The organism is Micromonospora sp. NPDC048871 (assembly GCF_043198155.1).
Classification (GTDB): Bacteria; Actinomycetota; Actinomycetes; order Mycobacteriales; family Micromonosporaceae; genus Micromonospora.
In genome coordinates this window covers 1-55910 of sequence record NZ_JBICUM010000022.1, presented here as the reverse complement: position 1 = coordinate 55910, position 55910 = coordinate 1, and the positions used below count along the sequence as shown (strand labels likewise).

The 55910-nt window shown below is 70.6% G+C and carries 50 protein-coding genes and 1 tRNA gene; 33 read left to right on the top strand and 18 right to left on the bottom strand.

The genetic code is table 11. The features are described from left to right. The first annotated feature begins 241 nt into the window (after positions 1-241). Complete coding sequence (locus ACGFIK_RS27405) at positions 242-715, top strand: DUF4383 domain-containing protein (RefSeq protein ID WP_327022825.1); 474 nt, start codon at positions 242-244, stop codon at positions 713-715. Between the two features lie 13 nt (positions 716-728). Here ACGFIK_RS27405 and ACGFIK_RS27400 read toward each other — a convergent pair whose 3' ends face one another. Together ACGFIK_RS27400 and ACGFIK_RS27395 are read right to left on the bottom strand one after the other, a co-directional pair. After that, positions 729-1412, bottom strand: coding sequence for a TetR/AcrR family transcriptional regulator (locus tag ACGFIK_RS27400; protein ID WP_327022824.1), 684 nt, complete (start codon positions 1410-1412; stop codon positions 729-731). Positions 1413-1525: 113 nt separating this feature from the next. After that, positions 1526-2479: an acyl-CoA desaturase gene (locus ACGFIK_RS27395; protein ID WP_393342099.1), complete on the bottom strand. Its 954-nt coding sequence runs from the start codon at positions 2477-2479 to the stop codon at positions 1526-1528. Positions 2480-2615: 136 nt separating this feature from the next. Between ACGFIK_RS27395 and ACGFIK_RS27390 the strand changes: the two genes are divergently transcribed. The 9 genes from ACGFIK_RS27390 to cysN all read left to right on the top strand — a co-directional run bounded on the left by ACGFIK_RS27390 (position 2616) and on the right by cysN (position 11171). Then, the gene (locus ACGFIK_RS27390) at positions 2616-3458 is read left to right on the top strand and encodes a helix-turn-helix domain-containing protein (protein ID WP_393342096.1); all 843 of its coding nucleotides are present in this window, start codon (positions 2616-2618) and stop codon (positions 3456-3458) included. Between the two features lie 37 nt (positions 3459-3495). Beyond that, positions 3496-3567: transfer RNA gene (locus ACGFIK_RS27385), tRNA-Gln, on the top strand. A gap of 101 nt (positions 3568-3668) precedes the next feature. Further along, positions 3669-5195, top strand: a complete 1527-nt coding sequence (gene glmU, locus ACGFIK_RS27380; RefSeq protein ID WP_393342093.1) for a bifunctional UDP-N-acetylglucosamine diphosphorylase/glucosamine-1-phosphate N-acetyltransferase GlmU — start codon at positions 3669-3671, stop codon at positions 5193-5195. Between the two features lie 63 nt (positions 5196-5258). Next, entirely contained in the window at positions 5259-6239 is a 981-nt protein-coding gene (locus tag ACGFIK_RS27375) for a ribose-phosphate diphosphokinase (protein WP_013731491.1), read from the top strand. 302 nt (positions 6240-6541) lie between these two features. After that, positions 6542-7249, top strand: a complete 708-nt coding sequence (locus tag ACGFIK_RS27370; protein ID WP_327022820.1) for a 50S ribosomal protein L25/general stress protein Ctc — start codon at positions 6542-6544, stop codon at positions 7247-7249. Between the two features lie 101 nt (positions 7250-7350). Next, the gene (gene pth / locus ACGFIK_RS27365) at positions 7351-7941 is read left to right on the top strand and encodes an aminoacyl-tRNA hydrolase (RefSeq protein WP_327022819.1); all 591 of its coding nucleotides are present in this window, start codon (positions 7351-7353) and stop codon (positions 7939-7941) included. A 91-nt stretch (positions 7942-8032) separates the two neighbouring features. Then, entirely contained in the window at positions 8033-8851 is an 819-nt protein-coding gene (locus tag ACGFIK_RS27360) for an inositol monophosphatase family protein (protein WP_327022818.1), read from the top strand. Positions 8852-8925: 74 nt separating this feature from the next. Next, positions 8926-9837 (top strand): sulfate adenylyltransferase subunit CysD, encoded by a 912-nt coding sequence (gene cysD, locus ACGFIK_RS27355; RefSeq protein ID WP_327022817.1) that lies wholly within the window; start codon positions 8926-8928, stop codon positions 9835-9837. An 80-nt stretch (positions 9838-9917) separates the two neighbouring features. Further along, positions 9918-11171, top strand: a complete 1254-nt coding sequence (gene cysN, locus ACGFIK_RS27350; RefSeq protein ID WP_327027275.1) for a sulfate adenylyltransferase subunit CysN — start codon at positions 9918-9920, stop codon at positions 11169-11171. Between the two features lie 154 nt (positions 11172-11325). Here cysN and galK read toward each other — a convergent pair whose 3' ends face one another. Both galK and galE read right to left on the bottom strand, forming a co-directional pair. After that, complete coding sequence (gene galK / locus ACGFIK_RS27345; protein WP_327022816.1) at positions 11326-12495, bottom strand: galactokinase; 1170 nt, start codon at positions 12493-12495, stop codon at positions 11326-11328. Next, complete coding sequence (galE, locus tag ACGFIK_RS27340; protein ID WP_393342105.1) at positions 12492-13421, bottom strand: UDP-glucose 4-epimerase GalE; 930 nt, start codon at positions 13419-13421, stop codon at positions 12492-12494. Before galE ends, galK begins: the two co-directional genes overlap by 4 nt. 133 nt (positions 13422-13554) lie before the next feature. Between galE and ACGFIK_RS27335 the strand changes: the two genes are divergently transcribed. Genes ACGFIK_RS27335 through ACGFIK_RS27315 form a run of 5 tightly spaced genes read left to right on the top strand, consistent with a single transcriptional unit; the run spans position 13555 to position 17684 of the window. Beyond that, positions 13555-14544 (top strand): CBS domain-containing protein, encoded by a 990-nt coding sequence (locus ACGFIK_RS27335; RefSeq protein WP_327022814.1) that lies wholly within the window; start codon positions 13555-13557, stop codon positions 14542-14544. A gap of 33 nt (positions 14545-14577) precedes the next feature. Beyond that, the gene (gene trpS / locus ACGFIK_RS27330; protein ID WP_327022813.1) at positions 14578-15603 is read left to right on the top strand and encodes a tryptophan--tRNA ligase; all 1026 of its coding nucleotides are present in this window, start codon (positions 14578-14580) and stop codon (positions 15601-15603) included. Positions 15604-15638: 35 nt separating this feature from the next. After that, entirely contained in the window at positions 15639-16208 is a 570-nt protein-coding gene (locus ACGFIK_RS27325; RefSeq protein ID WP_327022812.1) for a 2'-5' RNA ligase family protein, read from the top strand. Positions 16209-16265: 57 nt separating this feature from the next. Next, a complete protein-coding gene (locus ACGFIK_RS27320) occupies positions 16266-17189 on the top strand; it encodes a YhjD/YihY/BrkB family envelope integrity protein (RefSeq protein ID WP_327022811.1) in 924 nt (307 codons plus the stop codon). Positions 17190-17249: 60 nt separating this feature from the next. Then, the gene (locus ACGFIK_RS27315) at positions 17250-17684 is read left to right on the top strand and encodes a hypothetical protein (RefSeq protein ID WP_393342086.1); all 435 of its coding nucleotides are present in this window, start codon (positions 17250-17252) and stop codon (positions 17682-17684) included. Positions 17685-17762: 78 nt separating this feature from the next. Here ACGFIK_RS27315 and ACGFIK_RS27310 read toward each other — a convergent pair whose 3' ends face one another. After that, positions 17763-19394 (bottom strand): glycoside hydrolase family 13 protein, encoded by a 1632-nt coding sequence (locus tag ACGFIK_RS27310; RefSeq protein ID WP_357531238.1) that lies wholly within the window; start codon positions 19392-19394, stop codon positions 17763-17765. Positions 19395-19547: 153 nt separating this feature from the next. Continuing rightward, positions 19548-20627, bottom strand: a complete 1080-nt coding sequence (locus tag ACGFIK_RS27305) for a LacI family DNA-binding transcriptional regulator (protein WP_327022808.1) — start codon at positions 20625-20627, stop codon at positions 19548-19550. 331 nt (positions 20628-20958) lie between these two features. Between ACGFIK_RS27305 and ACGFIK_RS27300 the strand changes: the two genes are divergently transcribed. From ACGFIK_RS27300 to ACGFIK_RS27250, 11 genes are all read left to right on the top strand, one after another. Next, positions 20959-22260, top strand: coding sequence for an extracellular solute-binding protein (locus ACGFIK_RS27300; RefSeq protein WP_327022807.1), 1302 nt, complete (start codon positions 20959-20961; stop codon positions 22258-22260). A 141-nt stretch (positions 22261-22401) separates the two neighbouring features. Then, entirely contained in the window at positions 22402-23418 is a 1017-nt protein-coding gene (locus tag ACGFIK_RS27295; protein WP_327022806.1) for a sugar ABC transporter permease, read from the top strand. After that, on the top strand, positions 23418-24272 hold the full coding sequence (locus ACGFIK_RS27290; RefSeq protein ID WP_327022805.1) for a sugar ABC transporter permease: 855 nt from the start codon (positions 23418-23420) through the stop codon (positions 24270-24272). The genes ACGFIK_RS27295 and ACGFIK_RS27290 overlap by 1 nt, the downstream gene beginning before the upstream one ends. Before the next feature lie 47 nt (positions 24273-24319). Next, a complete protein-coding gene (locus tag ACGFIK_RS27285; protein WP_327022804.1) occupies positions 24320-24661 on the top strand; it encodes a hypothetical protein in 342 nt (113 codons plus the stop codon). Between the two features lie 826 nt (positions 24662-25487). After that, positions 25488-26552 carry a BMP family ABC transporter substrate-binding protein gene (locus ACGFIK_RS27280; protein WP_327022803.1) on the top strand — a complete coding sequence of 355 codons (1065 nt, stop codon included), beginning with the start codon at positions 25488-25490 and terminating at the stop codon, positions 26550-26552. Positions 26553-26714: 162 nt separating this feature from the next. Next, positions 26715-28430, top strand: coding sequence for an ABC transporter ATP-binding protein (locus ACGFIK_RS27275; RefSeq protein WP_327027274.1), 1716 nt, complete (start codon positions 26715-26717; stop codon positions 28428-28430). Then, positions 28427-29749 carry an ABC transporter permease gene (locus ACGFIK_RS27270; RefSeq protein WP_327022802.1) on the top strand — a complete coding sequence of 441 codons (1323 nt, stop codon included), beginning with the start codon at positions 28427-28429 and terminating at the stop codon, positions 29747-29749. Before ACGFIK_RS27275 ends, ACGFIK_RS27270 begins: the two co-directional genes overlap by 4 nt. A 3-nt stretch (positions 29750-29752) precedes the next feature. Beyond that, on the top strand, positions 29753-31033 hold the full coding sequence (locus ACGFIK_RS27265; protein WP_327022801.1) for an ABC transporter permease: 1281 nt from the start codon (positions 29753-29755) through the stop codon (positions 31031-31033). A 15-nt stretch (positions 31034-31048) separates the two neighbouring features. Further along, a complete protein-coding gene (locus ACGFIK_RS27260; RefSeq protein WP_327022800.1) occupies positions 31049-31753 on the top strand; it encodes a cytidine deaminase in 705 nt (234 codons plus the stop codon). A 136-nt stretch (positions 31754-31889) separates the two neighbouring features. Beyond that, on the top strand, positions 31890-33170 hold the full coding sequence (locus ACGFIK_RS27255) for a thymidine phosphorylase (RefSeq protein ID WP_327022799.1): 1281 nt from the start codon (positions 31890-31892) through the stop codon (positions 33168-33170). Between the two features lie 108 nt (positions 33171-33278). Then, positions 33279-33959 (top strand): DUF4272 domain-containing protein, encoded by a 681-nt coding sequence (locus ACGFIK_RS27250; protein WP_327022798.1) that lies wholly within the window; start codon positions 33279-33281, stop codon positions 33957-33959. Here the strand turns inward: ACGFIK_RS27250 and ACGFIK_RS27245 are convergent. Then, a complete protein-coding gene (locus ACGFIK_RS27245) occupies positions 33956-34837 on the bottom strand; it encodes a putative RNA methyltransferase (protein ID WP_327022797.1) in 882 nt (293 codons plus the stop codon). The two genes, ACGFIK_RS27250 and ACGFIK_RS27245, sit on opposite strands and share 4 nt — an antisense overlap. 59 nt (positions 34838-34896) lie before the next feature. Between ACGFIK_RS27245 and ACGFIK_RS27240 the strand changes: the two genes are divergently transcribed. Next, positions 34897-35976 carry an adenosine deaminase gene (locus tag ACGFIK_RS27240; RefSeq protein ID WP_327022796.1) on the top strand — a complete coding sequence of 360 codons (1080 nt, stop codon included), beginning with the start codon at positions 34897-34899 and terminating at the stop codon, positions 35974-35976. A 16-nt stretch (positions 35977-35992) separates the two neighbouring features. Here ACGFIK_RS27240 and ACGFIK_RS27235 read toward each other — a convergent pair whose 3' ends face one another. Further along, positions 35993-36334: a hypothetical protein gene (locus ACGFIK_RS27235; protein ID WP_327022795.1), complete on the bottom strand. Its 342-nt coding sequence runs from the start codon at positions 36332-36334 to the stop codon at positions 35993-35995. 460 nt (positions 36335-36794) lie between these two features. On the opposite strand from ACGFIK_RS27235, the gene ACGFIK_RS27230 reads away from it, so the two are divergent. The 4 genes from ACGFIK_RS27230 (at position 36795) to ACGFIK_RS27215 (ending at position 41721) form a co-directional block, all read left to right on the top strand. Beyond that, on the top strand, positions 36795-40250 hold the full coding sequence (locus tag ACGFIK_RS27230; protein WP_327022794.1) for a nitrate- and nitrite sensing domain-containing protein: 3456 nt from the start codon (positions 36795-36797) through the stop codon (positions 40248-40250). Further along, positions 40247-40651 (top strand): roadblock/LC7 domain-containing protein, encoded by a 405-nt coding sequence (locus tag ACGFIK_RS27225; protein WP_013731521.1) that lies wholly within the window; start codon positions 40247-40249, stop codon positions 40649-40651. Before ACGFIK_RS27230 ends, ACGFIK_RS27225 begins: the two co-directional genes overlap by 4 nt. A 100-nt stretch (positions 40652-40751) precedes the next feature. Next, the gene (locus ACGFIK_RS27220; RefSeq protein ID WP_327027273.1) at positions 40752-41126 is read left to right on the top strand and encodes a DUF742 domain-containing protein; all 375 of its coding nucleotides are present in this window, start codon (positions 40752-40754) and stop codon (positions 41124-41126) included. A gap of 1 nt (position 41127) precedes the next feature. Then, positions 41128-41721 (top strand): ATP/GTP-binding protein, encoded by a 594-nt coding sequence (locus tag ACGFIK_RS27215; protein WP_327022793.1) that lies wholly within the window; start codon positions 41128-41130, stop codon positions 41719-41721. A gap of 315 nt (positions 41722-42036) precedes the next feature. Here the strand turns inward: ACGFIK_RS27215 and ACGFIK_RS27210 are convergent, their stop codons facing one another. Together ACGFIK_RS27210 and ACGFIK_RS27205 are read right to left on the bottom strand one after the other, a co-directional pair. Continuing rightward, positions 42037-44403, bottom strand: a complete 2367-nt coding sequence (locus tag ACGFIK_RS27210) for a transposase (protein ID WP_393342080.1) — start codon at positions 44401-44403, stop codon at positions 42037-42039. Positions 44404-44444: 41 nt separating this feature from the next. Next, complete coding sequence (locus tag ACGFIK_RS27205; RefSeq protein ID WP_327022791.1) at positions 44445-45425, bottom strand: DNA primase; 981 nt, start codon at positions 45423-45425, stop codon at positions 44445-44447. A 115-nt stretch (positions 45426-45540) separates the two neighbouring features. Between ACGFIK_RS27205 and ACGFIK_RS27200 the strand changes: the two genes are divergently transcribed. Further along, positions 45541-45882 carry a PadR family transcriptional regulator gene (locus tag ACGFIK_RS27200; RefSeq protein WP_393342077.1) on the top strand — a complete coding sequence of 114 codons (342 nt, stop codon included), beginning with the start codon at positions 45541-45543 and terminating at the stop codon, positions 45880-45882. Between the two features lie 38 nt (positions 45883-45920). Here the strand turns inward: ACGFIK_RS27200 and ACGFIK_RS27195 are convergent, their stop codons facing one another. The 8 genes from ACGFIK_RS27195 to deoC all read right to left on the bottom strand — a co-directional run bounded on the left by ACGFIK_RS27195 (position 45921) and on the right by deoC (position 54895). Continuing rightward, on the bottom strand, positions 45921-46118 hold the full coding sequence (locus ACGFIK_RS27195) for a hypothetical protein (RefSeq protein ID WP_393342074.1): 198 nt from the start codon (positions 46116-46118) through the stop codon (positions 45921-45923). A 64-nt stretch (positions 46119-46182) separates the two neighbouring features. Beyond that, on the bottom strand, positions 46183-47955 hold the full coding sequence (gene cydC, locus ACGFIK_RS27190; protein ID WP_393342072.1) for a thiol reductant ABC exporter subunit CydC: 1773 nt from the start codon (positions 47953-47955) through the stop codon (positions 46183-46185). Further along, the gene (cydD, locus tag ACGFIK_RS27185; RefSeq protein WP_393342070.1) at positions 47952-49622 is read right to left on the bottom strand and encodes a thiol reductant ABC exporter subunit CydD; all 1671 of its coding nucleotides are present in this window, start codon (positions 49620-49622) and stop codon (positions 47952-47954) included. The genes cydC and cydD overlap by 4 nt, the downstream gene beginning before the upstream one ends. Before the next feature lie 211 nt (positions 49623-49833). Beyond that, on the bottom strand, positions 49834-50739 hold the full coding sequence (locus tag ACGFIK_RS27180) for a M56 family metallopeptidase (RefSeq protein WP_327022786.1): 906 nt from the start codon (positions 50737-50739) through the stop codon (positions 49834-49836). A gap of 10 nt (positions 50740-50749) precedes the next feature. Further along, positions 50750-51220 (bottom strand): BlaI/MecI/CopY family transcriptional regulator, encoded by a 471-nt coding sequence (locus ACGFIK_RS27175; RefSeq protein WP_327022785.1) that lies wholly within the window; start codon positions 51218-51220, stop codon positions 50750-50752. Between the two features lie 407 nt (positions 51221-51627). Further along, positions 51628-52452: an aldehyde dehydrogenase family protein gene (locus ACGFIK_RS27170; protein WP_327022784.1), complete on the bottom strand. Its 825-nt coding sequence runs from the start codon at positions 52450-52452 to the stop codon at positions 51628-51630. Then, entirely contained in the window at positions 52445-53869 is a 1425-nt protein-coding gene (locus ACGFIK_RS27165) for an aldehyde dehydrogenase family protein (protein WP_393342101.1), read from the bottom strand. Before ACGFIK_RS27165 ends, ACGFIK_RS27170 begins: the two co-directional genes overlap by 8 nt. 9 nt (positions 53870-53878) lie before the next feature. Then, positions 53879-54895 (bottom strand): deoxyribose-phosphate aldolase, encoded by a 1017-nt coding sequence (gene deoC / locus ACGFIK_RS27160; protein ID WP_393342067.1) that lies wholly within the window; start codon positions 54893-54895, stop codon positions 53879-53881. A 123-nt stretch (positions 54896-55018) separates the two neighbouring features. Between deoC and upp the strand changes: the two genes are divergently transcribed. Next, complete coding sequence (upp, locus tag ACGFIK_RS27155; protein WP_327022782.1) at positions 55019-55651, top strand: uracil phosphoribosyltransferase; 633 nt, start codon at positions 55019-55021, stop codon at positions 55649-55651. The last annotated feature ends 259 nt before the right edge of the window (positions 55652-55910 follow it).

The window sequence follows — 55910 nt, the reverse complement described above, 5'->3', positions numbered from 1 at the left end:
GGGCCCCCCCGTCTGGGGGGGGGGTGTGGGGGGGGTTTGCCCGTGTGGGGGGGGGGTTCCCGCGGGCCCCCCCCCCGGCCGGGCGGTCCAGGCTTGATCCCTGCGCGGGTCGGGCTCCGGCGAAACCCGTCGTGGTTGCGGGTCGTCGTTGCCGCGCGGGCCGTGGGTGGGGAAATGGCTGACGGGGGTGGGGTGGGAGGGGGACAATTGTCGGGATTGTTCCTGGTGGCCTGGAGGGCCGATGCACATTCCCATCAACCACCCGGCGCGGCTGTTCTACCGGGTGCTGTCCGGCCTGATCGGGCTCTACATCCTGGCCTTCGGGGTCTGGGGTACCGCCTCCACCTGGGGTGAACCGCTGTTCGCCCGGGACAGCAACTGGGCCCTGGGACTGCGGACCAACCTGGCCTTCTCGCTCGTCTCGGTGATCTTCGGGATCGTGCTGATCATCGGGGCCTCCCGGCGCGGCAACCTGGGTCACTACATGAACCTGACCGCCGGAGCCGTCTTCCTGATCACCGGTCTGCTGATGATGTCCTTCCTGCAGACCCGCGCCAACTTCCTGAACTTCTCGATGTCGACCGTGGTCGTGTCGCTGCTCTTCGGCCTGATCCTGCTCGGCACCGGGCTCTACGACAAGGTGGGGCCGCCGGAGCACGCCGAGGCCGAACGCAACCGCCGCTATCACCCCGTCGCCGAGAGCCACCGCCGCTGAGGTGCAGGGTTGATCAGCGTCCCGCGCTGATCAACCCTGGTTTCGCCTCCAGGTGCGACAAGCCGTTCCAGGACAGGTTGACCAGGTGCGCCGCCACCGTCTCCTTGCGCGGCTTACGCACCTCCAACCACCAACGGCCGGTCAACGCGACCATGCCCACCAGGGCCTGCGCGTACAACTCCGCTAGCTTCGGGTCGTAGCCCCGGCTGGAGAACTCCGCACCCAGGATGTGCTCCACCTGATGCGCCACATCGTTCATCACACTGCTGAAGTTGCCGGTCGCGGAGAGCACCGGCGACTCGCGTACCAGCACCCGGAACCCGCTGGTCTCCTCCTCGATGTAGCCGAGCAGGGCCAACGCCGCCTGCTCCAGCAACTCGCGCGGATTGCCGGCGGTCAGCGCCGTGGTGATCCGGTCCAGCAGGGACCGGACCTCCCGGTCCACGACCACCGCGTAGAGCCCTTCCTTGCCACCGAAGTGCTCGTAGACCACCGGCTTGGACACCTTGGCGCGCGACGCCACCTCCTCTATGGAGGTGGCGTCGAAACCCCGCTCGGCGAAGATCTGCCGCCCGATCGCGATCAGTTGCTCGCGCCGTTGCGCGGCCGACATGCGTACCCGCGAGGTCGGCTTGGTCGACGCGGCGCGCACCGTACGCCGCCGCTTGTCGCTTTCCCCGCTGGGAACCTCGGCCATCTCGTCACCTCGTTGGCGCTCGGTGACGCCCTGTTGGGGAATGCTTCCTGTCTTCTGCCCGGTCACCCGAACATACTGCCAGGTAACTTTCTGGTGGCGGGTCGGCTCGCGGGCTAGACCGTCTGGTCAGCCGGCTTGGCCAGCTTCGCCGCCAGCCGCTCCGGCTTCGGCCAGCGCACATCCCACGCCGCGCCGACCTTCTCGAACAGCCAGATGACCCGGGCCGAGATGTCGATCTGACCCTTCAGCACCCCGTGCCGGGCACTCGTCGGATCGGCGTGGTGCAGGTTGTGCCAGCTCTCCCCGAAGGACACGATGGCCAACGGCCAGAAGTTCGACGCCCGGTCACCGTTGCGCATCACGAACGGCCGTTCCCCGTACACGTGGCACACCGAGTTGATCGACCAGGTGACGTGGTGCAGCAGGGAGATGCGGACCAGGCCGCCCCAGAACAACGCGGTCAAGGCACCCTGCCAGGACCAGGTCAGCAGCCCACCCATCAGCGCCGGACCGAGCACCGAGACGATCACCAGCACGGGGAAGAGTTCACCGACCCGCCGGATGTCCCGATCGTTGAGCAGATCCGGGGCGAAACGCTCCCGGTTGGACAGCTCACGGCCGAACAGCCAGCCCATGTGGGCGTGGAACAGCCCCTTGGTCAGGCCCCACACGCTGGTGCCGAAGCGCCACGGCGAGTGCGGGTCACCCTCCAGATCGGAGAAGGCGTGGTGGCGACGATGGTCGGCCACCCACTGGATGATGTCGCCCTGCACGGCGAGGGAACCGGAACCGGCCAGGGCCACCCGCAGCCACCGCTTCGCCTTGAACGAGCCGTGGGTGAAGTACCGGTGGTAGCCCACCGTGATACCCAGGCCGGACACCACGTACCAGAAGCCGGCGACACCCACGTCGACCCAGCTGAGCCAACCACCCCAGGCCACCGGTACGGCGGCGAACAACGCGAGGAAAGGAATCACCACAAAGGCCCACAGCGCGACGAGGATCCCGCGCGACTGGGCACCCTGGGTTAGCGGTTTCGGGCCGGAGTCGAGTAGGGCAGTGGACATGGAACCTCACACAGGTACGGCGGTAAAACGCGAATCTACGGCTACGTCACCGTAACTTACCGGCCCGGTAGATCACATCAGACAGCGACGAGATCCGATGCGAAAGTTGTCGTACCCAGGGCCTAGCCTGCGCCGCATGGCCGACCCCCAGAGTGACGAGGTGCGCCGCCTGCGCGCCGAGGAGCACCTCTCCGTGCGGGAGATCCGGGCCCGCACCGGGCTGGGCCGCAACCGGGTGTACGCGCTGCTGCGCGGCGTACCGCCGCCGGAGCGGACCCGACGACCCAACGCCAAGGACGACCTGCGGGCCGAGGCCCTCGCGTTGCGCTCGACGGGGCACTCCGTACCGGAGATCGCGCAACAGTTGAGCGTCAGCAGGTCGACGGCGTACCTCTGGGTGCGGCACCTGCCGCTGGCCCGTGACCCGGAGCAGGAGCGGGAACGCCGCCAAGCCCACTCGAAGGCCATGACCGAAGGCCGGTGGGCGACATACCGCCAGGCACGCGATGAGGCCCAGGCGGCTGCGCACGACTCGGCTGCCCGTGCCGTCGGTGAACTCGACGACCGGGACGTTCTGCTGCTCGGTGCGGTCACCTACTGGTGTGAGGGCACCAAGTCCAAGCCCTGGCGCCGAGACGACCATGTGCAGTTCATCAACAGTGATCCGGGACTGCTGTTGCTCTTCCTTAGGTTCCTGGAGGTCTGCGGGGTCGACCGCACCGTGGCGACCTATCGGGTGAGCATCCACGAGACCGCCGACGCCGAGGCCGCCGCCGACTGGTGGGCGGGGAGACTGGCGTTGCCGCGCGACCGTTTCCAGCGAGCAACGCTGAAGAAGCACAAGGCCACCACGGTGCGTCGAAACGTCGGGGACACTTATCGCGGCTGCCTTGTGATCAATGTGCCGGGCAGCCGTGAGCTCTACTGGCGAATTGAGGGTATGATCGCCGGGCTGTTCCAGTCCGTGACGGCACGCTGAGCATCCGTTGATGTGGCGTCACGGGTTGACATGTCAATGGGGTGTGGGGTAACGGCAACCCGCAGGCCTTTGGAGCCTTGAGCTCCTGGTTCGAATCCAGGCACCCCAGCACGGGCGGATGTGCTGCCGATCCTCGTGGCCATGCCGATCGCAACGGATTGTCTGGTTAGCATGGCCGCGAGACTGTCCGCGTCCGACGGGAGCCACGTCGTGTCCGAGCCCCAACTCCGTACCGTCGTCGTGCTCGCCGCCGGTGAGGGCAAGCGGATGAAGTCCTCCCTGCCCAAGGTGTTGCATCCGCTGCTTGGTCGTACCCTGCTCGGTCATGTGTTGAGCGCCGCCGAGCCGCTGGGGGCCCAGCGGACCATGGTGGTGGTGGGGCACGGCGCGGACCAGGTCCGGGCGCACCTGGCCGAGGTGGCCCCGGAGGCCACTGCGGTGCACCAGGCGGAGCAGCTCGGCACCGGGCACGCGGTGCGGATCGCGTTGGAGGCGGCGCCGGAGACCACCGGCACGGTGGTGGTGCTCAACGGTGACGTGCCGCTGCTGCGCCCGGAGACGGTAGCCGCCCTGGTGGCGACCCACGAGGGAGAGCGGGCCGCGGCCACCGTGCTGACCGCCGAGGTGCCGGATCCGACCGGCCTGGGCCGCATCGTGCGGGACCAGGCGGGTCGGCTGGAGCAGATCGTCGAGCAGCGTGACGCCACCACCGGTCAGCAGGCGATCAAGGAGATCAACGCCGGCATCTACGCCTTCGACGCCGGTCGGTTGCGGGACGTGCTGGGCAAGCTCTCCACCGACAACGATCAGGGCGAGGAGTACCTGACCGACGTGTTCGGTCTGCTGGTCTCGGCCGGGGAGCCGGTGGCGGTGCACCGGGCGGCCGACCACACCGAGACCCTGGGCTGCAACGACCGGGTGGAGCTGGCGGGGCTGCGGCGACTGCTGCGGGACCGGGTGAACGAGGGCTGGATGCGGGCCGGGGTGAGCCTGCTGGATCCGGCCACGACCTGGATCGACGTGACGGTGGCGCTGGACCGCGACGCGGTGGTGGATCAGAACACCCAGTTGTTGGGCGGTTCGGTGGTCGGCAGTGGTGCGGTGGTCGGTCCGGACGTGACCCTGATCGACACGGTGGTGGGTGCCGGGGCGACCGTGCTGCGCAGCCACGCGGTCGGTGCCCAGGTCGGCCCGGGGGCCAGCGTCGGCCCGTACGCCTATCTGCGACCGGATGCCCGGTTGGCCGAGAAGTCGAAGGTCGGCACCTTCGTCGAGGTGAAGAACTCCGAGGTGGGTGCTGGGGCCAAGGTGCCACACCTGTCGTACGTGGGTGACGCGACGATCGGGGCGCGGGCGAACATCGGCGCGGCGACGATCTTCGTGAACTACGACGGGGTGAAGAAGAGCCGGACCGTGATCGGCGAGGGTGCCTTCGTGGGCTGCGACACGAACCTGATCGCGCCGGTCGAGGTGGGGCCGGGGGCGTACGTCGCGGCGGGCAGTGCGATCACCACGGACGTACCCCCGGGTGCTCTGGGGGTGACGCGGGCGCAGCAGCGCAACATCGGTGGTTGGGTGGCCCGCAACCGGCCCGGGACGGTTTCCGCGGAGGCGGCCGAGCGGGCCTTGCAGGGTGCTCCGTCCCAGGTTCCGCCCGCAAGTGAAGGTGAGGCAATCCACGGTGCTGCCGAGTCGGTGGGAACCGTGACCGAGGCGGGAGATACTGCAACCGAATAGTCCCCGGCCGGCTACCACCTTCAGGCCGGGTACCACCGACCTAAAACGGGAGCAGACGGGCCCATGGGCAGCATCGTCGCCGAAAACCGCAAGAGCCTGATGCTCTTTTCCGGACGTGGCTTTCCGGAGCTGGCCAAGGAGATCGGCGAGGTGCTCGGTGTAGCGCCGACGCCGGCCGACGCGTACGAGTTCGCCAACGGCGAGATCTTCGTACGGTTCAAGGACTCGGTACGTGGTTCGGACGCCTTCGTGGTGCAGTCCGTCACGCACGGGGTGAACACCTGGGTCATGGAGACCCTGATCATGGTCGACGCGTTGAAGCGGGGCTCCGCCAAGCGCATCACCGTGGTTCTGCCGTTCTATCCGTACTCCCGGCAGGACAAGAAGCACCGGGGCCGGGAGCCGATCTCGGCCCGGCTGGTCGCCGATCTGCTGAAGACGGCCGGGGCGAACCGGATCCTCACGGTGGACCTGCACACCGCGCAGATCCAGGGCTTCTTCGACGGGCCGGTGGATCACCTCTTCGCGATGGACATCCTGGCCGAGTACGTGGAGCGCCGGTACGCCGGTCGGCCGATGACGGTGGTCGCCCCGGACTCGGGTCGGGTGCGGGTGGCCGAGCGGTGGACCGACCGGCTGGGTGGCTGCCCGCTGGCGTTCATCCACAAGACCCGGGATCCGCTGAAGCCGAACCAGGTGGTGGCGAACCGGGTGGTCGGTGAGGTCGAGGGTCGGGTCTGCCTGATCGTCGACGACATGATCGACACGGGTGGGACGATCTGCAAGGCGGCGGACATCCTGAAGGAGTCCGGTGCAGCGGACGTGATCGTGGCCTCCACCCACGCCCTGCTCTCCGACCCGGCGACGGAGCGGTTGAAGAACAGCCCGATCAGCGAGGTGGTGGTGACCAACACCCTGCCGCTGCCGCCGGAGAAGCAACTCGACAAGCTGACCGTGCTGTCCATCGCGCCGCTGCTGGCGCGGGCCATCCGTGAGGTGTTCGACGACGGCTCGGTGACGACCCTCTTCGGTGGGCTCAGCTGATCGACGGGATCCGGACGGGTCGGTCGACTCGTCCGGATTCATCCCGGGCCGGTGGCGGCGGAAATAGGCTGCGGGCCGGTCGGTGGCGGTGGTGCGGGGACTGCCGGAACTTCGGGATTCTGCTCGGGTAGACTGGTGCGGTTGCCACGGCGAGGGTGCCCTGCGGGCCGCTGAGAAGCGCCGCACGGAGGCACCGTGATCGACGCGGTGCTCCGGGCAGTCTGCTGACGCATGAGCCCCTGCGAGCCCCCCGCCCAGCACCGCCAGACGACAAGCTGCCGCGAAGCATCAGGAGTTTTCCCGTGTCCGAGGTAAAGATCAGCGCCGAGCCCCGTACCGAGTTCGGCAAGGGTGGTGCCCGTCGTACCCGCCGGGCCGGCAAGGTGCCCGCCGTGCTGTACGGGCATGGCGAGAAGCCCAAGCACATCGCGCTGCCCGCGCGTGAGTTCGCGGCGGCCATCCGCAAGGGTGGTGCCAACCAGCTCTTCGCGATCGAGGTGAGTGACGGCACGCAGGCCCTGGCCCTGCCGAAGGCGATTCAGCGTGACCCGATCAAGGACACCTTCGAGCACGTCGACCTGCTGCTGGTGCGTCGGGGCGAGAAGGTCACCGTCGAGGTGCCGGTCGAGCTGACCGGTGAGGCCGCGAAGGACACCCTGATCGTGCACGACCACGACACCGTGTCGGTGACCGCCGAGGCGACCAAGGTGCCGGATCACCTGGAGGCCTCGATCGAGGGTGCCGAGCCGGGTGCCCAGGTCACCGCGGCGGATGTCGACCTGCCGGCGGGCGTGGAGCTGGCCGGTGACCCGGAGCAGACGGTCGCCACGGTGACCGCGGCCCCCACCGCCGAGCAGCTTGAGGCGACCCTGCCCGAGGTCGAGGTGGCCGACGCCGAGGCCGAGGCTGGGGTCGGCGAGGAGGCCGCCGAGTCCTCCGAGGGTGCCGAGGCCGGTGAGCCGGCGGCTGCCGGTGGCGAGGAGACGGCCGAGGCGAAGACCGAGGCCTGATCGGTTCGTAAGCTGTGCGACAGGCGTCCCCGGTTTCCGGGGGCGCCTGTCGGCGTATATCGGGGTAGCCCTGGCGGGTGCGGATGACGGAGGGACGGGCGGTGACGGAGGAGACCGGGCCGTGGCTGGTGGTCGGGCTGGGTAACCCGGGTCGGCAGTACGCGGGCAACCGGCACAATGTCGGTTTCATGGTGGCCGATCTGTTGGCTGGTCGGCTGGGCGCGACCTTCGGCCGGTACAAGCGGGCGATGGCGGACGTGGCCGAGGCGCGGCTGGGCTTCGGTGGGCCGAAGCTGGTGCTGCTCAAACCCTTGACGTACATGAACCTGTCCGGTGGTCCGGTGGCCAGCCTGGCCCAGTTCTTCAAGGTGCCGCCGGCTCAGGTGATCGCGGTGCACGACGAGTTGGACATCGAGTACGGCCAGGTGCGGGTGAAGCGGGGCGGGGGCGAGGGCGGGCACAACGGGCTGCGCTCGATGTCGAAGTCGCTGGCCACCAAGGATTACGTGCGGGTGCGGTTCGGCATCGGCCGCCCCCCGGGACGGCAGGATCCGGCGGACTACGTGTTGTCGGATTTCGGCGCGGCGGAGCGCAAGGAGTTGGATTTCCTGGTGGATCGGGCCGCCGATGTGGTGGAGTCGGTGATCACCAAAGGTGTCGAGCCGACGCAGAATGCTTATCACGGCGCCTGAGGGTTCCGGGGCGGCCGGCCGATAGTGTCGGTTCGTGGCCGAGCGGGGCGGCTGTTCGACGTAGCCGGATTGCGACGGGAGAGCGCAGGACATGAGCAGTCCTCCGATGGTCGACGGAGAGTTCGCTCGCTGGTTGGCGGCCAGGGCGGGCGAGGCGCTGGTGGGCCTCCGCGCGGAGACGGGGTTCGAGGATCCCGCAGCGCTGAAGTCGGCCGGGGACAAGGTCTCGCATGAGCTGATCCGGGCCGAGTTGGCGAAGTGGCGTCCGGGTGACGCGGTGCTCTCCGAGGAGGACGAGGGCTCCCGGCGGGCCGCCGCCCAGCAGGGCGAGGCGGCGCCCGGGTCCCGGTTGACCGCGGACCGGGTGTGGATCATCGACCCCTTGGACGGTACGCGGGAGTTCAGCGAGCAGGGGCGTACGGACTGGGCGGTTCATGTGGCCCTGTGGGCGCGTGACGCGCAGGCTTCGCACGGCCTGATCGCGGGTGCTGTCGGGTTGCCGGCCCAGCAGCGGGTGTTGGCGACCGACCAGCCGCCGGCGTACCCGTCCGTGTCGGTCGGTGGTGCGGGCCGGTTGCGTCTGGCGGCCAGTCGGAGCCGCCCTCCGGCGTTCCTCACCGCCCTGGCCGAGGAGGTCGGGGCGGAACTGGTGCCGATGGGGTCGGCCGGCGCGAAGATCGCTGCGGTGGTGACCGGTGAGGTGGACGCCTACATCCACGCGGGCGGCCAGTACGAGTGGGACTCGGCAGCGCCGGTGGCTGTGGCGACGGCCACCGGACTGCATGCTTCCCGGATTGATGGTTCTGCGCTGAAATACAACGAGGCGGACCCCCGTCTGCCTGATCTGTTGGTGTGCCGTGCGGATCTCGCCAGTCGGTTACTTTCCGCGCTGCGGCGGCATGGTGGGTAGCCTGGCGCTAGTTTCCTGGTGCCCCGACCGGAAAGGTCTGGAAAGCTGATGAGCGAGCGAATCGAGTCGATGTCATGACCGTGACCGCGGCCTACCAGGTCACCCATCTGGACGCCCTGGAGGCGGAGAGCATCTTCGTGATGCGCGAGGTGGTCGCCGAGATGGAGCGGCCGGTGCTGCTCTTCTCCGGCGGCAAGGATTCGATCGTCATGCTTCGGCTGGCGCAGAAGGCGTTCGCCCCGGCGCAGATCCCGTTCCCGGTGATGCATGTCGACACCGGCCACAATTTCCCCGAGGTGCTGGACTACCGCGACCGTCGGGTGGCCGAGTTGGGTCTGCAACTGGTGGTGGCCAGTGTGCCGGAGGCCCTGGCCAGCGGGATGGTCCGGGAGTCGGCGGACGGGATGCGTAACCGGATCCAGACCCCGGTGCTGCTGGACGCGGTGGAGAAGCACCGGTTCGACGCCCTTTTCGGTGGGGCTCGCCGGGACGAGGAGAAGGCCCGCGCCAAGGAGCGCATGTTCAGTTTCCGCGACGAGTTCGGCCAGTGGGATCCGAAGAACCAGCGACCGGAGTTGTGGTCGCTCTACAACGGGCGACACCATCCGGGAGAATCGATTCGGGTGTTCCCGCTGTCCAACTGGACCGAACTGGACGTATGGCATTACATCGCCCGGGAGCGAATCGAGTTGCCGTCGATCTACTACGCCCACGAGCGTGAAGTGATCGAACGTGACGGGATGCTCTACGCGGTGAACGAGTTCCTGTCGGCCCGTGCCGGTGAGGAGCGCTTCAAGGCCCGGGTGCGGTACCGGACGGTGGGCGACGCCTCCTGCACGGCGGCGGTCCGCTCGGACGCGGACACCGTCGAGAAGGTCATCGAGGAGGTCGCCGCGACCCGGATCACCGAGCGCGGGGCCACCCGGGGTGACGACCGGGTCAGTGAGGCCGCGATGGAGGACCGCAAGCGGGAGGGCTACTTCTGATGACCACCGAGACGATCACGCCGGGCGACGCTACGGACCCGACCCCCGCCGGTGCGGGGGCCGCGTCGGAGGCCCGCCCCATGGATCTGCTGCGGTTCGCCACGGCCGGCAGTGTGGACGACGGCAAGTCGACCCTGATCGGTCGGCTGCTGTACGACACCAAGTCGCTGTTCACCGACCAGTTGGCCGCGGTGGAGGCGGTCAGCGCGGCCCGGGGCGACGAGTACACCGACCTGGCCTTGCTCACCGACGGCCTGCGGGCCGAGCGAGAGCAGGGCATCACCATCGATGTGGCCTACCGCTACTTCGCCACCCCGCGGCGCAAGTTCATCATCGCGGACACTCCGGGGCACATTCAGTACACCCGCAACATGGTCACCGGTGCCTCGACCGCCGACCTGGCGCTGATCCTGGTGGACGCCCGCAAGGGTCTGGTGGAGCAGTCGCGGCGGCACGCCTTCCTCTGCTCCCTGCTGCGGGTGCCGCACCTGGTGCTCTGCGTGAACAAGATGGATCTGGTCGACTACTCCCAGGAGGTGTTCGACCGGATCGCCGACGAGTTCACCGCGTTCGCGGCGAAGCTGGACGTCCCGGACCTGACCGTGGTGCCGATCTCCGCGCTCAAGGGTGACAACATCGTCACCCGGTCCGAGCGGATGCCCTGGTACGAGGGCCCGGCGCTGCTGCATCACCTGGAGCGGGTGCACATCGCCAGTGACCGCAACCTGGTCGACGTCCGGTTCCCGGTGCAGTACGTCATCCGCCCACAGTCCACTGTCGTCACCGACTACCGGGGCTACGCCGGTCAGGTGGCCTCCGGGGTGCTCAAGCCGGGGGACGAGGTGATGGTGCTGCCCTCCGGCTTCACCAGCCGGATCTCCTCGGTGGAGACCGCCGACGGGCCGGTCACGGAGGCCTTTCCGCCGATGTCGGTGACGGTACGGCTGGCCGACGAGATCGACATCTCCCGGGGAGACATGATCTGCCGTCCGAACAATGCCCCGGCGGTGGCCCAGGACATCGAGGCGATGGTCTGCTGGATGGACGAGAGCCGCCCGTTGCAGGTCGGCGGCAAGTACGCGATCAAGCACACCACCCGGGCGGCTCGGGCGATCGTGCGCGGTCTGCACTACCGTCTGGACATCAACACCCTGCACCGGGACGAGTCGGCGGGCGAGTTGCGGCTCAACGAGATCGGCCGGGTCCGGCTGCGTACCACCATCCCGCTGCTCGCCGACGAGTATCGCCGTAACCGCACCACGGGAGGCTTCGTCATCATCGACGAGAGCACCAACCGTACGGTCGGCGCCGGCATGATCGTCGAAACCGCCTGATCCCCCGCCAGCCCTGCCCCCGACGCACCTTGCCGTCACCCCAAGATCGCGCTCGATGCGGGATCGAGTGGCATCCGGGCCACCGATAGCCACTCGATCCCCCATCGGGGCGTAATGACGCGCCGTGGGCGAGGAATGCGCGCGGGTGGGCGGGTTAGGCGAGGCGGGTGGCGCCGGCGGTGGGGGTGACGGTGGTGTGGGTGGGGGCGGTGAAGTCACGTTGGGCGTACGCCGTCGTGACGGCCTGGGCGACCGGGGCGGACTGGTCGGCCTCGACCAGGGCCAGGACGCAGCCACCGAAGCCGCCGCCGGTCATCCGGGCGCCCAGCGCTCCGGCGGCGAGTGCCGCCTCGACGGCGGTGTCCACCTGGGGCACGGTGATGGCGAAGTCGTCACGCATGGAGGTGTGCGAGGCGGTCAGCAGGGGACCGATCTGCCGGATCCGTCCGGCTCGTAGCAGGTCCACGGTGTCGCACACCCGCTGGTTCTCGGTGACCACATGCCGTACCCGGCGGCGGGTCTCGTCGTCGGGTAGCCGGGCCAGGGCCGCGTCGAGGCCCTCGGTCGACACCTCTCGCAGCGCGGGTACCCCGAGCAGGGCGGCGGCCTTCTCGCAGCTGTCGCGGCGGGCGGCGTACTCGCCGTCGACGTGGCGGTGCGGGGCGTTGCTGTCGATCACCAGGATGGCCAGCCCGGCGGCGTCCAGATCGAAGGGGATGTGTTCCACCTGCTCGGTGCGGCAGTCCAGGAACAGGGCGTGCCCGGCGCGGCAGCGGATCGCCGCAGACTGGTCCATGATGCCGGTGGGGGCCCCGACGTAGTGGTTCTCGCCCCGTTGGGCGAGGCGGGGTTGGGTCTCGGGGGGCAGGTCCAGGCCGCCGAGGTCGACCAGGGCGGCCAGCACGGCGGCCTCCAGGGCGGCGGAGGAGGACAGGCCGGCGCCCAGTGGTACGTCGGAGGCGATCGCCAGGCGGGCGCCGGGCACCCGGTGGCCCGCTTCGCGCAGCGACCAGACCATGGCGGCCACGTAGCCGGCCCAGCCGGTGATCCGGCCGGCACCGGTGACCTGCGCGGCACCGAAGTCGACCGTCTCGCCGGTCAGCTCCGACCAGACCCTCCAGGTCTCACCCGGCTGGGGCGCGGCGGCGACGACGGTACGCAGGGGGAGCGCGAAGGGCAGCACGAAGCCGTCGTTGTAGTCGGTGTGCTCGCCGATCAGGTTGACCCGGCCGGGAGCCGCCCAGCGGCCGGCGGGCGGCTCGGCGTACACCTGGTGGAAGCCGGCGGTGGCGCGGTCGGCGACCTTTCGGCCGGAGTCGATCACGGTTGGGCCAGTCGGTGGGTGCGGTAGAAGGCCCAGGCGTCGCTGACCATGTCGTGCAGGGTCGGCTTCTGCGGCTGCCAGCCCAGTTCGGCGCGGGCCAGCTCGGCGGAGGCGACCAGCTCGGCCGGGTCCCCTTCGCGGCGGGGCGCCACCTCGACCGGCACCGGATGGCCGGTTACCTCGCGGACCACCTCGGCCACCTGCCGGTTGGAGAAACCGCTGCCGTTACCGAGGTTGTAGATGCGGTGCTGCCCCGGCAGAGCCGCGTCCAGGGCGAGCAGGTGGGCCCGGGCCAGGTCGGCGACGTGGATGTAGTCGCGTACGCAGGTGCCGTCGATGGTGGGGTAGTCGTCGCCGAAGAGTTGCAGCTTCTCCCGCCGGTCGGCGGCCACCTCCAGGGCGATCGGGATGAGGTGGGTCTCCGGGTCGTGCCGTTCACCCAGGGCGATGTCACCGTCCAGGTAGGCGCCGGCGACATTGAAGTAGCGCAGCGAGACCGCAGCCAGGCCGTGCCCGATCGCCTCGGAGGTCAGGGCCATGTCGACGGCCAGCTTGGTCGCCCCGTACGTGTTGGTGGGGGCCTTGACGGCCGTCTCGACGATGGGCAGCTCGATCGGGTTGCCGTAGACGGCGGCGGTGGAGGAGAAGACCAGCCGGGGCACCCCGGCCGCCCGAACCGCGTCCAGCAGGGCCAGGGAGCCGACGGTGTTGTTGTGCCAGTACCGCTCCGGGGCGACCATCGACTCACCGGCGGCGATCAGTGCGGCGAAGTGCAACACGCCGTCGAACCCGGCCTGCGGGGTGAGTACCCGCGCGGCGTCGTGGATGTCCGCCTCGACATGGGTGGCCTCCGGGGCCAGGGCCTCCCGGTGACCGGTGCGCAGGTCGTCCAGGACGACTACCTGGTGACCCGCGTCGAGCAGCATCCGGGTAACCACGCTGCCGATGAAGCCGGCACCGCCGGTGACTAGCAGTTTCACCTCGGTCCTCCTGCCTGGCCCGTTGAGTGTGGCCGCGTATGGACAGCCTACGGCCGTCGCGCTGACTACCATCACTGTCATGCGGGCAGCGCGTCGGCGCGGATCCCGGTGGCGGCCAACCCAGCCCCGCCGCGAGCCAGGACGGCTGGCCCGGGGGGTCGCCCGGGTGGTGGTCCGGGCCGTCGACGGCGGGCTCCGGCTGGTCACCGCCCTGCTAGGTACGGGTCCGGCCGCCGGCCGGGAGCGGATCAGCGAGGCGGAGCTGCGCGATCTGGTCGCCGCGAACACCGTGCTGGACCCGGTGGGCCGACGCATCATCGACGAGGTGCTGGTGGCCGGGGCGAGTCTGGTCCGGGAGGTGATGATGCCCCGTACGGAGGTGGTGTTCCTGTCGGCGGCGTTGACCCTCGCCGAGGCCGAACCCCTGGTCCGGGCCGGAACGCACACCCGGTACCCGGTGGTCGACGGCACCCACGACGACGTGGTCGGCTTCGTGCATCTGCGCGACGTGCTGTGGCATCCGGACCGGGTGCCGAGCACGAAGGTCGGCGAGTTGGTCCGGGAGGTGAAGCGGCTGCCGGCCAGCAAGCGGGTGCTGGCCGCGTTGACCGAGATGCGGCGGGAGGGGCACCACCTGGCGGTGGTCATCGACGAGTACGGCGGTACGGCCGGCATCGTCACCTGCGAGGACCTGATCGAGGAACTGGTCGGTGAGATCCACGACGAGTCCGCCGAGCTGCCGGAGCCGACGCTGGCCGGTCTGCCGGCCGTGGTGGAGGGTCGGCTGAATCTGGCCGACTTCGCCGAACGCACTTCGGTGGTGCTGCCGGTCGGGCCGTACGAGACGGTGGGCGGGTTCGTGATGGCCGCCCTGGGCCGGCTGCCCAGGCCCGGTGACGAGGTTCCGGTGCCCGATCCGGCCGGGGCGGGTGGGGGGTGGCTGCTGCGGGTGTTGAGCCTGGAGGGGCGCCGGGTGGCCCGGCTCGCGGTCACCGTCGGCCGCCTGCCCGAACAGCGCAGATCGGTGGACCGACCCGCCGACCGGACCGGACCCGCCAGCCCGTCATGACGTACGCCGGGCGATGCTGACAGAATTGCCGGCATGTCCGACGTACCCGCCCGCCCGCGCGTCTTCTCCGGCATCCAGCCGACGGCCGACTCGTTCCACCTCGGCAACTATCTGGGCGCGGTGCGGCACTGGGTGGCGTTGCAGGAGTCGCACGAGGCGGTCTACTGCGTGGTCGACCTGCACGCCATCACGGCGGGCCACGATCCCAAGGTGCTGCATCAGCGCATCCGGGTGGCCGCCGCCCAGCTGCTGGCGGTCGGGTTGGACCCGCAGCGGTGCACCCTGTTCGTGCAGTCGCAGGTGCCCGAGCACGCGCAGCTGGCCTGGGTGCTGGGGTGCCTGACCGGGTTCGGCGAGGCCAGCCGGATGACCCAGTTCAAGGACAAGTCGCAGAAGCAGGGCAACGAGCGGGCCAGCGTGGGCCTGTTCACCTACCCGATCCTGCAGGCCGCCGACATCCTGCTCTACCAGGCCAACGCGGTGCCGGTGGGCGAGGACCAGCGTCAGCACCTGGAGCTGTCCCGGGATCTGGCGCAGCGGTTCAACACCCACTTCGGGTCGACCTTCACGGTGCCCGCCCCGCACATTGTGAAGGCCACCGCGAAGATCACCGACCTGCAGGACCCCACGGCGAAGATGTCGAAGTCCTCCTCCTCGCCGGCCGGCATCATCGACCTGCTGGACGATCCGGCCCGCTCGGCCAAGAAGATCCGTTCGGCGGTCACGGACACCGGTCGGGAGATCGTCTTCGACGAGGAGACCAAGCCGGGCATCTCCAACCTGCTGACCATCTTCTCGGCGCTGAGCGGGCGGAGCATCGACGACCTGGTGGCGGCGTACGACGGCAAGGGCTACGGCGATCTGAAGAAGGATCTCGCCGAGGTGGTCCGGGAGTTCGTCACCCCCATCCAGGAGCGCACCCGCTCCTACCTCGACGACCCGGCCCAGTTGGACAAGCTGCTCGCCGTGGGTGCGGAGAAGGCCCGGCGGTTGGCGACGCCGACCCTGCTCAAGGCGTACGAGCGGGTGGGTTTCTTCCCGCCGGTACGCGGCGAGTAGTCGTCCGCGACAGCGCGGGTGATCCGGACAGGTCGGTGGCCGAAGGAGTGGCGCGGAACGTGGATCACGGCAGCGGGGCGCCGGAGGCCGGCGAGACCGTCCAGATCGGCATCGCGGTGGACATCCCCGAGCCGTGGGGCGGCACGCTGACCCGGCGTCGGTTGGCGGCCGGTGACCCGAACACCGTTCCGGCGCATGTCACCCTGCTGGGGCCGACCGAGATCCCGGTGTCCGCGCTGCCCGCGGTGGAGCGGCACCTCGCTGGGGTGGCCGCGGCCCACCTGCCTTTCACCCTGCACCTGCGGGGTACCGGCACCTTCCGGCCGGTGACCCAGGTGGTCTTCGTGGCGGTCGCCGCCGGGATCAGCGAGTGCGAGTTGCTGGCCGCGGCGATCAACGCCGCTCCTGAGCTGCAACGGGAACTCCGTTTCCCGTACCACCCTCATGTGACCGTGGCGCAGGATGTCGCACCGGAGGCCCTGGACAAGGCGTACGAGGACCTGGCGGACTTCTCGGCGATGTTCGAGGTGGAGCACTTCACCCTGTTCTCGCACAGCGGCGAGGCACGGTTCCAGCCCCGTCGGGACTTCCGGCTGGGCGGTTGAGCCTTCGGCTGCGCCGAGCAGCGAGCGCGGTGACGAGTAAGCGGCGAGGATGACGAGGTGAACCTCCTGGGTCGGGTCGAGGCGGGCATCGACCGCCGGCTCAGCGCCGCCCGGCACCGCTGGCCGGCCTTCGGGCACCTGTGGCGGGCCGGGGTGCGCTACACCGATCTTCAGGGTGGTCGGCTGGCCGCCGCGATCGCGTACTACGGCTTCTTCGCGGTCTTCGCGCTCGCGCTTGTCGCGTACGCGGCGTTCGGTGCGCTCCTCGACGACAACGACGAGGTACGCGCGGCGGCGGAGGATTTCCTGCGGGAGAATCTGCCCTTCCTCGATCCGGCCCAGGTGGCCGAGAGCAGTGGCACGGTCGGGGTGGTGGGTCTGCTGATCCTGATCCTGACCGGGATCGGGTGGGTCGAGGCGATCCGTTCTTCGCAGCGGCTGATCCACGGTCTCAACCAGCATCCGGGCAACCTGGTGGTCCGCCGGTTCGTCGACCTGGGGGTGCTGCTGGTGGTCTTCGTGCTGCTGGGTGCCTCGGTGGCGGCGGTGGACGCCCTGGAGTCCCTGCTGCGCTTCCTGCTGCGCAGCACCGGGTCGGTCGGGTTGACCACGATCAGTGCGGTGCTCAGCGTGCTGATCAACGCGGTGTTGGCCACCCTGCTGCTGATCGTGGTGCCCAGGGTGCAGATGAGCCGGGCGCGGCTGCGGCCGGTGGTGCTGGTGGTCGCGGTCGGCATCACCCTGCTCAACACGGTCGGTCGGTTCTGGGTGGGGCGGGTCGAGCACAATCCGGCGTACACCGTGGTGGCCACCGCGGTGGGTCTGCTGGTCTACCTGTACCTGCTCAACCAGTTGGTGCTCTTCGGGGCGGCGTTGGCCGCGACCAGCCGGCGCGGCCGGGTGGTGGACCTGGCCCGGGGTGGCCGACGGGTGGAATTCGACTCGGACACCGATCCGGGCCTCCCAGGCGGGACCGGCTGAGGTCGTTGTCGATGTGCCGAAGCTGCCGCGTGCGGGCCGGGCAGCGACGATGATGACCCCGTGGGGGTACTCGTGACGCTGGACCTGCCGGAGGACTCGCCGATGCGCGACCTGCCGTGGATCATCACCTTCGGTCCGCTCGGTGACGACGACGAGTGGGAACCGGTGGTCTGCGGCCCGTACGAGCGGGAACACGCCATGGCCCTGGCCGAGGCGGTGGTCGCCGACGGGGCGCTGATGGCGGTGGTCGAGCCGCTGATACCTGCGGTCTCCGTGGAACAGATCCGGGGCGAGATAGCCACCGCCCAACTGGCCGCCCAGGACGAGGAGGTCCAGACGGAGCGGGCCGACCTCTACGGCGACTACGAGGACACCATCGACGAGGAGGACCTGGCGGAGGAGGAGGATCGGGACACCGGCCCCCTGCCGACCCCGGACGCAGCCGAGCTGCGCGCCGGGTTCGCCCGCATCGCCGCCCGGCTGACCAGCGGCTGAGCACCCGAGGGCCGTCAGCCCCAGCCGTCCGGCGGCGCGCAGCACGCCGGACGACCAGGTTGCTGACGGACTACCCGATCAGCGGCGCTCGAACCAGACAGCCGTGTCGATGTCCAGCAGGTGCCCGCCGTCCTGCTCGGTGACCGTCGCGCTGGCCACCAGGGGGGTGCCGTACCCCTCGATCCGTACCGGGGCGTCCCCGAGGTTGACCACGCAGGTCAGCACGGTGTCGCCGGCGGACCGGGTGAAGGCGAGCACCCCGGGGTCGGCCTCCTGCCAGGTGATGCCGCCGGTGCCGGCCAGGGCGGGATGGGTACGGCGGATCCGCAGCGCCGCCCGGTACAGCTCCAGGGTCGAGCCGGGCACCCCGGTCTGGGCGGCCACCGACAACGCGCCCCAGGTAGCCGGGGCCGGCAGCCAGCTCAGTTCGCTACCGGCCGGTCCGAAGCCGTACGGGGCCAGTTCGCCGCTCCACGGCATCGGCACCCGGCAGCCGTCCCGACTCTCGCCGGTACGTAGGAAGGCCGGGTCCTGGCGCAGCTCGTCCGGCAGGTCGAGCACCTCCGGCAAACCCAGCTCCTCGCCCTGGTAGAGGTAGGCGCAGCCGGGCAGGGCGAGCATCAGCAGCGCGGCCGCGCGGGCCCGACGCAGCCCTACCTCGCCGTCGCCGTAGCGGGTGACGTGCCGCTGCCGGTCGTGGTTGGACAGCACCCAGGTGGTGGGGGCGCCGACGATTGTCGACTCGGCCAGGGCGGTGTCGATGACCTTGCGGAAGGAGTCGGCCGACCAGGTGGCGTCGAGGAAGTCGAAGCTGAAGGCCTGGTGCAACTCGTCCGGCCCGATGTAGCGGGCCAGCCGCTGGGGGGTCTCGGCCCAGGCCTCGGCCACCGCCATCCGGCCCCCGGGGTAGCTGTCCAGGATGGGCCGCCAGGCGCGGTAGATGTCGTGCACCTCGTCCTGGTCGAAGTAGGGCAGCCGACCCTTGCCGAGCAGTTCGGACTGCCGCCGGCCGGTGGTCATCGAGTTGAAGCCGACGTCCGGCAGCCCCTCGGCCTTGATCATGCCGTGGGCCACGTCGATGCGGAACCCGTCCACCCCACGGTCCAGCCAGAACCGCAGGACCTCCTCGAACTCGGCGCGTACCTGGGGATGGCGCCAGTTCAGGTCGGGCTGGGCCGGGTCGAACAGGTGCAGGTACCACTGGCCGTCCGGCACCCGGGTCCAGGCCGGGCCGCCGAAGATGCTCTCCCAGTCGTTCGGGGGCTGCTCGCCGTGCTCACCCTTGCCGTCGGCGAAGAGGTACCGCTCGCGTTCCGGTGAGCCGGGGCCGGCCGCCAACGCCGCCTGGAACCAGGGGTGCTGGTCGGAGGTGTGGTTGGGCACGATGTCGACGATGATCCGCAGGCCCAGGGCGTGCGCGTCGGTGATCATCGCCTCGAAGTCGCCGAGGGTGCCGAACATCGGGTCGACGTCCCGGTAGTCGGCGACGTCGTACCCGCCGTCGACCATCGGGGAGGTGTAGAAGGGGGTCAACCAGAGGGCGTCCACGCCCAGCTCACGCAGGTACGGCAGGCGTTGCCGGATGCCCTGGAGATCACCGATGCCATCCCCGTTGGCGTCGGCGAAGCTGCGGACGTAGACCTGGTAGACGACGGCGGATCGCCACCAGCCGGCATCGGAGGTCAGCGGCGAGGGATTGCTGACGGTCATCGGGTGTTCCCCGTTCTGTGGCGCGGGACGGCGGCACCCGGCGTGGCAACGGTGGGACGCACGGGTGTCTGAGAAGAATGCCGGGCGGCCCTTGCAAGAGTCAAGCAGACCTTGCGCAAGAAATGACCGAGGGTCAGTGGAAGGCGGTGGGTGTCACGCCGGGACCGGCAACGCCGGCGGGGTCGGGCGCGGCGGGCCACCCTGGGCGGGGGTGGTGTCCGCCCGGGCCACCGCGGTCGAGCCGCGGACCACCAGTTCGGGCCGGAAAAGGTACTCCGAGTGCGGGGCGCCGTGCCCGTTGATCTCGTCTACCAGCGCCCGCACCGCAGCCACCGCCATCGCGGCGACCGGCTGGCGCATGGTGGTCAGCGGTGGGTCGGTGAAGGCCATCAGCGGTGAGTCGTCGTAGCCGACCACGGAGAGGTCACCGGGTACGGAGAGGCCCCGCTGGCGGGCGGCCCGGATCGCGCCGAGGGCCATCAGGTCGGAACCGCAGACGATGCCGGTGGCGCCGCGTTCGATCAGTCGCCCGGCTGCCGCCTCGCCACCCTCCACCCCGAACAGGGACAGCTCGGTCAGCTCGGCCAACTCGTCGTCCTCGACCCCGACCAGGCGCTGCATCGCCGCCTTGTATCCGTTCACCTTGCGTTGCACCGGCACGAACCGGTCCGGCCCGGTGATCAGGCCGATCCGCCGGTGGCCCAGGGCCACCAGATGGGCCACCGCCAGCTCAGCGGCCTCCCGGTCGTCACACGAGACGAAGGGTGCGGCGATGCCGGGTGCGTACCCGTTGATCATGACGATGGGCAGTGGCCGGGCGATCAGGGTCCGGTACCGGTCGTGGTCGGCCGCGGTGTCGGCGTGCAGGCCGGAGACGAAGACGATGCCGGAGACCTGCCGATCCAGCAGCATCTCGACGTACTCGTCCTCGCGGACCCCGCCGGGGGTCTGGGTGCACAGCACCGGGGTGTAGCCGGTGGGTGCCAGCGCCGACTCGATGATCTGGGCGAAGGCGGGGAAGATCGGGTTGTCCAGCTCCGGCACCACCAGGCCGACCAGCCCGGCGCTGCGCTTGCGTAGCCGGGCGGGGCGTTCGTAGCCGAGCACGTCCAGGGCGGTGAGGACGGCCTGCCGGGTCTCGGGGGCCACGCCGGGGCGGTCGTTGAGCACCCGCGACACCGTGGCCTCGCTGACGTCGGCCTGTTGAGCGATGTCGGACAAACGAGCGCGCATGGCGGCACTGTAGCTTACGGCCAACTTCTTGCGCAGTAGGCGGCAAGAACTTGCATAATCGAGCAGCGGCCGCTGGAAAAGGCCGCCATCGCGCGCCCTCCTCCGGTCGCCCAGTGGGACGTACAGCTAACTTCCGTTCGCCCAAGGTGATCGGGGCTGCTTGATCGGTCAATCATCCGCGTACTGAAATGCCCCGACTGGCGACGGCTTGTCGGCTGGTCGGGTTGCGGATGGGGCACGGTTGTTGCAGCAGTGTTCGCAAGGGGTTTCGAGTTACGAAAACTCTTGCTACTGTCCCCGCCGTTACCCGGCAGGCAACTTAGGAGCGAACATGCGTCGCACAGCCAGGGGGATCGCCGTACTCGCCTCCGCCAGTCTCGCCCTCACCGTCGCCGCGTGCGGCAGCGAGGACAAGGCGGCCGAGGAGCAGCCCAAGGCCGACCCCGCCGCCCTCACCGCGGAACTGACCTGGTGGGACACCTCGGACCCGCAGAACGAGGGCCCGGCGTTCAAGGAGTTGATCGCCAAGTTCAACCAGACCTACCCGAACGTGAAGATCAACTACCAGTCGGTCCCGTTCGGTGAGGCCCAGAACAAGTTCAAGACCGCCGCCCAGGCCAAGACCGGGGCCCCGGACATCCTGCGGGCCGAGGTGGCCTGGGTGCCCGAGTTCGCCTCCCTCGGCTACCTCTACGCCCTCGACGGCTCGGAGCTGCTCAGCGACGCCGACGACTTCCTGGCGACCCCGCTGGCCTCCAACAAGTACGACGGCAAGACCTACGGGGTCCCGCAGGTCACCGACAGCCTCGCGCTGATGTACAACAAGGACCTGCTCAGCAAGGCCGGCATCAGCGCACCGCCGAAGACCTGGGCCGAGCTGAAGTCCGCCGCGCAGACCATCAAGGACTCAACCGACGCCGAGGGCGTGTACCTCAACCCGGCCGGCTACTTCATGCTGCCCTTCATGTACGGCGAGGGGGGCGACCTGGTCGACGCCGAGGCCAAGAAGATCACCATCAACTCGGAGCAGAACGCCGCCGGGCTGAAGATCGCCAAGGACCTGATCGACAGCGGGGCCGCCGCCAAGCCCTCCGCCAACGACGCCTACGGCACCATGATGACCCTGTTCAAGGAGCAGAAGGTCGCCATGATCATCAACGGGCCGTGGGAGGTCAACAACGTCTCCTCGGCGCCGGACTTCGGCGGCCTGGAGAACCTGGGCATCGCCCCGGTGCCGGCCGGCTCCGCCCGCGCCGGTGGCCCGGTCGGTGGCCACAACTACGTGATCTGGTCCGGCATGCCACCGGAGAAGATCGACGCCGCCGTCGCCTTCGTGAAGTTCATGGCCTCCGCCGAGTCGCAGGCCTTCCTGTCGGAGAAGCTCGGCGTGCTGCCCACCCGCACCTCGGCGTACCAGGTGGACGCGGTCAAGAACAACCCCGTCGTGGCCGCCTTCCAGGCCGTCAACGAGGCCGCCGTGGGTCGCCCCTGGATCCCCGAGGCCGGCCAGTTCTTCGGCCCCCTCGACCAGATGGCCACCGAGGTCCTGATCCAGAACAAGGACCCCAAGGCCGCGCTGGACAACGTCGCCAAGAAGTACAAGGCCGAGGTCGTACCCGGCTACGGACTCTGATCCACCCTCGGCGGGCCCGGGGTCTCTCGGGCCCGCCCCGCCCACCGGTGATGCGCCGGTGACCCTTCGGCACCCGGCAGCGGATCGGCGACCGGCACGGCCGCCGATCCGGCCGAACCCTCTGCTCTGGAGCGCAGCTGGATGACCACCGTGACAGCCGACCCGGCGCCGCCCACGACGCCGCCCGGCCGACCCGCTCGTCCCTCCCGGCTGCGCCGCAGCTGGGAGAAGCACTGGTACGCCTGGGCGATGGTGCTGCCCGTCGTCATCGTCCTGGCGGTACTGATCTTCTACCCGCTGTTCCGCGGGATCTGGCTCTCCTTCACCAACCTCACCGAGGCCAACCAGGTCGCCGAGATCTGCACCAAGTCGATCACCGGCGGCGAGGTCTGCACCGACAACCCCAACAAGTGGGAGTTCGTCGGCCTGGACAACTACGTGCGGGTGCTCACCGGTGAGGTCGGCGAGTTCTGGCAGTGGACCGGCGTCACCCTGATCTGGACCTTCGTCTGTGTGGCCTGCCACTTCGGTCTGGGGCTTGGCCTGGCCACCATGCTCAACCGCCCGATGCGGGCCCGCTCGCTCTACCGGGTGCTGCTGGTGCTGCCCTGGGCGGTGCCGGCCTTCGTCAGCGCCTTCGCCTGGAAGTTTATCTTCAACGAGCGCTTCGGCCTGGCCAACGCGCTGCTTACCGCCCTCGGCATCGATCCGGTCTCCTGGTTCGCCGACCGGTGGACCGCCCTGCTCACCGCCATCGTCACCAACGTCTGGCTGGGGGTGCCCTTCATGATAGTCGCCCTGCTCGGCGGGATGCAGACCATCCCCAGCGAGCTCTACGAGGCGGCCGAGATCGACGGGGCCTCGGCCTGGCAGCGATTCCGCAACATCACCCTGCCCGGGCTGCGTCCGGTCAGCATGACCGTGGTGCTGCTCGGCACCATCTGGACCTTCAACATGTTCCCGATCATCTTCCTGGTCACCGAGGGACAACCGGCCGGACAGAGCGAGATCCTGGTGACCGGTGCCTACCGGGCCGCCTTCGAGGGCATCCGCAACTACTCCCTGGCCTCGACGTACGGGGTACTGATCCTGTCGATCCTGCTGGTGTTCTCGGTGTTCTACCGGCGGGTGCTGCGCAAGCAAGGCGAGGTGTGGTGATGGGCAAGGTCGTTCGTCCGGGTCGCAGCCGGCGGAGCCCGGCGATGTCCGTACTGCTGCACGGCACCCTGATCCTGGCCTCGCTGATCGCGATCGGCCCGATCGCCTGGGTGCTGCTCTCCTCCCTCAAGCCCGGGTACGCCATCCAGAGCAGCGAGTTGACCCTGTTCCGGGACACCACCCTGGCCAACTACAGCTACGTGTTGACCGAGACGAACTTCCCGCGCTGGTTCCTCAACTCGGTGATCGTCGCCGCCTTCACCATGACCATCGGCATCTTCCTGTCGGCCACCACCGGTTACGCGGTGTCCCGGTTCAACTTCCCGGGCCGCCGTCCGCTGATGCTGGTCTTCCTGGTAACCCAGATGTTCCCGGTGGCCATCCTGATCGTGCCGATCTACACGATCCTGGCCCGGTTGGGCCTGATCAACACCATGCCGGCGTTGATCATCGCGTACCTGACCATCGCGGTGCCCTTCTGCGCCTGGATGTTGAAGGGCTATTTCGACTCCATCCCCACCTCCCTGGACGAGGCGGCGGCCCTGGACGGCTGCGGGCCCTTCGCCACCTTCTGGAAGGTGGTGCTGCCGCTGGCCCGTCCGGCCGTGGCGGTCACCGCCTTCTACACCTTCCTCACCGCCTGGGGTGAGGTGGCGTACGCCTCGGCCTTCATCCAGACCGACGACAAGTTCACCCTGGCGTACGGGTTGCAGCAGTTCGTGCCGCAGTTCAACCCGCAGTGGGAGTACCTGACGGCCGCCGCCGTCCTGGTGACCGTCCCGGCCGGGCTGGTCTTCTTCTTCGCCCAGAAGCACCTGGTGTCCGGCCTGACGGCCGGTGGGACGAAGGGCTGACCAGGTGGCTCTACTACGAACCGTCGTTGATAGGGCAGGATAGGTGGATGGAAGCACTCCGACTCATCCTCCTCTACATCCACCTCATCGGGTTCGCGCTGTTGCTGGGTGGTGCGATCGCGCAATACATCAGCGGCAAGCTCCGGATCAACGCGGCCATGCTCTGGGGCGCGGTGATCCAGCTGCTGAGCGGCACCGGCCTGGCGGCCCCGCTGCGCGACGGTGACGAGCCGGATCCGGCGAAGCTCGTCGTCAAGTTCCTGATCTCTCTGGCGATCTTCGTGATGGTCTTCTTCTCCCGCAAGCGGGCCGACGTCAACCGTGGTCATTTTCTCGCCATCGTGGCACTGACTCTGGTCAACGCGGCAGTGGCGGTCTTCTGGCGCTGATCGAAAATCGGTCGGCCGGCCCCAGGGGTCGGCCGACCGATCCCATTTGACTTCGCATCACTCATTCCCGAGGGCGGCCCGGACCCCGACCGCCCGATGGTGTCCCTTGCCGTGCGGCAGTACCTGCCGGTGTGGCCTGGGATTTTGTGCCGGATGGGGCCTCGCGCCCGGTCGGCGGCGCTTGTGCCGGCCCGGTGAACCCGGTCGGGGTGAGAGCGGCGGTGAATGCCCGCTTCGCAAATAGTCGAATTCCGCATTTGGGCGGGACACATCCAGCGATAATTGGCGCTACGCGCAGACCGGTAAGCGTACGTCGATAGCCTCGAACCCGGCGTCGCAGCCCCGATATCGCGACATACCCTTCAATGGGCGGCAGGGGAATTATCTCCGATTCGTCGTTAGCGGTCGCCGGGGCCACGCCGGGGCGACCGGTGGTGGGCCGGAGTTGTCCGCTGGGGTCGCCGACCGGTTCATACCCGCTTCTACCAGGGACGATTCCCCTGGAAGCCGACTGCCGTCCGGCTCATCCGCACGCCCTGTATCCCACCGACCAGTCAACTGCCCGAATCAGGGGTCCGCGACTGTCGCGCGTTGTAGACCTCCGACGGAGACCGCCGAACCCGTGATGTTCCCCACCCGAGAATTACGCCTGGGTAACGGGGCTCCAACAGTCCTGCACGATTGTCGTTGGGTAGGCGGGCGTGGGCGTACGCTCTGCGTCCGTAACGTGGGATGCCGGCAGCACAGCGCAGGCCGGTTCAAGGGCAGCCACCGCAACCACGCGGTGTGCAATGGGAAGGGAGACGTCTTGCGCTCGGTGCGTGGGATGCGGATTGCCTCGGTCATCGCGGCGGGTGGGCTCGTACTGAGCGCCGCCGCTTGTGGCGAGGCTCCGGATGAGGAGAACAACGCCGGTTCCGGCGGCGAGAAGTTCAGCGCCTGCATGGTCACCGACGTCGGCGGCATCGACGACAAGTCGTTCAACACCTCGGCCTGGAAGGGCCTCGAGGCCGCCAAGGCCGCGAACAGCAACATCGAGATCAAGTACGTGGCCTCCAAGGCCGAGGCGGACTACGAGCCGAACCTCACCCAGTACGTCAACCAGGACTGCAACTTCATCCTGGCCGTCGGCGGTCTGATGGGCGACGCCACCAAGAAGATCGCCGAGGCGAACCCGGACCAGCAGTTCGGCATCGTCGACGCCAACCCGGGCGTGACCAACGTCTTCCCGATGGAGTTCGACACCGCGCAGGCCGCCTTCCTCGCCGGCTACGTAGCCGCGGGCATGAGTGAGAGCGGCAAGGTGGGCACCTACGGCGGCGTCAAGATCCCGCCGGTGACCATCTTCATGGACGGCTTCGTCGACGGCGTCGCCCACTACAACAAGGCCAAGGGCGCCAACGTCCAGGCCCTCGGTTGGAACAAGGCGACCCAGAACGGCTCCTTCGCCAACACCTTCGAGAAGCAGGACGACGGCAAGAAGGTCAGCGACGCGCTGGTCGCCCAGGGCGCGGACATCATCATGCCGGTCGCCGGTGGCGCCGGCCTCGGCACCACCGCCGCGGCCCAGGCCTCGGGCGGCAAGTACACCGCCATCTGGGTGGACGTCGACGGCTGCGAGAGCACCCAGAACTGCGCGGCGATCCTGACCACCGTGGTGAAGAACATGCCGGACGCCGTCAAGGACGCCGTGCTCAAGGCCGCCGGTGGCGAGAAGCTCAACGCCGAGGAGGGCTTCGTCGGCACCCTGGCCAACAACGGCGTCTCGATCGCCCCGTTCCACGAGTTCGACAGCAAGGTCCCGGCCGAGCTCAAGGCCGAGGTCGAGAAGCTGAAGGCGGACATCGTCGCCGGCACCGTCAAGGTCGAGTCGGCCGCCCAGCCGAAGTGACCCTTGGTCGCCTGCCTGCGATGGGACGATCACCGCAGGCGGGCGGCCAGCCGAGCCACAGCATGATCCGGCCGCCCCGCGGCGGGTAACCCCCGCTGCCGGGGCGGCCGGTGGCGCACCCCGGTCCGGGTCGGCGTCACACCCCGGTCGTCAGCGGCTACGCTGCACCATCGCTTCGCACTCCAGGAGGTTGCGCTGAGACTCGAACTGCGCGGCATCACCAAGCGGTTCGGTGATCTGGTCGCCAACGACCACATCGATCTGACGGTGGAGCCTGGAGAGATTCACGCCCTGCTCGGCGAGAACGGTGCCGGCAAGTCGACCCTGATGAACGTGCTCTACGGGCTCTACCAGCCGGACGAGGGCGAGATTCTGGTCGACGGCAAGCCGTTGAAGCTGCGCGGCCCCTCCGACGCCATCGCGGCCGGCATCGGCATGGTGCACCAGCACTTCATGCTCGTACCGGTCTTCACCGTCACCGAGAACGTCATGCTCGGTGCCGAGCAGGTGCGCGGTGGCATCGCCGGTTTCCTGGACCGGCGCCGGGCCCGGCGCGAGGTCGCCGAGGTGTCCGAGCGGTACAACCTGCGGGTCGACCCGGACGCGGTGATCGAGGACCTGCCGGTGGGTGTGCAGCAGCGGGTGGAGATCGTCAAGGCGCTGACCCGCGACGTGGACCTGCTCATCCTCGACGAGCCGACCGCGGTGCTAACCCCGCAGGAGACCGAGGAACTGCTCGCCGTGATGCGGTCGCTCAAGGCCGCCGGCAAGTCGATCGTCTTCATCACCCACAAGCTCGGCGAGGTGAAGGCGATCGCCGACCGGATCACCGTGATCCGGCGCGGCAGGACCGTGGGCACGGCCTCCCCGCAGGCCAGCCGCGACGAGCTGGCCGCCCTGATGGTCGGCCGTACCGTCCGACTAACCGTGGACAAGGCCCCGGCCACCGCCGGTGAGCCGGTCCTGGAGGTCGCCGGCCTGGTCGTCGACGACGACCGGCAGATCCGCGCGGTGGACGGTGTCGACCTGACGGTACGCGCAGGCGAGGTGCTCGGCATCGCGGGAGTGCAGGGCAACGGTCAGACCGAACTGGTCGAGGCGATCATGGGCTTGCGTCCGGTGCTCGCCGGCACGGTGAGCCTCGACGGGAAGCGCGTCGACGGCTGGTCGACCAAGAAGGTGTTGCGGGCGGGCGTCGGCTACGTCCCCGAGGACCGCAGCGTGGACGGTCTGGTCAAGGAGTTCTCCGTGGCGGAGAACCTGGTCCTGGACATCTACGACCGGCCCCCGTTCGGCCGGGGTCTGTCGATCAAGCCGGAGGCGATCGCCAGGTCGGCCAAGGAGCGAATCGAGCAGTTCGACGTCCGTACCTCGTCTGCCCAGGCGCCGGTCGGCACCCTCTCCGGCGGCAACCAGCAGAAGGTGATCGTGGCCCGGGAACTGTCCCGGCCCCTGAAGCTCTTCATCGCCGCCCAGCCCACCCGGGGGGTGGACGTGGGCTCGATCGAGTTCATCCACAGCCGGATCATCCGCGAGCGGGACATCGGCACCGCCGTGCTGGTGGTCTCCAGCGAACTCGACGAGGTGATCGGGCTGGCCGACCGGATCGCGGTGATGTATCGCGGCCGGGTCATCGGCATCGTCGGCCCGGACACCCCACGCGAGGAGATCGGCCTGCTGATGGCCGGCATCATGCCCGGCACCGAGGGTGAAGCACCCGGGGCCGACCCGGTCGCCGACGGCCGGGACGCGACCACCGATGCCGACACGGTCTCCGGCGGGGGCGTCACCGCGACCACCGACCGCGACGTCACGGCGACCACGGACGAGGTGGCTTCCGGTCCCGAGGGGCCAGGCAACGAGGACGAGAAGGCATGACCGACAACCTTCAGCCCGGCTCCCCGGACAAGGAGCCGGCGAGCCCGGAGCAGGCCGCCCACAGCGCGCTCGACAACACCGAGCAGGCCGAGGCCGCCACCACGCCGACCAGCCCGGAGCCGCGGCCCACCCTGGGACGGCTGTTCCTGGAGAACCTGTGGGCCGCCAACACCTTCACGGTGACCGTGCTGTCGCTGGTGCTGGCGATGGTCGTCGGCGCCATCCTGATGATCATCTCCGATCCGGACGTGCTGGCCACCTACGCCTACATCACGGCCCGCCCCTCGGACGCGATCAACTCCAGTTGGACCCTGGTCAGTGAGGCGTACGCGAACCTGTTCAAGGGCTCCGTCTTCGATCCGGGAGCGACCACCCTCACCGCCGCGTTGCATCCGATCTCGGAGACCCTCACGTACACCGCCCCCCTGGTCTTCACCGGCCTGTCGGTGGCGCTCGCCTTCCGGGGCGGCCTGTTCAACATCGGGGCCCAGGGGCAGGCCGTCATGGGCGTCGTGCTGGCCGCCCTGGCCGGCTTCCTGCTGCCGCTGCCGCCCGGGTTGCACCTGCTGGTCGCGGTGCTCGCCGGCGCGCTCGGCGGCGCCATCTGGGGCTTCATCCCGGGCATCCTCAAGGCGCGAACCGGCGCCCACGAGGTGATCAATACGATCATGCTCAACTACATCGCGGTCTACTTCCTGACCTGGCTGATCCTGCAGAACGGGGTGCAGGACCCGAACCGCACCGACGCGATCAGCCGGCCGGTGGACGCCTCCGCCCAACTGCCCCGCCTCTTCGGCGAGCCGCTGCGGGCGCACGCCGGCATCTTCCTGGCGGTGCTGGCCACCTGGGCGGTCGCCTGGCTGCTCAACCGCTCCACCCTCGGCTTCGAACTGCGAGCGGTGGGGGCCAACCCGGATGCGGCCCGGACCGCCGGCATCAGCGTCACCCGCACGTACGTCCTGGTCATGGTCTTCGCCGGGATCCTCGCCGGGCTCGGCGGTTCGCAGATGGTGCTCGGCACCACGGCCGCCGCGCTGACCCCCCTGGTGATCGCCCAGATCGGCTTCGACGGCATCCTGATCGCCCTGCTCGGCCGGGTGAAGCCGTGGGGCGTCGCAATGGCCGCGCTGCTGTTCGGCGCACTGCAGGCCGGCGGCAACCGGATGCAGTCGTACTCCGGGATCTCGCTGGAACTCGTCACCGTGCTTCAGGCGCTGATCGTCATCTTCATCGCCGCCCCCGCCCTGGTGAAGGCGATCTTCCAGCTCCGGGCCGCCCGCGCCGCCCGGCTCCAGACGAGCCTCGCGAAGGGCTGGTGAGGCATGTCCACCATGGCTGTTCCCGACGTCGCGGTCGCCTCGGTCGACGAGGGATTCTGGACCCGTACCCGCAAGGTCGGCGTGGTGCTGCTGGCGCTCGGCCTGCTGGCCACGGTGCTGTTCGGTGCCCTGGCCACCGGCGAGCAGGCCCGCTTCACCCTCAGCGAGGACGCCGCCGGAGCGGCGCTGGAGGTCAACGGCACGGTCGGTGCGATCGTCTTCGGGCTGATCACCCTGGCCGCCGGTGCGGCGATGCTCACCCGGCTGCCGAAGCGCTGGTTCCTCCCGGTGCTCGCGGTGGGCCTGGTCGCCTTCGTGCTCTCCTTCCTGTGCTGGCAGGTCTCCGCCGCGCCGGCCGGGCAGAACTTCATGCCCCTGGTCAACATCGTGCGGGGCACCTTCCTGCTGGCCCTGCCGCTGATCTTCGGCGCGCTGGCCGGGGTGCTCTGCGAGCGGTCCGGCGTGGTGAACGTGGCCATCGAGGGGCAGTTGCTGATGGGGGCGTTCAGCGGCGCGCTGTTCGGCAGCATCAGCGGCAACGTCTGGGTCGGTCTGGTCGCCGCCGCGATCGGCGGCTCCTTCATCTCGCTGCTGCTGGCCGTCTTCTCCATCAAATACCTGGTCGACCAGGTGGTCATGGGCATCGTGCTGAACCTGCTGGCGCTCGGCATCACCGGCTTCCTCTACGAGCGGCTGATGCAGACCAACTCGGAGCGCTACAACAGCGCCCCCCGGTTCAGCAACTGGGAGATCCCGCTGCTGTCGGACATCCCGCTGCTGGGCCCGGCGCTGTTCCGGGGCAACATCTTCCTCTACCTCGCCCTGCTGCTGGTGCTCGTCATCCACATCGCGCTGTTCCGTACCCGGTGGGGGCTGCGGACCCGTTCGGTCGGTGAGCACCCGACGGCGGCGGACACCCTCGGCGTGAAGGTGCTCGGGCTGCGCTACCGCAACGTGATCCTGGCCGGGGCGATCGCCGGCATCGGCGGTGCCTCGTACACCCTGGCGCTCTACTCGTTCACCAAGAACATGATCGGCGGCAAGGGCTTCATCGCCCTGGCCGCGCTGATCTTCGGCCGGTGGAGTCCGACCGGGGCGCTGCTCGCCGCCCTCTTCTTCGGCTTCGCCGACCAGTTGGCCACCTACCTGGGCGCGATCAACAGCATCATCCCCGGCCAGTTCCTGGCCATGCTGCCGTACCTTGCGACCATCCTGGCGGTGGCCGGACTGGTCGGCCGGGTGCGGGCACCGGCCGCGGACGGTAAGCCGTACATCAAGGGCTGAGCCAGGGAGCGGAGCATGGAGATCGACTGGGGGCGGCTGCGGGCCGCGGCCACCGAGGTGATGCGGCACGCGTACGTGCCGTACTCGAACTTCCCGGTGGGAGCGGCGGCGCTTGTCGACGACGGCCGGATCGTGGTCGGCTGCAACGTCGAGAACGCCGCGTACGGCGTGGTGCTCTGCGCCGAATGCGGAGTGGTCTCCTCCCTGCACGCCACCGGGGGAGGCCGGATCGTCGCGCTGTCCTGCGTCGACGCCACCGGTGAGCCGCTGATGCCGTGCGGACGGTGCCGGCAGCTGCTCTGGGAACAGGGTGGACCGGACTGCCTGATCGAGGCCAGGAGCGGGCCGCTGCGGATGTCCGAACTGCTGCCGCACGCCTTCGACGTGGGCGACCTGGAGGCGGTCACCGGCGAGCAGTCGGTGCCGGAGGTACCCGCCCGGTTGGCCGCCTGGCGTGGCCGGGGCACCGTCTTCGTACACCCCGACCTGTCCGCCGGGCAGCAGATCTGGACGGCGTACTGGGAACGGTCCTCCGGCGAGGACGCGGGGGCCGAGACCGGGGTGCTGGAGGAGGGGCCGAGCTGGGGCGATCCGGCTGAGGCGATCAGCTGGGGGTTGGCGCGGACGCCTCGGGTCGTGGTGGTGGACGCGTCCGGCGCGATCTTCTGGGCTGGTGAGGGTGAGCCGCCGGCGGAGGTTCCGGATCGCTGGGGTGGCTGAGCTTGGGGGGATGGGCCGACCGGGACCGGCTCCGGGCGGTCAGGCTTGATCCCTCCGCCGGTCCCGGTCGGCCCATCCCCTCGGTGGGTGCGGTGGGCGAACCGGTATCACCATGCGACTAGGGAAGAGCTGTCTGATGAGTGGGTTTGCGGCGGTTGATGTTATTCGGGTGAAGCGGGACGGGGGGGTGCTCTCCGACTCGCAGATCGACTGGGTGGTGGATGCGTACACCCGGGGGGTGGTGGCCGACGAGCAGATGTCGGCGCTGGCCATGGCGATCCTGCTCAACGGGATGACCCCGGCGGAGATCGCCCGGTGGACCGCCGCGATGATCGCCAGCGGTGAGCGGCTTGATCTGTCCTCGGTGGCCCGGCCCACCGTGGACAAGCACTCCACCGGTGGGGTCGGTGACAAGATCACTCTGCCGTTGACCCCGCTGGTGGCGGCCTGCGGTGCGGCCGTGCCGCAGCTGTCCGGCCGAGGGCTGGGGCACACCGGCGGCACCCTGGACAAACTGGAGTCCATTCCCGGGTGGCGGGCCGCGCTGAGCAACCAGGAGTTCATCGCGCAGCTGCGCGACATCGGCGCGGTCATCTGCGCCGCCGGGTCGGGGCTGGCCCCGGCCGACCGCAAGCTGTACGCGCTGCGCGACGTCACCGGCACGGTGGAGGCGATTCCGCTGATCGCCAGCTCGATCATGAGCAAGAAGATCGCCGAGGGCACCGGGGCCCTGGTGCTCGACGTCAAGGTCGGCTCCGGCGCGTTCATGAAGTCCGTCGACGATGCCCGGCAGTTGGCCCGGACCATGGTCGAACTGGGTGGCGCGCACGGGGTGAAGACCGTGGCCCTGCTCACCGACATGTCCACCCCCCTAGGTCTGACCATCGGCAACGGGGTGGAGGTGACCGAGTCCGTCGAGGTGCTCGCCGGTGGCGGCCCCGCCGACGTGGTGGAACTGACCCTGGCCCTGGCCCGGGAGATGCTCGACGCCGCCGGGCTGACCGACGCCGATCCGGCCGCCGCCCTGCGGGACGGGCGGGCGATGGACGTGTGGCGCGCGATGATCCGCGCCCAGGGGGGCGACCCGGATGCCCCGATGCCCCAGGCCCCCGAGGTGGAGGTGGTCCGGGCGGACTCCGACGGCCACGTGGCGGCGATCGACGCGTACGCCATGGGGGTTGCGGCCTGGCGACTGGGTGCCGGCCGGGCCCGCAAGGAGGACCCGGTCAGCGTGCCCGCGGGGGTGGTGCTGCACAAGCGCCCCGGTGACCCGGTGCGGGCCGGCGAGCCGCTGTACGAGTTGCGCGCCGAGCGGGCCGAGAGCATCCCGGCCGCACTGGCGCAGGCGGCCTCGGCGGTGACCGTGGCGGCGCAGCCACCGGCATCGACCCCGCTGGTGATCGAACGAATCGAGTGAGTCGACCCGCCCTCTTGACCCATGGTGCCCGACCATTCGGGCCGCTACTCTCGCAGGCCAGGGGGGACCGCCGGCGCCGCGAGGCCGTTAGCAGACAGGGATCTTGCTGTGATCGTTCCTGCCCCGGACCCCCGGGAAGTGCGTGAGGCGAGCCTGGAGGAGCTGTCCCGGTTGGGGCTGCCGCTGCCACCTCCGCAGTTTCCGCTGGTGTGGGAGCCGGGCGACCGGATCGAGCTGCGGCCCACCGTGGAGATCGAGGCGCGGATCGCGGTACTGCATCTGATCCTGGCCCGCTGCTTCGGCATGCCGGCCCGGGCGGCGATGAGTTGGCTGCTGGCCTCGCATCTGGTGGAGATGGTCACCCCGCCGGAGTTCCAGTTCGTCACCGGGGCCAAGGGGGACCACCGTTCGTTCGTCCTGCACCACGACGCGGTGTTCTCGCTGGCCTGGGTGCTCGGCCTGACCAAGCAGCTGGACCCCACCCTGGCGGTGGACGAGCGGCTGGTGGAGCGACTGCCGAACATCGTCGAGGGGGAGACCTTCCCGCAGTGGCGCTCCCGCATCCTGACCGCGCCGCAACATCCGGCGGACGCGGCGGCCCTGCTGGACCTGCACTACTGCCTGGACTGGGCTTACCTTGAGGTGGACCGGGCCGGTGGGGTGCTGCCCGGCCTGGTCGACGCCAACGCGATCGGCCAGCGACGATGGGCCCTGGAGTGGGCGGTGATCCTGCGCGGGCCGTACCACGACGAACCCCCGGGTTGGGAAGAGGTGGATCTCTCCACCTAGCGGGGGCGGTACACCCCCAGCCGGACCGCCATCCGCACCCGGACCGGCTCGCCCAGGCCCCCGATCCGGTCGGCCAACCCCGCCGGGTCGGCGTGCCAGGCGCTCGGCCCCATGCCGACCAGGGTGGCCACCTCCGCATGCGACAGGGTCAACTCCCGCCGGTGCACGGTGCTGGACTCCTCGACGAAGTGGTCCCCGAGGCTGGCCGCCACCCGGTCCACCTTGGCCGGGTCGACCCGCAGCAGACCCAGGGCGTCGACCAGTTCGGTCAGGTGCTCGGCGGTCGGGGTGACCACCAGCAGCCGCCCGGCCGGGTCGATGACCCGGCGGAACTCCGGCCCGTTGCGGGGGGCGAAGACGTTCAGCAGCAGCGCCACCGAGGCGTCCGCCAACGGCAGCCGCTGCCAGGTGTCGGCCAGGGCGGCGCTGCCGCGCGGGTGTGCCCGGGCGGCCCGGCGTACCGCGGGCTTGGCGATGTCCAGCGCCAGACCGACCGCCGCCGGCACCGCCGCCAGCACCGCCGCGAGGTGCCGACCGGTGCCCGCTCCGGCATCCACCACCAGGGGGTACGCCCGCGCCGTACCGGCGGGTGGGGAGGGTAGGTGGCGCGCGGCGGCCTCGGCCAGGGCGGTGGAGATGATGTCGTAGTGGCCGGCGGCCAGGAACTGGGCCCGCGCGGCGATCATCTCCGTCGTGTCGCCGAGGTGCGGGGCCCTACCGGTCAGCAGGTTGACGTAACCCTGCCGGGCGATGTCGAAGCTGTGCCGGCGTGGACAGCGCAGGGCCTGGCCGCCATCGGCGGTGATGGTCAGCCCCTCGCCGCAGACCGGGCAACGCAGGCGCTCGACGACCCGGGGATCCGGTCCAACTGCGGTCACCCGGTCATTGTCCCCGCTGTCGGCTGGGGAGGGTCGGCGCAGGGTACTAGGGTCAGAGCATGGTCACGACTCTGCGGTACGAGGACATCGTCAAGGCACCCAAGGCGCTGCTGCACGACCACCTGGACGGCGGCCTGCGACCTGCGACGATCATCGACCTGGCTGCCGAGATCGGACATCCGCTGCCCACCACCGACCCCCAGGAGTTGGGCCGGTGGTTCGTGGCGGCGGCCGACTCCGGGTCGTTGGAGCGTTACCTGGAGACCTTCGCGCACACCGTGGCCGTGATGCAGACCCCCGCCGCGCTGCGTCGGGTGGCCCGGGAGTGCGCCCTGGACCTGGCCGCCGACGGGGTGGTCTACGCCGAGGTGCGGTTCGCGCCGGAGCAGCACCTGGAACGGGACCTGAGCCTGGACGAGGTGGTCGAGGCGGTGCTGGCCGGGTTCGCCGAGGGCAGCGCCCTGGCCGCCGAGTCCGGTACCCCGATCCGGGTCGGCACCCTGCTGACCGCGATGCGGCACGCGGCCCGCTCGCAGGAGATCGCCGAGTTGGCCGTCCGGCACCGCGACCACGGGGTGGTCGGCTTCGACATCGCCGGGGCGGAGGCGGGCTTCCCGCCCACCCGGCACCTGGACGCCTTCGAATACCTCCAGCGGGAGAACTTCCACTTCACCATCCACGCCGGTGAGGCCTTCGGGCTGCCCTCGATCTGGCAGGCCATCCAGTGGTGCGGGGCGGACCGCCTGGGCCACGGGGTACGCATCGTCGACGACATCACCCCCGGTGCCCAGCCGGTGCTCGGTCGGCTGGCCGCGTACGTGCGGGACAAGCGCATCCCGCTGGAGTTGTGCCCCTCGTCGAACGTGCAGACCGGGGCTGCCCCCTCGATCGCCGAGCACCCGATCGGACTGCTCCGTGACCTGCGGTTCCGGGTGACCGTCAACACCGACAACCGGTTGATGAGCGGCACCTCGGTCTCCCGGGAGATGGCCCTGCTCTGCGACGCCTTCGGCTACGGCTGGCGCGAGTTGCAGTGGTTCACCATCAACGCGATGAAGAGCGCCTTCATCCCCTTCGACGAGCGCCTTCAGATCATCGACGAGGTGATCAAGCCGGCGTACGCGAAGCTGCTGGGCTGAGAGCCGGGGCCCGGCCTCACCGCACGGGTGGCCCACCTGCGGCGCGCAGGTGGGCCACCCGGCGCAGCACCTCCCGGCCGCGGGCCGCCTCCGCGCCGAGGCCGGTCTGTCGACGCAGCACGGCCGGTTCGGCGCGCAGCAGGGCCATCCCGCGCCGCAGCAGCACCCGGGGGCCCTTGCGCTGCTCGGCGAGATCCCGGCTCAACCGTCGCAGGAAGGTCGCCCCACGCGGCCGACGCAGGGCGTACGCCCCGGCCAGCAGGCCGCGTTGTCGGCATTCCTCGACGATCTCGGCAGCGAAAATCCCTTCGGCGACGAAAAGTGGCGCATCGGCCAGATCAAATCGTCGGGTGGTCACCCGGCGATCCTCATTTATGGCATAGACCGGCACGTCTGCCTGACCGTGACGAACCAGTTGGGCAATGGTCTCCACGGCAGTGACGGCATCCCAGGAAGCGGGCGATTCCCAGTCGATCTGCCCGTTCCGTCGAGGTAACGTAGGGTCATCGCCGTCCTTGTAGAAGTCGTCCAGGCAGAGGACCGGAAGTCCTGTTTGACGCGCTATGTACGACTTTCCAGAGCCAGAAGGACCGGCAAGTAGGACGACTCGGCGCATGGTGCTCATTACTTTAAGTGACTCCGGACAGACGGACCGCGATCAAATTGCATCAACATCTCATCACACCGCCAGCTAGGGCCAACCTGGGCTTTCTCTTTGTCGACGGGCGTGATGGAATCTCGGATGGTCCGACCCACCGGGTCGGCTGCTGGGCGTTGCCCGCAGGCAACGCGGACGCTGCAATCACGAGGGCGGTGACGTGAGCAAACGGCCGAAGACGGCAGGTTCCTTCCTGTCGCGTCTGGGCCGGCCGACTGGTCGGCTCCGCGACATGCCGATCTGGTCAAAGCTCGGTCTCATCATGATCGTGCCGACCATCGCCACGGTCGTCGTGGGTACCAGCGGCCTGTTGGACCACCTGGATTCGCTGGGTGACGCCAACCGTGCTGGTGACCTCGCCCAGCTCATCGGCCACTCCGGTGCCCTGGTGGACGGCCTGCAGGACGAGCGGACCGCAGCGGTGCTGCTGCTGGGGGTGCCGCCGCAGCAGCAGGGGCAGCCCGAGCCGGAAGAGAAGAAGAAGTACACCGCCCTCTACAACGAGGTGTCGAACCGGGTCGACGAGTTCAAGGTCCCCTACTCCCAGCAGCGGTCCGAGCTCACCGACCTGCCGGCCAGCCTCGCCGGGCTGCTCAACCAGATCGACGGGCGGCTGACCGACCTGCCGGGCACCCGTAGCCAGGTCTTCAACGGCAAGTTCAAGATCACGGATGCCCTCCAGTCCTACGACGAGCTGATCAACCAGATGCTCACCATCCGCGACTCGGCCAGCCAGCTGGCCGGTGACAACGAGCTCAGCGACCGGATGCGGGCAGCGGCCGCCGTGGCCCGGGAGAAGGAGTGGCTCTCCGTACGCCGGGTCGTGGTGCACCGGGCTCTCCAGCGGGGCATGAGTTCCGCCCTGCGGACGGACTACATCGCCAGCGAGACCGGCCAGCAGCAGGCCCAGCAGAGCTTCACCTCGGTGGCCACCGAGGAGGAGGCGGAGTACCACGCCCAGACCATCGGCGGTGGTGACCGCCGGCAGGCCACGATCTACATCAGCCAGGTCAACGCGGACACCTCCCCGGATCTCTCCGGGGTCTCCTTCAACGCCGACCAGTGGGACGCCGCGCTGGTCGCCAACGGCAAGCTGATCCGTACGGTGGAGGCGAAGTTCGACTCCGACGTGCAGACCCAGGCCGCGGAGCTCCGCTCCGACGTGCAGCGTCAGGTGTTCCTGGAGACCGGTCTGCTGCTGAGCATGCTGCTGCTGGCCATCATCCTGGCCTACCTGGTGGCCCGCTCGATGGCCCGCTCGCTGCGTGAACTGCGCCAGGGTGCGCTCTCCGTCGCCCAGTACGGGTTGCCCCAGGCCGTGGCCCGACTGCGGGATCCGCAGGTCACCGGGCAGCTCTCCCCGGTGCAGTTGGCCAACCAGATCGCCGAGCCGCTGCCGGTCCGCAGCCGCGACGAGTTCGGTCAGGTGACCGAGGCCTTCAACGCGGTCCACCTGGAGGCCGTCCGTACCGCCGCCGAGCAGGCCGCGCTGCGGGCATCGGTGGCCACCATGTTCGTCAACCTGGCTCGCCGGTCGCAGATTCTGGTCGACCGGCTGATCGGGCACCTGGACCGGCTGGAGCGCGGCGAGGAGGACCCGGACCGGCTGGCCGAGCTGTTCCAGCTGGACCACCTGGCCACCCGGATGCGCCGCAACGACGAGAACCTGCTGGTCCTCGCCGGTGCCGACTCGACCCGGGTGCAGCGCGAGCCGGCCGCCCTGATCGACGTGCTGCGCGCCGCCCAGTCGGAGGTCGAGCACTACACCCGGATCGAGTTCGGGGTGATCGACCGCGACATCGAGGTGGCCGCGCACGCGGTGAACGACCTCGTGCACCTCGTCGCCGAGCTGTTCGACAACGCCACCGCCTTCTCGCCGCCGGATTCGCAGGTGCTGGTCGAGGCCCGCCGGGTCGGCGACCGCGCCTCCCTGTACGTCGAGGACCGGGGCATCGGGATCAGCCCCGAGCAGTTGACCGACCTGAACGAACGACTGGCCACTCCGCCCCAGGTGGACGTGGCGGTCTCCCGGATGATGGGCCTGGTCGTGGTCGCCCGGCTGGCCTCCCGGCACGCCGTCAAGGTCGAGCTGCGCCCCGGCACCGATCGCGGCACGGTGGCTGATGTCACCCTGCCCCCCACCGTGCTGGTGCCCCGGGCCCTCTCGGGCCGTGGCCCGCAGCCCGCCGCCCTGCCCGCACCGGCCGGACCGTCCCCCGCCTTCGGGGCCCTGCCCGCCCTGGGCAACGGCCCGAGCGCGCCGGCGAACCCGGCCGCCCCGGCACCGGGGGTCGGCGGCTCCGGTAACCAGGTGACCCTGGGCGGTCGGCCCTTCGAGCCGGCCAACCGCAACGGTGCGGGCAACCCGGCCACCGTGGCCGGTGCCGGCAACCTGCCCGCCTGGTCGGACCTCACCGGCGCCAGCGGCGTCACCGGCGGTGCCAACAGCTTCACCCCCCGCTCCACCAACGGCCAGCCGGCCGATCCGCTGCCGCAGCGGCGGGCCGCCGAGGAGCAGGGGGGCGGCGGGCAGCACGCCATCCCCCGTCAGCTGCCGAGCAGCCCCGAGGTCGGGCCGTACGCTCCGCCCGCGGTGTCGGCACCACCCATCCCGCCGGTCTCCTCGCCGCCGGTCTCGGGCACGCCGTACTCCGCCCCGCCGGTCTCGGCGGCCCCGGTCTCCGGTCAACCGGTTTCGGCCGCACCGATCTCGCCTCCGCCCGGTAGCTCCTTGCCCCAGCGTCCGGTCTCGGCCGGCCCGGCCACCTCGGCACCACCGGCCTGGCCGCCGGTCGCCGGTGAGCCTCCGGCCCCGGCCGTGCCGGAGCGGCTGGCCGCCGCCCTGGACATGACCACGGAGCTGCCTCGGGTGCCGCGTCCGGCAGCACAGCCGGCACCCCCTGCCCGGCCGGCCCCGCCGACCATCCCCACGCCGCCGCAGGTGCAGAACCGGCAGCGGTACGCGGATGAGACGATGGAGCTGCCGATCTTCCGGGAGCTCGAGTCGGCGTGGTTCCGTACCCGCCGTTCCGGCCCGGAAGAGTCCGCAGGTGCCCGCCAGCCGGCGGCGAACGGGGCACCTACCCAGCAGTTCTCCACGGTCGACACCGCCGGTCGGCCCAGCCAGCAGAACCAGACCGGGACGACAGGTAACGCACCGATGGCAGAGACTCCGACGGCCGCAGGCGGGCCGGGTGGGAACGGCACCGCAGCGAACGGCGGCCTGCGCCCCGGTGCTGCCGAAAGCCGACCCGCCTTCCGTCCGCCATCGCCGGAGAGCGTGTGGCAGACTGCGGCCGACGACGGCTGGCGGGCGGCCTCCGCCGCCAGTCAGGCGCCGGCCGCCGGCACCACCCAGACCGGGCTGCCCAAGCGCACGCCGATGGCGCAGCTCGTTCCGGGCGCGGTGGAGAAGCCCACCAACTCGGTGCAGCGACGCAACCCGGAATCGGTGCGCGGGCTGCTTTCCGCCTATCACCGGGGTGTCCAGCGGGGGCGCAACAACCCGTCGGACGGCAACCCGACCGGCCCGGAGGGGACTCCGGGCGGGCCGCAATCCTCGCAGTCTGGCTCAGGCCCGGTGGCCGGGAGCAGGCAGAAGGAGCAAGAAGGATGACTAGTACGCAGGATCTCGGTTGGCTGCTGGCCAACTTCGCCGATCGGGTACCCGGTGTCGCCCACGCGGTCGCCGTCTCCGCGGACGGCCTGCTCCTGGCGTCGTCACGCGACCTTCCCCGGGACCGGGCGGACCAGCTGGCGGCGATCGCCTCCGGCCTGGTCAGCCTGACCCAGGGCGCGGCCCGGTGCTTCGAGGGCGGTGCCGTGTTGCAGACCGTGGTCGAGATGGACAACGGCTTCCTGTTCCTGATGTCGATCTCCGACGGGTCGTCGTTCGCGGTGCTCGCGGCCCGCAGCTGCGACGTTGGACAGGTCGGCTACGAGATGGCCCTGCTCGTGGACCGGGTGGGCGACGCCCTGACCCCGCAGCCGCGTACGGCTGTGGGGATGATGGGCTGATCGTCACGCCAGCCGGTGGGGCGGGCGGGGCGACAACACTGCATACGACGGGTAGCACCGGTGGTTTCCGGTGCCGGGTACGAAGGAGGTGAGCGGCGACATGGATCGTGACGAGCCGACCGGTGCGTTGGTCCGTCCCTACGCCGTTACCCGCGGTCGTACCCGTCCCCGCCTCGACATCGCCTTGGAGGCGTTGGTCGAGACGACGGTGCGCGGTCGGGCCGTTGCCACTGGCAACGCTGGTCAAGGCCGTGAACACCAGTACATCGCCGCGCTGTGTGACGGACGCGTGCAGTCGCTCGCCGAGATCGCGGCGCGGATGCAGCTTCCGCTCGGGGTGGCCCGGGTGCTCATCGCCGACATGGCGACGGACGGCCTGGTCGCGGTCCACGAGCCGACCATCCTGGACGACTCGGACGACGCGGTGGGCACTGAACTGCTGGAGAGGGTGCTGAGTGGACTTCGCAGGCTCTGACATGTCGCACCGGCCGCCGGTCCCGAGCGGGCGCGTGACGTCGGCGAAGATCGTTATCGCCGGCGGATTCGGCGTCGGCAAGACGACGCTGGTCGGTTCGGTCTCGGAGATCACGCCGCTGACCACCGAGGCCATCATGACTTCCGCCGGGGTGGGCGTCGACGACACCCGGCAGGTGCCGGGGAAGACGACCACCACGGTGGCCATGGACTTCGGCCGTATCTCGATCGATCGTGACCTGATCCTGTACCTGTTCGGTACGCCGGGTCAGACCCGCTTCTGGTTCATGTGGGATGAGCTGGTCCGGGGCGCGATCGGCGCGGTGGTCCTGGTGGACACCCGGCGGCTGGCCGACTGCTTCGCGGCGATCGACTTCTTCGAGCATCGGCGGCTGCCCTACCTGGTGGCCATCAACTGTTTCGACGGAATGCAGTACCACGACCCCCAGGATGTCCGCGAGGCTCTCGCGATCTCCAACGATGTACCGGTCGTGGCCTGTGACGCCCGGAACCGGGAGTCGACGAAGCACGTGCTGATCTCCCTCGTCGAGTACGTGCTCACCATGCGCCGCTCGCGGGCCGTGGCCCCGGCCTGACACCTCGCTTCGCAGCGCCCGGTGACGGCTCCGGCCGACACCGGGCGCTGGTTGCTGTGCGCAGCCGAATCCGGGAGTGGGTCGCCCCGCTCCGGCCACCCGGTCATGTCGACCCGGTGAGCGTCCATCTGAGAGCGCGGAGGGCCCGGGCGGAGGAAGAACCATCACTGTCGCCGGTTCGGACGGCTCCGGCCACTGTGGCGGCCCGCGTGAATCCTCCGGCGGGTGTGGCAGGCCCGGGTGCACCCTCCAGCGGCGGGCCGGGCGGGATCACCTACTGGTCAGGGACCGAGGCGGGACCAGGAACCGAGGCGGTCAGGAACGGTAGCCGGCGGAGCGGTACTCGTACTCCCGATCGTCGTCGCGGTCGCCGGTGTCCCGGCTGAAGTCCCAACCCCCGGCCGCTTCCCGGCCCGGCCGCCCACCGACGGCGAACCCGCCGATCTCCTGGCCCCGACGCCAGCCACGGAAGTAGCCGGTGGTGTTCTCGGCCAGGCTGGCCGCGTCCCGCACGATCCGCAGTGGACGCTCCTCGCGCAGCGGGGAGCCGGGCACCAGGTTGGCCTGCGGTACGCGCTTGGGCAGACCGGCGTCCGTCGCGGCACCCACCGCCGGGCGGGCGGCCTGCTCGGCGGCCTGCCAGCCGGTGTCGGCCTTGCTCGACCAGTTCAGATCGGCGTCCTCGCCGTGCCCGACGAACCAGGCCGACTTGGCCTGCGCGAAGATCAGCAGGTCACCATCGCCCTCGTCGGAGATCGGCGAGGGTCGGTGCTCGATCGGCGGGGCCGGCCGGCGCGACGGCAGTGGCGGCGAGTCAAGCCGTTCGGCCAGGTGCCCGCGCTGCTCCTCCCTGGCCCGGTCCACCAGCCGCAGCGGCGGGTTCTCCAGGGAGGACTCTTCCGGGTTACGCAAGGCGCGGTCGGCCAGCGGCGGCGGCTCGACGAGCCGCAGCACCGGAGGCTCCGGCGGCAGGTCGTCGGCGAGCCAGGGTGGGGTCACCCGGCGTTCCGGGGTCAGTTCCGGCCCGGCCTCGGCGCCGACGTCCCGGTTGCGGTCGTCGTACCCGCCGGGATTGCGGGCCGGGGTGTCGGCCGGGTTCTCCGGGTTGTTGACCAACGGCCAGTTGGCGCGCGACCCGGGTGCGGCCGGCGGCTCCTGCCCAGGACGGGGCGTCGGCACCGGCACGTTGAGGTCGGTGGGGCTGAATCCCGGCGTCGGGGCCGGCGGGGCCGCGTTGGTCTTCGGCCGAGGCGGGATGACGGTGCGTTGCCGTTCCGCCCGGGCGCTGTTGATCGCCGCGGTGGTCAGGGTCGGCCGGAACGGCTCGCCGGCCTCGGCGGGCGGGATCGAGCCGCGTGGCGCCGGCGCGATCGGAGTGATCCCGGGCGGCGGGGGCGGGGTGGAGATCGGCCGGTTCGAGGGCCCCTCGACCCGGGATCCGGCGGACTCGGGACGCGCGGGCGGCGCCGAGACGGGAGGTCCGGCTACCGCGGCTGGCGCGATCGGGGCCGGGGTGACCGGCGGCGGTGCGACCGGCGGCGGGGTGACCGGGGCCGGTGCCACCGGCGGCGGACCCGTCGGCCGGGGTGCCGGCGGTGCGACGTTGCCCGACACGGGCTCGGGCCGGGCGCGGCGTCCGCCGGCCGGCTCCGGGCCGGTGGGGCGTACGGCACGCAGGCCGGCTGCGCTGGCGGCGGTGGCCAGTTCCCCGACCGGCTCGCCGCGCCGGGCGGCGGCCCGACGGCCGGTGGCCTGGGTCGGGCTGGTGGCCTGGGCCGGGCCGCTGGTACGAGCGTGCAGTGCCCCGACCAGCGCCTCGCAGCCGGCGTCACAGGCCCGCACACTGGCGACCGTCTGCCGGATGGTCTCGGCGGCGGCCGAGGTCAGGGCCCGGTTGACCGTGGACCGCCGGGGAGTCTCGGAGATGGCCACCCGCAGCGCGGTGACCGCCTCGTCGATCGCGGCCGGGTCGCCCACCCCGTCGGCGGCGAGCTGGGCGGCTACGGCGTCGGCCGTGACGGCGGCGTCCCGACCGGCATCGGTGAGCATGCTCGGCTCGGGCAGGGCCTCCAGCACCGCCAAGGGGATCGACTCCGCCGGGTCCGGGAAGGCCCGCAGGGCGGCCGGGTACAGCTCACGCAGCACCTCACGCAGGGCCACCGCGGCAGAGTGTCGACCAGTGGTCAGCGCGGCGTGCGCGGAAAGTATCTGCTTGTAGCCGGCCAGGTCCCGGGGGGCCGGCAGGGTGACGGCCGACAGGGCGCCGGCCTGCAGGGCACGAGCCAGGCCGACCGCCCGCCGTACCGCCGGGGGAGACTGCATCTCCTCGATGGAGTCGTCGTCGGCGAACCGCTCGGCGAAGTCGTCCACCGAGTCGTCGTCCGCGATCGCCAACGGACGGCCAGCGGCGCTGAGCAGTGAGGTGACGGTGTGGTCGTCGGTGTCAGCGGCGATGGCCGCTCCGCTCGGCCCGCCGGAGCGGTCCACGAGCAGGGTGACCAGCCGGGCGTAGCCCGCCGGGTCGTCGCCGACCTCGCAGACGTGCAGCAGCCGGCCCGCGTCGTCGACCACAGCGGACGTAAGCGTCGATCCGGCCGAGGCCGGTCGGTCGGCCGGATCCGCCGAGGCCAGACCGCAGTACACGCGCACGAGCGCCACGGCGTCGTCCTCCTCCCGGGACACAGGGCTTAGCTCTGCCAGAGACTGATGCTCCCTGGTGTGGCTCAGTCGCGCCAGTCCACGACCGCAGAGATCTTTCCGACAATCGTCCGCCAGCCGAGACTTGCGGTTTGTGCCCCGATTTTCTTCAGCCGGCGACGCCCCAGGAAACCGCCGATTCCGCCATTGGCGGAGGCCCGCAACGCTTCGTCCAGGTCATCGAGGCTGGAGCCGGCGGAGAGCATGTCGAGCACGGCGGGCAGACGCAGCGCGTACGACAGGTCCCGGGCTACCTCGCCGGCCTCGATGAGCAGGGTCGGGTCCCAGGTGTCGTGCCCACCGCGCAGGTTCTCCACCACGAGGTCGAGCTCGTAGATGTCCTCGTCGCGGGGCGCGATGTCGGCCGGCTCCACCCGTTCGGACAATTCATTCCAGCTGTCCAGCTGAGAAAGGTCGTTCGGGGCCCCGGAGCGAACGAAGCTCACCAGCGACTCGGGGGTCTTGAACAGCAGCAGCCGTCCCCGGTGACTGAGGAAGATCGGCACCTCCTCGTCGCCGGCCTCGTCGGTGGCCTTGGCGTCGGAGTCTTCCTTGTCGTCCTCGTCGGAGTCCTTGGCGTCGGAGTCACCGGCCTTGGCCCGCTTCTCCTCGTCCTCGCTCTCGGCGAACTCGCGGGCGATCTCCTCGTCGAGGATGACGACCTCATCGTCGTCGTCCTCCTCGGCCTCGACCACCTGGCGGCGGGCCAGGAAGGGGTCGTCGGCGTCACGCTCGGCGACATCGGTCGGGGTCAGCTCATTGGCCGGCCGGTACGCCCGCAGGGTGAAACCGGTGCCGGCAGGCAGGGCGATCTCCACCGGGTCGATCCGCAGCTCCTCCCAGAGGGCGCGGGATGCACCGGAATCGGCGGCGGTGGTGGCCTCCGACTCGTCGGTGGCGTCCGGCTCGGCGGGGCCGGTCGTGTCATCGAGCTCGGGCTCGTCGGCGTCCGGCCGTTGAGGCGACTGGCGGGCCACGGTGACCTCCGTGTGCGTCGGGCTGCCCACCCACCGGCGCGGGTGCCGGCGAGTGACTCTGGGCACATACCCTAGTTGGCTGCGCTGGGTGACCGGTGCCCGCCCCGGTGGCGGGGGTGTCGTCCAACAAGTAGCGTTCCTACGCATGAACGCCCAGGCGCTGCACGGTCACCTCGACTCTCTGCTGCTCGCCGTGCTGGAGCGGGGCGCCCTGCACGGCTACGCCATCATCGAGGCGCTGCGGGCCCGCAGCGACGGCCGGCTGGATCTGCCCACCGGCACGGTCTACCCGGCGTTGCGTCGGCTGGAGCGGGCCGGGCACGTGGCCAGCCTCTGGAGCACCGTCAACGGTCGAGAGCGGCGGACGTACGAGCTGACCGACGCCGGCCGACGCACCCTGGCCGAGCAGCGAGCGGGGTGGCGCGAATTCACCGCGACCGTCGGGCGGGTCCTGGACGCCAACCCGCCCTCGGCGGCATCGGGCTGATCACTGCGAGTCATCTGGAGGGTGGGGGTGAGACACCACTACCGGGTGGCCAACCGTCGGGCGGCCAGCAGCCAGGTGTGCGCGGCCCGGCCCAGCCAGAGATGCGCCGCCGCCGCGACCACCATCCCGACGATCATCGGTGGCCAGGTGAGGGCCGCGTCCCACAACACGATCGACCAGCCCGTGCAGCCGGGCAACCAACTGGCGCAGGTGCTCCTCGACCAGAACGTCATCACCGACCGGCAGGGCTCCATGCTGCCAGCCGGACGGCCGTCCCGCCGTCCGGGAAATGCCCCAGGGTCAGCCGGAAACCGCCAGATAGCCGTGCTCAGCAGCCTGCTGCAACCGCCACTGGTCCCGGTACCAGCCGGGGATGGCGATCAGCTCCGCGTGCCGGCCACGCTGGACGATCCGTCCCGCGTCCAGCACCACGATCTCGTCCAGCCCGGCGAGACCGCTCAGCCGATGGGAGATCACCAACACGGAGTGCCCGGCGGGAACGGCGGCCAGGGCACCGGCCAGTACCTCGTCCGCGGCGACCGGGTCCAGCCCCTCGGTCGGCTCGTCGAGCACCAGCACGGCCGGGGCGGCGAGCAGGGCCCGGGCCAGGGCGAGACGCTGCCGCTGACCGCCGGACAGTTGCGCGCCCTCCTCGCCGACCACGGTCTCCCAACCCTCCGGCTGGTCCCGGACCCAGTCGGCCAGACCGGCCGCCTCGGCGGCGGCGAAAAGCGCCAGCTCGTCAGCGCCGGGACGCCCCAGCAGCAGGTTCTCCCGGACCGTGGCGTGGAAGACGTACGCCTCGGCGAGCAGCCCGCCGACCACCCCCGGCAACTCCTCGGGCGGGTACTCGCCGAGGTCACGCCCGTCCAGGGTGACCCGACCCCCGTCCGGGCGCACCGCACCGGTCAGCACCGCCGCCAGGGTGCTCTTGCCCGCGCCACTCGGTCCGACCACGGCCACCCGTCGCCCCGCCGGCAGGTCGAGATCGAAGGCGTCCAGGGCGGCGGGCGCGCCTTCGCGGTACCGCACGGTCACCTGGTCGAACCGCAGGTCAGGAGTGCTGCCCCCGGCGTCGGCGCCTGTTGCCGGGGTGCCGGGGGCGGGCTCGGTGTCGGTGATGAGGGCGGCGACCCGGGCCAGGCCGGCCCGGAGGGCGGTCCACTGCCGGGCCGCACCGACCAGGGCCAGGGCGATCTCCACGGCGGCCAGGGTGCCGACCGCCAGCACACCGATGAGTACCCCGTTCACTCCGGCGCCCAGGGCCACGTACACCACCGCACCGGCGGTCAGCCCGGCCACCAGCACCCCGGCGGCGTCCACGGCGAAGCCGCGTACGGCCAGTCGACGTTCCAGCCGGGCCAGCTGACCGGCGCGGCGCCGCGCCGCGTCGAGGGCGGTCCCGGTCGCACCGAAGGCGGCCAGGTCGGCCGCGCCGTGGGTCAGGTCGACCGCGTCGGCGGCCAGCGCACCCCGCAGCGGCGCCACCTCGTCGGCGGCTCGCCGGGTCAATACGGTGGCCAGCGCCGGCAGGGCAACCCCGGCCACCAGCAGCCCGGCGGCCAGCACCAGGGCGGCCGAGGGCGAGACTAGGGCGGTAAGCCCGACCGCCAGCAGGCTAACCAGACCGGCCGCCGCACCCGGCACGACGACCCGCAACAGCAGGTCCTGCACGGCCTCCACGTCGGAGACCAGCCGGCTCAGCGCGTCGCCGGTGCGCGGTGGCGCGCCGCGCCGGGCGGCCAGGGTGGCGAAGACCCGGGTCCGGACATCGGTGACGAGCCGCAGCACCGCGTCGTGGCCGGCCAGCCGTTCGGTGTAGCGCAACACCCCCCGGCTGACGGCCAGGGCCCGTACCGCGACGATCGCTACCGTCAGCCGGTCCAGCGGCGGCTGACCGGCAGCCGCCATCAACAGCCAGGTGGCCGTGGCCATCAGGGCCAGCGCGGCGAACTCGGTGACCGCTGCCAGCAGGCCGGCACCGATCAGTCGATTCAGGTACGGCCGGGCCAGCCGCAGCACCACCAACTCCGGCATCGCGCTGCCGGTGCGCACGGATCCGTCTGCGCTCATCGGCCCTCCCCGGTCGGCTGGGGGGTCAACTCGGTCACCCGGCCCTCCTCGACCCGCAGGATGCGGTCGGCGTCGGCGAGCAGGGCGGGCCGGTGCGCGACCAGCAGGGCGGTACGACCGGCCACCAGCCGGTGGGTGGCCGACAACACCGCTGCCTCGGCGGCGGAGTCCAGCCGGGCGGTGGGTTCGTCGAGCAGCACCACGGGGGCGTCCCGCAGGAAGGCCCGGGCCAGGGCGACCCGCTGCCGCTGCCCGCTGGACAGGCCGTGCCCCCGCTCACCTAGCAGGGTGTCCAGGCCGTCGGGCAGGGCGGCGATCACCTCGTCCAGGGCGGCGTCGGTGACCGCCTTCTCGACAGCGGTAGCGGATGCCTCGGGGGTGCCGAGGCGGATGTTGTCGGCCAGGGAGGCGGCGAACAGGTGGGCGCGCTGCGGCACCCAGGCCACCTGCCGACGCCAGCCGTCGAGGTCGGCCTCGGCGAGGTCCACCCCGCCCACGGTGACCCGGCCACGGGTCGGGGTGACGAAGCCGAGCAGCAGGCCCAGCAGGGTGCTCTTGCCGGCGCCGCTGGGCCCGATGATCGCGATCCGCTCCCCGGGCCGGATGGTCAGCGAGACCTCCCGCAGGGCCACCGTACGGTCGTAGGCGACCGTCACCGACTCGAACCTGATCTCGCCGCGCCCGTCCGGCGACACCCCGGGGCGGGTCGTCGGCGCCGGCGCGGTGCCGGTCAGGGTGAAGGCCTCGTCCAGGGCGGTGAGCCCCTCGATGCTGGCGTGGAACCGGCTGCCGGCCGCCCGCAGCGGCAGGTACGCCTCCGGGGTCAGCAGCAGCACCAGCAGCGCGATCTGCAGGGTCAGCCCGCCGCCGAGCAACCGGATGCCCACCGGCACCGCGACCAGGGCCACGGACAGGGTGGCGACCAGTTCGAGCACCAGGGCGGAGAGGAAGGCGATCCGCAGGGTCTTCATGGTGGCTACCCGGTGGCCGTCGGCCATTCGGCGTACCGCCTCGGTCTGGGCCTTCGCCCGGCCGAAGGCGCGCAGGGTGGGCAGCCCGGCCACCATGTCCAGGAAATGTCCGCCGAGTCGGGACAGCCGACGCCACTGGCGTTCGGTGGCGGCCTGGGCCTGCCAACCGAGCAGGGCTCCGAAGATCGGAATCAGCGGCAGGGTCAGCGCGATGATCACGGCCGAACTCCAGTCGGCCAGGAAGATCCGGCCCAGCACGGCGACCGGCACGGTGACGCTGAGTACCAGTTGCGGTAGGTAGCCGGTGAAGTAGGCGTCCAGGGCGTCCAGCCCGCGACCGGCGAGGGTGGCCAGTTGACCGGCCCGCTGGCCGGCCACCCAGCCGGGGCCGTGTCGGGCGACCGCGCCGAGCAGATCGGCCCGCAACGCCGCCTTGACCGTGGCGGCCAGCCGCGCCGACACCGTGCCCTGCGCCCAGACCAGCACCGAGCGGGCCGCCACGGCGGCGACGAAGCCGGCCAGGGCGGGACGGTTCAGTTCACCGGTGAAGGCGGCGGCCAGCAGGGTGGCCAGGGCGGTGGCCTGTGCCACGACCAACCCGGCGGCGAGTACCCCGAGCAACCCCAGCAGGGCCAGGTCACCCCGGGCGGCGGGGACCCGGCGCAGCAGACGCGGGTCGAAGGGCCGGCGGTTCACCAGTACACCAGCGCCCTACCCTCGGTTCGTCCTCGGAAAATCCACCAGCACATCGCCTGAAAGCCTAGTAGTGCCGGCAGCAACGGTACTGCGAGCCAGCCCAACAGACGCAGGGTCGGGGCGCTGGCTGCGGCGTTGGTCACGGTCAGTGACGCCGCACTGCTGCTGCGAGGTGCTCGGCCGGGGGGCTCCCGGTCGGGCGGTGCGGCGCTCAGCTCAGGAAGAGGCCGATCGGCAGGTAGGCGGCGGTGCCGGTGACCGCCAGCGCGGCAGCGCCGAGCAGTCGGGGCGGGCGTCCGACGACCAGCAGCCGCTGCATCCGTACGTCCAGATCCCGATCTCCCAGGCCCAGGGTGCCGGCCGGGGTGATCCGGTCACCGGCGGCGGCGAACCGGCGCAGGGCACCGGCCAGCGGGGCGTCCGCGTGCTGTTCCCGGGCCTTGTCGTCCGCGCGCATCTCGACCAGCAGGCCGACCCGCTCGTGCGCCTGACGGACCCAGCGCAGCCAGGGCAGCGCCCGACACAGCGCGGTGAAGGGCAGCAGCACCAGATCGTGCCGCTCCTGGGCGTGGGCCCGCTCGTGGGCCAGCACCGCCTCCAGTTCCGCCGGATCGAGCAGGTCCAGTGCCCCGGCGCTGACCACCACCCGGGGGCGTACCCCCGGCAGGCAGTACGCGGCCGCACTCGGATGGTCGAGCACGAGTGCTCCGGGCACCGCCGGATCCCGCCGCGCCACCAGAGTCAGCAACTCCCGGTGCCGACGCTGGGCCCGTACCGTGCCGTGGATGCTGCGTACCGTCGTGGTCAGCAGCACCGCACCGATGCCGAAGCCGATGCCCACCAGGCCCAGGTGCAGCACGCCCAGACCGGCCGGCAGGGTGCTGTGCCACAGATCCCTGGCCAGCGCCAGCAGGGCGCTGCCGGTGCCCATCTGGTACGGCGCCAGACCGAGCGCGATCGGCATCCCCATCGCGGACAGCCCGGCGCCCAGGCCGATCGCCTGCCAGCAGAGGATCGCCACCCCGGGGCTACGCCAGGTCCAGGTGGAACGGGCCAGAACCTGCGCGAGCAGCCAACAGGCCAGCATCGCGGCGGTGAAGTGCAGAGCGTAGGCCACGACGTCGCCCCTACCGCTCCGCGCTCTCGCCCGCCCGGCCCGGGCGGCTCGCCCGGTCGACCGGCGGCACCTCGATCCGGTCGGTCAGACCGCCGACTTCCTCAGCCGCCGGGTTCGCGGTGGCCTCCGCCGCCAGAGCGGCGCGCAGCACGTCCGCCTCCGTGCCGGTGACCGAACGGGCGAACCGGACCAGCGCCGCGTCCCGGCTGCCGCCGAGATCGAGGGCGTCGAGCATGAGCTGGGCGATGTGCGCCTCCCGGCTGGCCGTCGCGCGATAGCGCCAGGCCCGGCCCTCCCGTTCGCGCTGCACCATGCCCTTGCCGGCGAGTCGATCGAGCACCGTCATCACCGTCGTGTACGCCAGCTCGCGCCCGGCCAGGGCATCGGCCACCTCGCGCACCGTGACCCCGTCCGACCTGGCGGGCACCGTGTCCCACAACACGTCCATCACCGCACGCTCAAGATCACCCAGCCGAGTCACCCCAAAATCCTACCCCCCGTAGTAGACCCCCCGCCCGCCCCAACCACCCCCATCCCACGCTTGCTGACCCCACCGCCCGCCCTGCCACCCCGCCCGGCGAGTGCAAGTACGCCGTTGTTGCGGTGTCGACAGGGCGCGCATGCTGCAACTTCGGCGTTGTTGCGATATCGACCGAGCGCCCATCCAGCAACTTCTGCCCTGTTCCGCGACCGCCGGGCCAATCCGACAAGTGGGGTCCCTGTGGTCGGCATCGCGGCGAACAGGCCTAGCAAGTACGCCGAAGTTGCGGTATCAATCCAGCCCGCACACCGCAACTTCGGCGTTTTTGCGCGCGAAGGGGGAGCCCACCCGCGCAGGGATCAAGCCTGACCGCCCGGAGCGGTGGGCTCCCCCGGAAACCCCCAGAATCAGACCCCCTTCGGATGCCACACCGTCTTCGTCTCCACCAGCGCAGTCATCCGCCCCACCCCGGGATCGGCAGTCCAGTCGTGATCAGCCGACACCGGTCGGAGCACCCGCTTGAGGTTCTCCGCCGCCTTCACCTCCAGCTCAGCGGCCAGTTCGGCGTCGGTGACCCCACTCAGGTCGATCGCGTTGACGTCCATGTGCGCGGCCAGGGTGGGCACGGTCTCGGACAGCCGTCCGGTGAGGATGTTGACCACCCCGCCCGGCAGGTCTGAGGTGGCCAGCACCTCGGCCAGGGTCACCGCGGCCAGTGGGGCGGTCGGGGAGGCGGCCACCACCACGGTGTTGCCGGTGACGATCGCCGGGGCGATCACGCTGACCAGGCCCAGCAGGGCGGGTGCCTCCGGGGCCACCACCGCCACCACCCCGGTCGGCTCGGGGGCGGAGAGGTTGAAGTAGGGCCCGGCGACCGGGTTGGCGCCGCCGTACACCTGGGGCAGTTTGTCCGCCCAGCCCGCGTACCAGACCCAGCGGTCCGTCGCGGCATCGACCTCGTCGGCCGGTACGCCCAGGGCCACGAACTGTTCGCGGCGGCCCTCCAGCATCTCGGCGACCCGGTAGAGGATCTGACCCCGGTTGTACGCGGTGGCCCCGGCCCAGCCCTTCACAGCGGCGCGGGCGGCGATCACGGCGTCCCGCGCGTCCTTGCGGGAGGCCAGCGACACGTTCGCGGATTGCACGAGATACGACCGTCCCGACTCGCTACGCGGGAACTTCCCGCCGATGAAGAGCTTGTACGTCTTGCGTACCGCGATCCGCTCAGACATTGAGGTACGCCTCCAGCCCGTGCCGGCCGCCCTCGCGACCGTAGCCCGACTCCTTGTAGCCGCCGAACGGCGAGGTCGGGTCGAACTTGTTGAACGTGTTGGCCCAGACCACTCCGGCGCGCAGCCGGTCGGCCGTCCACAGGATCCGGGAACCCTTCTCGGTCCAGATCCCGGCCGACAGCCCGTACGGCGTGTTGTTGGCCTTCTCCACGGCCTCGGCCGGGGTGCGGAAGGTGAGCACGGACAGTACCGGGCCGAAGATCTCCTCGCGGGCGATCCGGTGTGCCTGGGTGACCCCGGTGAAGATGGTCGGCGCGAACCAGAAGCCCCGCTCGGGCAGCTCGCACGACGGCGACCACTGCTCGGCCCCCTCGGCGGCCCCGGCCTCGGTCAGTTCCCGGATCCGGGCCAGCTGGGCGGCCGAGTTGATCGCCCCGATGTCGGTGTTCTTGTCCAGCGGGTCACCGACCCGCAGCTGGGCCATCCGGCGCTTGAGCGACTCCAGCACCTGCTCGGCGACGGACTCCTGGACCAGCAGCCGGGAACCGGCGCAGCAGACGTGCCCCTGGTTGAAGAAGATGCCGTTGACGATGCCCTCGACGGCCTGGTCGACCGGGGCGTCGTCGAAGACGATGTTGGCCGCCTTGCCGCCCAACTCCAGGGTGAGCTTCTTGCGGCTGCCGGCCACCGACCGGGCGATGGCCCTACCGACCTCGGTGGAGCCGGTGAAGGCGACCTTGTCCACGCCCTCGTGCTCGACAAGCGCACGACCGGTCTCGCCGGCACCGGTGACGATGTTGACCACGCCGGGCGGCAGGTCGGCCTGCTGGCAGATCTCGGCGAACAGCAGCGCGGTCAGCGGGGTGGTCTCGGCCGGCTTGAGCACCACGGTGTTGCCGGCGGCCAGGGCCGGGGCGATCTTCCAGGCCAGCATCAGCAGCGGGAAGTTCCACGGGATGACCTGGGCGGCCACCCCGAGCGGCTGCGGGTTGGCACCGAAGCCGGCGTGGTTGAGCTTGTCGGCCCAACCGGCGTAGTAGAAGAAGTGCGCGGCGACCAGCGGCAGGTCGACGTCCCGGGACTCCTTGATCGGCTTGCCGTTGTCCAGGGACTCCAGCACGGCCAGCTCGCGGGAGCGTTCCTGGATGATCCGGGCGATCCGGTACAGGTACTTGGCCCGGTCCCGGCCCGGCATCGGACCCCAGACCTTGTCGTATGCCTTCCGGGCGGCACGGACCGCGCGGTCCACGTCCTCGGCGCCGCCCCAGGTGACCTCGGCGAGCACCTCCTCGGAGGCGGGGTTGATCGTCTTGTTGCGATCCTCGCCGTCGACGAACTCGCCGTCGATGAACAGGCCGTAGGACGGCTTGATGTCGACGACCGCGCGCGATTCGGGCGCCGGGGCGTATTCAAACAGACCCATGTGTCAGTCCAGGGTGAAGTAGTCGGGGCCGGCGTAGACGCCGGTGGTCAGCTTGGTGCGCTGCATCAGCAGGTCGTTGAGCAGGCTGGAGGCGCCGAAACGGAACCAGTCCGGGTGCAGCCAGTCCGGCCCGACGGTCTCGTTGACCATGACCAGGTACTTGATGGCGTCCTTGGTGGTCCGGATGCCACCGGCGGGCTTGACGCCCACCTGCCGCCCGGTGGCGGCGCGGAAGTCCCGGACCGCCTCCAGCATCACCAGGGTCACCGGCAGGGTGGCGGCGACCGGGACCTTGCCGGTGGAGGTCTTGATGAAGTCGCCGCCGGCCAGCATCGCCAGCCAGGAGGCGCGGCGCACATTGTCGTACGTGCCCAACTCGCCGGTCTCCAGGATCACCTTGAGGTGGGCGTCCCCGCAGGCTTCCTTGACCGCGACGATCTCGTCGTAGACCTCGGTGTACCGGCCTGTCAGGAAGGCTCCCCGGTTGATCACCATGTCGATCTCGTCCGCGCCGGCCTCGACGGCGGCCCGGGTGTCGGCGAGCTTGACCTCCAGCGGTGCCTGCCCGGACGGGAAGGCCGTGGCCACGCTGGCCAGGTGCACCACGCCAGGTCCGGCGGGTGCGGCACCGTCGGCCTGTCCCGGTCCGCCGGATGGCCGCCCGGACCCGCGCAGCACCTCGGCCGCGTACGGGACCATCGAGGGGTAGACGCAGACCGCGCCGACATGCGGGCAGGTGGGGTCGGCCGGGTCGGGGCGCAGCGCCTTGGCGGCCAGGGCGCGTACCTTGCCCGGGGTGTCCGCGCCTTCCAACGTGGTCAGGTCGACCATTCGGATAGCCAGATCGATGGCCTGGGCCTTGGCGGTGGTCTTGATGGAGCGGGTGCCGAGTTGGGCCGCCCGCTGCTCTGCCCCGACCTGGTCCACCCCAGGAAGACCATGCAGGAAGGTACGCAGAGCGGTCTCGGATCGTCCCAGCTCGGTAAGGTCCGAGCGGGCCGACGTCGCTGTCGCCGTCATGTCCCGAAGTCTACGCAGAGGGTCAGCTAGTGATCTTGACCAATGCACTCCATCGGTGAGCGGGATCGCTGGTAGCGCCGGTGACCCCCGCGCCGCCCCCGGCGCCGGGTAGGTTGAGCGATCGTGGACGTACACGTCATTGACCACCCGCTCGCCCAGTCTCGGCTGACCGTCATGCGGGACGAACGGACCGATTCCTCCTCCTTCCGGGCGGCCCTGCACGAACTCACCACCATGCTGGTGTACGAGGCGGCGCGCTCCTTCCCGATCGAGCACTACCCGGTGCAGACCCCGGTGACCGCCACCGAGGGCACCCGGCTGGCCAACCCCCCGCTGCTGGTGCCGGTGCTGCGAGCGGGCCTCGGCATGGCCGACGCTGCGCTGGGGCTGCTGCCGGAGTCATCCATGGGCTTCGTCGGCCTGGCCCGTGACGAGGAGACCTTCGAGCCGCGCGCCTACATGGAGTCGCTGCCCCGGGACCTGACCGGCCTGCCGGTGCTGGTCCTGGACCCGATGCTGGCCACCGGCGGCTCCCTGGAGCACTGCTGCCGACTGCTGGCCGAGCGCGGCTGCACCGACATCACCGTGCTCTGCGTACTGGCCGCCCCGGCCGGCATCGAGCGCCTCAAGCGCTCCAACCTTCCCCTACGCCTGGTAACCGCCTCCATCGACCAGGGCCTCAACGACAGCAAGTTCATCGTCCCCGGCCTGGGCGACGCCGGCGACCGCCAATTCGGCGGCATGCCCCGCTTCTAACCCACCCCCTGGCCTCCCCCTTTTCTACGCGCGTTGATCATGAGGTTAGCGGCAGTCGTTGATCTCTACGCTGCCGTCAACCTCATGATCAACGGGGTGAATAGGGGGCCCGCGGGGGAGGGGGCCCGCGGGGGTTAGATGCCTAGGGCGGTGGGGGGTTGGGGGGGGGGCGGCGCAAACCCCCGGGCGGGGCGGGGGGGGGCGGGGGGGAACACGCCGGTTGGTTGTGGGTGCAACACCACCACGTTCGCGCTGGGGT

Excerpts from the sequence above, each read along its gene's own strand:
- ACGFIK_RS27405 (WP_327022825.1), top strand. The coding sequence starts at position 242 with ATGCACATTCCCATCAACCACCCGGCGCGGCTGTTCTACCGGGTGCTG.
- ACGFIK_RS27400 (WP_327022824.1), bottom strand. The coding sequence starts at position 1,412 with ATGGCCGAGGTTCCCAGCGGGGAAAGCGACAAGCGGCGGCGTACGGTG.
- ACGFIK_RS27395 (WP_393342099.1), bottom strand. The coding sequence starts at position 2,479 with ATGTCCACTGCCCTACTCGACTCCGGCCCGAAACCGCTAACCCAGGGT.
- ACGFIK_RS27390 (WP_393342096.1), top strand. The coding sequence starts at position 2,616 with ATGGCCGACCCCCAGAGTGACGAGGTGCGCCGCCTGCGCGCCGAGGAG.
- ACGFIK_RS27375 (WP_013731491.1), top strand. The coding sequence starts at position 5,259 with ATGGGCAGCATCGTCGCCGAAAACCGCAAGAGCCTGATGCTCTTTTCC.
- ACGFIK_RS27360 (WP_327022818.1), top strand. The coding sequence starts at position 8,033 with ATGAGCAGTCCTCCGATGGTCGACGGAGAGTTCGCTCGCTGGTTGGCG.
- cysD (WP_327022817.1), top strand. The coding sequence starts at position 8,926 with ATGACCGTGACCGCGGCCTACCAGGTCACCCATCTGGACGCCCTGGAG.
- cysN (WP_327027275.1), top strand. The coding sequence starts at position 9,918 with ATGGATCTGCTGCGGTTCGCCACGGCCGGCAGTGTGGACGACGGCAAG.
- galE (WP_393342105.1), bottom strand. The coding sequence starts at position 13,421 with ATGCTGCTCGACGCGGGTCACCAGGTAGTCGTCCTGGACGACCTGCGC.
- ACGFIK_RS27335 (WP_327022814.1), top strand. The coding sequence starts at position 13,555 with ATGCGGGCAGCGCGTCGGCGCGGATCCCGGTGGCGGCCAACCCAGCCC.
- trpS (WP_327022813.1), top strand. The coding sequence starts at position 14,578 with ATGTCCGACGTACCCGCCCGCCCGCGCGTCTTCTCCGGCATCCAGCCG.
- ACGFIK_RS27310 (WP_357531238.1), bottom strand. The coding sequence starts at position 19,394 with ATGACCGTCAGCAATCCCTCGCCGCTGACCTCCGATGCCGGCTGGTGG.
- ACGFIK_RS27305 (WP_327022808.1), bottom strand. The coding sequence starts at position 20,627 with ATGCGCGCTCGTTTGTCCGACATCGCTCAACAGGCCGACGTCAGCGAG.
- ACGFIK_RS27300 (WP_327022807.1), top strand. The coding sequence starts at position 20,959 with ATGCGTCGCACAGCCAGGGGGATCGCCGTACTCGCCTCCGCCAGTCTC.
- ACGFIK_RS27295 (WP_327022806.1), top strand. The coding sequence starts at position 22,402 with ATGACCACCGTGACAGCCGACCCGGCGCCGCCCACGACGCCGCCCGGC.
- ACGFIK_RS27290 (WP_327022805.1), top strand. The coding sequence starts at position 23,418 with ATGGGCAAGGTCGTTCGTCCGGGTCGCAGCCGGCGGAGCCCGGCGATG.
- ACGFIK_RS27285 (WP_327022804.1), top strand. The coding sequence starts at position 24,320 with ATGGAAGCACTCCGACTCATCCTCCTCTACATCCACCTCATCGGGTTC.
- ACGFIK_RS27280 (WP_327022803.1), top strand. The coding sequence starts at position 25,488 with ATGCGGATTGCCTCGGTCATCGCGGCGGGTGGGCTCGTACTGAGCGCC.
- ACGFIK_RS27270 (WP_327022802.1), top strand. The coding sequence starts at position 28,427 with ATGACCGACAACCTTCAGCCCGGCTCCCCGGACAAGGAGCCGGCGAGC.
- ACGFIK_RS27265 (WP_327022801.1), top strand. The coding sequence starts at position 29,753 with ATGTCCACCATGGCTGTTCCCGACGTCGCGGTCGCCTCGGTCGACGAG.
- ACGFIK_RS27260 (WP_327022800.1), top strand. The coding sequence starts at position 31,049 with ATGGAGATCGACTGGGGGCGGCTGCGGGCCGCGGCCACCGAGGTGATG.
- ACGFIK_RS27255 (WP_327022799.1), top strand. The coding sequence starts at position 31,890 with ATGAGTGGGTTTGCGGCGGTTGATGTTATTCGGGTGAAGCGGGACGGG.
- ACGFIK_RS27240 (WP_327022796.1), top strand. The coding sequence starts at position 34,897 with ATGGTCACGACTCTGCGGTACGAGGACATCGTCAAGGCACCCAAGGCG.
- ACGFIK_RS27225 (WP_013731521.1), top strand. The coding sequence starts at position 40,247 with ATGACTAGTACGCAGGATCTCGGTTGGCTGCTGGCCAACTTCGCCGAT.
- ACGFIK_RS27220 (WP_327027273.1), top strand. The coding sequence starts at position 40,752 with ATGGATCGTGACGAGCCGACCGGTGCGTTGGTCCGTCCCTACGCCGTT.
- ACGFIK_RS27215 (WP_327022793.1), top strand. The coding sequence starts at position 41,128 with ATGTCGCACCGGCCGCCGGTCCCGAGCGGGCGCGTGACGTCGGCGAAG.
- ACGFIK_RS27200 (WP_393342077.1), top strand. The coding sequence starts at position 45,541 with ATGAACGCCCAGGCGCTGCACGGTCACCTCGACTCTCTGCTGCTCGCC.
- cydC (WP_393342072.1), bottom strand. The coding sequence starts at position 47,955 with ATGAGCGCAGACGGATCCGTGCGCACCGGCAGCGCGATGCCGGAGTTG.
- ACGFIK_RS27170 (WP_327022784.1), bottom strand. The coding sequence starts at position 52,452 with ATGTCTGAGCGGATCGCGGTACGCAAGACGTACAAGCTCTTCATCGGC.
- deoC (WP_393342067.1), bottom strand. The coding sequence starts at position 54,895 with ATGACGGCGACAGCGACGTCGGCCCGCTCGGACCTTACCGAGCTGGGA.